Origin of the sequence: Pedobacter sp. MC2016-14, assembly GCF_020991475.1 — a bacterium.
Classification (GTDB): Bacteria; Bacteroidota; Bacteroidia; order Sphingobacteriales; family Sphingobacteriaceae; genus Pedobacter.
The window spans coordinates 575084-632754 of record NZ_JAJMPA010000003.1; the positions used below are offsets into that span (position 1 = coordinate 575084).

Here is a 57671-nt window from a genome sequence, read left to right on the forward strand (position 1 = left end):
AAAATAAGGTGTTCTGCAAATCGTAAAGTTTACTGTTAAAGGTGCCAAAGATGATTTCTGTAGAAAAAATTCGGTTAGCATCCGCAGCGCTACCTGTAATATCTGCATGGGCAACCCATGGAAATTTAGTGGCTACAGCAATTATCTGTTTGGCCAGTAATAGGGCTTGTGCTTTATCATCTGTGGTACCTCGCCACATCAATACCCTTGCTTTCAAAACCTGGGCCGCATATAAATTTAGGCGGTAGTTATTGTAGTTATCTGTACCATTTTGAGCAATAATTGGATCTTTAGCCAAATATTTTATAGCCTGGTCCAGGTCCTCAAGTAAGTATTGCACTACTGTGTTGGCCGGTAAAAAATCACCAACTTCGGCACTTAAGCTGCGGTAGTATGGAATGGATGCCCCTGTAGGATTTGTGGCATATATAGGTCCAAACATGCGCAATAAATCAAAATAGGCCAAAGAACGGATGGCCATTGCTTCTCCTATATATTGTTCTTCTTGTGCGGGAGTTAATACACCAGAATATTTTTTTAGGTTGGTGATGAACTGATTTGCATTTCCGGCCACTTCGTAAAGCCCTTTCCAGATTTCGGCTAAAGAAGCCTTTACAGTTTCATCCTCATAATTATAATTGATGTAATTATAATACCTTGCATTACTGGCATACCCATGATAGCGCTGAGCAAACAAGTCTAGCTTATCAAGCGTAAGGTTTTGACCATATAGTGCATTGGAGCCAAGTTTTAAGTACAAGGCATTGAGCACCTCAGCTATCCCACTTTTGGTGGCATATATCTGCTGCTCTGTCAACTTATCTTCCGGCTGTACGTCAAGCCACTTGTTACATGAAGTAAGCAGCATGGTTAGACCAAGGATGAACATTAAGTATCTAAATCTTTTCATAATTTCTAATTATTTAAAGGTGGCAATTAAACTGAGTGAAAATGATCTGGCAAAGGGATAATCAATTCCTCGTTCTTTCCTAACCGTAGAGAAATAGAACAAATCGTTGGTATAGCCAGTTAATCTTAAATTGGAGAGTCCTGCTTTATCCAACCACCTTTTTTTATTGAATTCATAGCCTACGCTTACCGACTCTATGGACAAAGCATCTTCACGTTGCACAAAACGAGAGGACATATTGGTGGTTCCGGTAAGTGAAATTCCCTTAAACTGTGCATGATCTCCAGGTTGCTGCCAGCGATCGTATAATGCCCGCTTATCCAGATTATTGTTGATGACCCTGTTGAGCGAGATATTTTCAACTTTGTTAAACAGCGCGTCATTCCAAACATCTCTGTTAATGATATACCTTGTATATACCGAAAAGGTAAAACCTTTATAAGAAAGGGCATTACTAATTACACCCTGAACATCTGGTCTGCTGTTTCCTACTTTTACAATGTCATCGTAACTGTAGATAAAAGTTTGACTGCCATCTTTTTTCTTAAAGATCTCTCTTCCACTTGCCGGATCAATGCCCAATGAGGGTACTGCCCAGATATCATAATAATCGTATCCGTCTGTATAACGGGTTAGTGAGTTGAGCGACTGCAAGCTTTCATTTAAACCGGAAAGGACATTGTTAAAGCCATTATATTTTTGACTTAGCATTGTACCTGTTAAGCCGATAAACCAGGAAATTTGCTTTTCTGGCTTAAATAAAGGCGCAAAACGAATGTTTGCCTCTATACCTTTAGTGGTCATATTACCTGCATTGATGGCATAATCAGACAATGAAGTTGAACTTGGCAAACCAATGCCAATTACTAATGGATCTGTGTATTTACGGTAGGCATTAAGCTGCAGCGTTAACCTGTTATTAAAAAAGGCAGCATCCAAACCAAGATTAGTTTGGTAAGTATTTTGCCATTCCAAATTTTCATTTCCCAGTTTAGTAAGTTCTACCCCCTGCCCAAAATAATTATAATTGGTCATGTAAGTGTAGGTAGAAATGGACGTGGCTGAAGTGAAGTTCTGATTACCCGTTACTCCGTAGGATGCCCTCAACCTTAAACTATTTATCCACTCTGCTGATTCCAGGAATGCTTCTTTATGCAGGTTCCAGCTAACCCCGGCAGAGCCAAACGGCTGATAGCTGTTTTTTAACCCAAAAGAGGTTGAGCCATCGTAAGTAAAGGAAAGATCCATATTGTACCTGTCATCATAAGAATAATATCCGTTGGCCACTAAAGAATTTCTTCTGGAGATGCTATTTACAGCAATTGGGCTTCCGCCTTCCTCATAACCATAGGCAAACCGCGGATTACCATTGGTAGAATTAGGGAAACCTTGTGCTACAAAACCTTTAAGCCTATTGGTTTTATCCTGTAATTCTGCCCTTAAATTCGCTTGATAGGCATGTTTACCCAGCTTATTGGCATAAGAAGCCATCACATTTGCGGTATAAGATAGCGCGTTGATTTGCCTGTAGGTGTAACTCCCCTTCTTTAATTGCTCGCTATCTTCAAAATCCGTATGTAATGGAGATTTGAAAACATTAATTGAAGTATTGGCATTGTTAACCTGTAAAAATCCCTGCAAACGTAATTTGCTTGTAACATCATAAATCAACTGCAAATTATTGGTTATGCTTAGGTTATTGGTATAATTAAAACTATTTAAACTGGCATTGTATAGGGGGTTACTTACTTTGATATAACTTGATGAGGTAGGAATATAATAGCTATTTGTAGCTGAGTCATAAAAGCTGAACACATACGGCTCACTGGCGGCGGCTTTTTCATAGTATGGATTCATGTTGGCCCAGGTAGCGAAACTGCCATAATTGGATTCGTCAGATCGGTAACCGTTTACGTAAGCATTATTGTTGATTTTTAGTTTACGACTACGATATGAGAGATTGAGCCGGGCACCCCAATCATTTTTACCTGAACCTTTCATCGTACCGTTTTGAAAACGATAGTTTCCGCCGGCATTAAAGGTTAGCGATTCGGAGCCCCCTTCAGCATACAAATTATGACGTTGAGCAAATCCGGTTTGCAATGGATCAGTCAACCAGTAAGAATCAACCCCGCTCACTACCTGCTGCAGTTTTTGAGAATAGAGCGGGTCATAGTATACATTCTGCAATTCAGGATAAACTGAAGGCGCAGTATAGACACCGGAAAGCTTTTCAAATTGCAGCTTTTCTGATGCGTTCATCATATTGTATTGGCTCAGGTCTGGAAGTTCCATAGTCATATCTGTGGTATAACTCAGCCTAATCTTTCCTGCCTTTGGCTGGATGGTTTCTACCACGATGACACCATTGGAAGCGCGCGATCCATAAATGGCTGTTGAGGCAGCGTCTTTTAAAACTGTAATGGAAGATACCCTATTCATGTCCAGGTCTATAATTGTCCTAAGCGTAGCTTCAAAACCATCTAAAATAAATAATGGTTGGTTTGGATCATCAGAAAATTCATCTCTTAGCGAAGACGTGCTGATGCTGGTTTGTCCGCGCAATTCAATGGTTGGCAAAGTATTTGGATTTGATCCTGCAAGGTTATTCTCAATGAGCAGAAATGAGGGGTCCAAAGAACTAAGGCTTTTTAAAATATTGACATTTCCAACGGCCTTTAATTCTTCTCCTCTATAAACAGATGCCGCTCCAGTAAAGGTTTCTTTATCCCTTACGGTCATACCTGTTGCTACAATGGCAATCTCTTTGAGGTCTGTTGTGGCTGGTTTTAAAGCAATGGTACCCAGCTGACTCTTTGCTGGAATTTTAATAGGTGCAAATCCCATGTAGGAGATTTCGATTAGCCCAGCTCCGGAAATGCCTGACAATTGAAAATAACCATCTCTGTCAGAAGCCGTAGATTTTCCGCTCCGTTTGCCATCCTTATCAAGTACATATATAGTTGCACCTACAATAGGCTGACCCTTTTCGTCCGTTACACGTCCCCGAACCGTTTCCTGGTTAAAATCATTATCTAGTATGCCGGCATTAACTGATTTTTTCAGGGTAATGTTGATCAGCTTTTCCCTTACCGTATAAGTTAGAGGCTGTCCCGCAAAAATCATTGGCAGCACCTCCAACAATTCCTTGTCTCTGATTTTAGCAGATACCGGCTTTGCCATGTCGAGATCCTTGTCGCTATAGATAAATGCGTAGCCACTCTTTTTACGGAGTTCCTGTAAAACACTTTTTAGTGCAACATTGCTCACATCCATGCTCACTTTTTGTGCATGGGTGTAAGCTGTTGCTTCGATGGTTAAAAATAAGGTCAGTAATAGAGTTAATCTCATAATCAATTGGTAATATGAGGAAATATTCATGTTATAGCACCTCGGCTTAGGTTTGCACCGGGGCACCTTGACAAGTATGTTATTATGCATACATTTGTATAGTTAGGGTTGGTTAATTGATGGTTCATTTAATCTTTTTTTTAAGCCCGACTTTATGACCGTAGATGTTGGTAGCATCTGCGGTTTTTTTAGGAAGTGCCATTGGTTTGGTCTAGGTTTTTATCATAATTCTCCTTCCATTAATTTCAAATTTAACGTGTATTTGTTCTTCAAGCGCTTGTAGAATGGCTGATAGGCTGGTGTTTCGTGGAATCTCGCCTGAAAGGTTTTTATGGGCACTAAGGGCTTCCATATTTATAAATTCGATATCGTACCAACGCTCCAATTGTCTTAAGATATCATGAAGATCCTGGTCATTGAGCACCAGCAGATCATCTTTCCAGGCAATATAATCCTGGGTATTTACTTTTTTAACTTCAAATCCGCTGTGATTAAGGATGGCCTGATCTCCAGGATTAATTACCTTGTTCAAACCGCTTACTGAGCTGATCGCTACCCTGCCGTTAACAAGCGTTGTGGTTATCCGGTTAATGGTGTAAGTATTGACATTAAATGCAGTACCAAGCACTGTGATACGTTGCTGCGCCGTTTTTACAACAAATGGATGTTGTTTGTCATGCGTAACCTCAAAATAAACTTCACCCGTAACTTCAACAACTCTTTCCTTACCTTCAAAGCTACTTGGGTAACTTAGTGAACTGGCTGCATTTAACCAAACTTTAGTCCCATCAGAAAGCTTAAGTTTATACTTGCCCGCCCTTGGAACAGACAGGGTAAGATTTTGTAAATGAGCATGATTGACAAGTACGCCACCATTTTCATAGCGAATTGAATTGCCTGTAACATCAATACCCTCTTTGGTCTCATTCAATTTTATTTTCTCGCCGTTAGCTAGAGTAAGGGTTGCTCTATTTGTGCCTGGTGCAATATCGTTGCTTGCTGATTCAGATAATGTAACATTAGTAGATTTTTTGTGATCTGTTAGAGTGTAAATCAGTAAGCCCAAAGAAAAAATAACGATAACCGCAGCGGCTACATAACGCAAATAAGGGTACAACTTAAAAGTTTTTATCTTTTGTTCTTCTGCAATGCGCTGGTTTACCTTAAGTTCTAATCCAGCAAATGCAGTATCAATATCCCATTCATCTATATCTTCCGTTTCGTTATAGCTGGCCATAGTTTCTTTTACACTGTTTCTTAGCTGAAACTCTAGCGCTGGATTGTCAATATGCTTTTCAAGCTCTTCAGCTTCCTCAGCAGTAAGGCTGTCTTGCAGATATTTTTCAAAAAGCAGTTGCAGTCTGTTAGTTTCCCCTGATTGTTTAAATGCATTCATATTAACCCTATACGTTCAAACAAAAAAAAGCAATGACTGTAAATTAAAAATAATTACAACATACTGTTTACCAATAAAATATATTTTATAAGTTGGTATTATGAAGCAAGAAAGATGTAACTTATAGAGAGGCCAATGATTAAACCTTCATTCTCTTTAAGATAGTTACGCAATAGCCTATTGGTTTTAGTGATGTGCGAATTGACTGTTGCTGTAGATATAGATAGCAGCTGGCTAACTTCATCATAGCTTCTACCCTCAATCTTACAAAGCGTAAATACTTTTCTGGATTGTTCAGGAACCTGCGCGATAAGTTTATCTAACAGTTCACGGTTTTCCTTCCTGTAAAGTGTTTCTTCAATATGGCTGTATGCCTCCGTTGATTGCTCCGTTTTATAGGCTTTTAAAAAGTTTTTTTCACGATTTGCCTTACGGATGGCGTCAATGACCAGATTTTCTCCAATATGAAACAGGTAGGCTTTAATGGGCAGGTTTGGGTCTATTTTTTTCCTGTTCAGCCATAATCTAACAAAGAGCTCTTGCAGTACCTCTTCCGTATCTTGAGTTGATTTTAGAATATACAAAATCCGTTTAGCCAGTACCCTTTTGTAAGTTGCCATTAAAGTATTGAAAGCAGATTGATCTCCTTTCTGCAGCTTTAATAATAACCTGTACTCTTCTGTCTCTAAAGGGGCTTGCATATTAAACGATTGACAAAAGCTAATATAAAAGTAATTTGAAGAAAAAAGAATAAAAAAACTGTATCAAATTAGATGGTGCAGCCCTGGATGATGAAGTAGGTTTGCTCATCTTGCAATAAAATATTAATCCATGTTACAAAGCTGCGTCCGGCATGCGTATATACCATCAAGCAATCACGTTCGAGTCACGTACAGGATTGAAAGGCATTTAGGTTACTCAACCCTTACGCAACCTCGAAGTTGATTCAAGCCAACCCTTAAGTTGGTATATACGCATGCCGGACGCATGTAAGAAACAGAAGCCATTCTAGCATTTTAAGTGCATTTTTTGATGCTCGTGTTTCAAGATTTCCCAGTTTTTTGTATGATAAAAAAAGGCTATATCAAATTTCGATATAGCCTCCTTCAATCTAACTACAATTTAACAACCTTTATACTTTTTGAGCATCTCCTTTTTTATTTTTCCGGCCATGCTCTTTCATTGATTTCATTTTCTCGGTTTTCCATTCCTGATAAGCTTTACGCTGTGTATCATTCAAAACAGCTGAAATCTGTTGATCTCTCTTTTCAAACTCAGCTTTCATTGCTGTACGATCAGGCTTCTGTCCTTTAACATGTTTTTTCTGTACCTCATTTATCCCGTTGAGACTGATGGTGTAAATTTTCGCCTTTTGATCTGCTGTTAAAGCAAGCTTTTTTTCAAGGGCAGCAGTAAGTTTCTGCGCTTTTTCTTCAGGTGTTTTGTGGTGTTTTTTGGCCACATCTTTTTGTGCAAATGCCATTGTACCCATGCTGATGAATAAAATAGCGGTGATCATTAATTTTTTCATGTTTCTATTTGTTGTTTGTTAAATAGAGCATGATTCAGCATAATAGTTTAAAGCCGGATATGTTAATTAGTGTTAATTTCTATCTTAGCGTGCATTTCAATCATCAATCTATTACGCGCATGAACTATAAACCATTATGGGCATTACCAATATTGATAATAGCAACAGTTGGAATAGCCAATCTTTATAATGGTAATTACACGACAGGCAATCACTACACAGCCGATGATCTTAAATCGATACTTCAGGATACTCTGTCTCACAATGTTACTAAGGAGTGGGTTATGATAAAGAATGACGCTACGGCTGTAAAAGTGGTCGAGCCTATACTGTTTGATATCTATGGCAGAGATCATATAATTGACGAGCGTCCTTATGAAGTTCAAATGATTGGCAACTACTATATCATAGATGGCACATTAACTAGCGAATCAGATGGTGGTACATTCCATATTGTGATTGATAAGAGAAATTCCCGAATTGTAAAACTTACACATGGTAAATAGATGCTAACCAGTAAATAAATTGTACATACTGGTTTTCACGCAAAAAGAGGATATTAAAGATACACTCTACTTGTCGATGGTGCAGACTACGGTTATTTTTAATCAGTGACAATTAAGGAATGGTTACAAATCCAGCAGTCCAATTGTCTTGATCGATAGTATATCTATCGATCAAGAATCCATCTATATGATCTCTAAAACCTTCTAAAAGCTGAGAACGATGCTTGGCCTCTTCAGCTTTTTCCGCCGAACTATACAAACCAATAAGCTTACTGTCTTCGCCACCTTCCAAATTCTCATCGATATGTGTGTGCCATAATAAAAAAACTTCCATACTTCGAAATTAGTCAATATCCAGAACTTCTACATACGCCCTTAGATGATATTTGTGACAGCATTGAAAGCCGGAGCCAGTCAGATAATTCTAGCCCATAATCATCCAAGCGGAGAACCAAAACCAAGTGAAAATGACCGACAATTAAAACATGTGGGCAAGCTACTTGACATAGCAGTACTGGATCATTTGATTATTAGCAGTAATACCTTTTATAGTTTCCGCTGATAGAGGGATGCTTTAATAAAGTTAAATGGATACGAAATATAAAAACACTGGGACAAGAGCAGGGACGAAAGCTAGATCACCCTCACTGAATCCAGTTTAAATGCATATATTAACTCCCGACAAACTATAAAAAAACTAACAGATTATTAACACATCTCTTCTTGGATTTATCCATAACATACTGAAAAAAAGCTTATAAAAAAAGAAAGGGCTGTCGCATCCACGAAGCATCCCTATTCTAACCAAATATAAACCTGTATGAACGGGCTTTTCCTTTAAATTTTCAGTGCTGCAGTCCTTAAAGAACTACCGGTTACCATCTGAAAACGTTTATGTCAATTTTACGATGATCTGCTAATTACCTGCTGATCTCTGATACAAATATACAAACATTCCGTTAGTGTACAATATACACTAACAAATAATATTTAAAAAACCCATCACAAAAAGTTGTAAGACAGAAAAAACAGGGCTTAAGGGATTAATAAAGCTGATTTATTGAACAAATAATATTTCGAATTTTTAATAAAAAAAGTCAGCTTTGTACAAAAGCTGACTTGAATTAAGTTGATAAGAACTTTGATGAGTTAATTTTGTGTGAATTGATTTACCCGAATGGTACTGCTGGTTGAACCTGTGATGTACACGGTATAAATTTTTCCGGCAGCAAAAGTAGAAAGGTTAAAGTTTCCAAGGCTTGCAGATTGCCCTACCTGGAAGACAAAAAGAGAAGAAAGTCCAGCATCTACATCTACGTAAGTACTCGCGTTGTCGCGCTTTAAGCCTGCAACTACGCTTGTTGTAGCATTAAGACTCGTCCTAACATCAATAAACTCAGGAGCAGCATCACTCAAATGAATAAACCTAAGTCTCGCTTTCCCTGAAGCTGGCGCGGCATTATTGTCCTCATAAACTTTAACTCTCGCCTGCTGGCCATCTCCCGCCAAAAATATACTGTAAGACAAGGTATTAGTAATATCAAACTTTCCACTCGCATAAGCAGCCGATGAGCCTTCATTTCTAAATTCTGTTACAAGGTTATTTCCGGAATTAACAGCCATATAATTGGTATTGTCTCCGTAACGCAGGCCTCCTTGAACGACAGCCGAGTTAGCCAGGTAAAAACTTTGCGCACTGGATGATGCAGAAGCATTAATTACCCTGATGTTTGCCGATCCGGATTCATCAACATCATTCTTTTTACAAGAACTCATAGAGAATGCGATCCCTAAAATTGCGGTAACAGCGAATAGTTTTTTAAAAACTGAATTGTTTTTCATTTTGTATAACATTTAAATAAAACATATTTTACATAATGCAGGTAGATGCATTATTTCTCCCTGCAGGTTCAAAAACCAAACCCCATTCTAAAAATGTTTGCATCTTATCTTTAAATAATGGGTTAGCACATATGATAATCAACACCTTACATAACCAGAAAGTTACATAACCTTCATTTATCCAATCAACTGTTTACTGTCCCTTAATTTGTACAATTAATTAAATAACGGAAATAAACATCACTGATAATTTGAGTACATTCGCTTTTATTATTGATATAAAATGAACAAGAACCTAAAAAAGACGGCCTGGTGTGCCTGTTTTGCATTGGCACTCCTGGGGTCTGATGTTAGCGCACAGACAGAAAAGTCATCTGCAGCGTACCGCGCTACAGCAACTAAAGTAAATGCGCTGGTGCATACCCGGCTGGATGTTAAGTTTGACTATGCTAAAAGATATCTTTATGGCAAAGAATGGGTAACATTAAAACCCTACGCATACGCAACGGATTCACTAACGCTGGACGCCAAAGGCATGGACATTAAAACTGTAGCGCTGGTAAATGGAACAGCATTACAAAACCTAAAGTATAAATACGATGGCCTTCAAGTAAAAATACAACTCGGAAAAAAGTTTCTTCCTGGACAAGCGTATACCATTTACATTGATTACACCTCAAAACCAGATGAACTGGAAGCGAAAGGAAGTGCCGCAATAACTGGTGCAAAAGGGCTTTATTTCATCAATCCAGACAGTACAACTAAAGGAAAACCGGTTCAAATCTGGACGCAGGGAGAAACAGAATCTTCCTCTACCTGGTTTCCAACTATAGATAAACCGAACCAAAAGACGACTTCGGAAATCAGCATGACGGTTCCCTCTAAATACGTTACCCTATCTAACGGAAAATTATTTAAGCAGGTTAAAAATACCAATAGTACCCGTACAGATACCTGGAAAATGGAACTTCCACATGCGCCATACTTATTCATGATGGCCGTGGGAAATTTTAAGATTTATCGCGATAAGTATAAGGAAAAAGAAGTGAATTATTACCTGGAACCAGCATATGCGCCTTATGCAAAGCAGATTTTTGGTACAACACCAGAGATGATTACTTTTTACAGTAAGATTTTAGGTGTTGACTATCCCTGGAATAAATACAGTCAGATAGTGGCACGTGATTACGTTAGCGGTGCTATGGAAAATACTACAGCGACGTTACATGGCGAATATGTACAGCGTACCGCACGTGAAATGCTGGATGAGAACTTTAGTCAAGCTGAAAGTACCATTGCACACGAACTTTTTCACCAGTGGTTTGGAGATTATGTAACTGCTGAAAGCTGGAGCAACCTTACCGTAAACGAATCTTTTGCCAATTACAGTGAAGTGCTATGGGCAGCGCATAAATATGGTCAGGATGAAGCCGATGCCCATAATTATCATGATATGGATAATTACCTGGGATCTAACAAAGATGCGTTAAAAAACCTGGTACGTTTTCATTATAGTGACAAGGAAGATATGTTTGACCTGGTTTCTTACCAGAAAGGTGGCCGTATCTTAAACATGATGCGTAATTTTCTTGGTGACGAAGTGTTCTTTAAAGGTTTAAACCTATACCTAAAGCAAAATGCTTTTAAAACCGGTGAGGCACACCAATTGCGCCTGGCTATGGAAGAAGCGAGCGGAAAAGACATGAGCTGGTTCTTTAACCAATGGTATTTCAATTCCGGACACCCTATTGTAACCATTGAATACGCATGGGATGAAGCGAACAAAACACAAAAGGTGATTTTAAAGCAAACGCAAGCTGGTAAGTTATTTATTTTGCCGATGGCGGTGGATGTTTACCTCGGTAAAAACAAGCAACGCTACCAAATTACTTTAACAGATTCTGTACAGACTTTCTCATTTTTAAGTCCTTCTAAACCATCTTTGGTGAACGTGGATGCTGATAAAGTAATCCTTTGGGAAAAAACCGACGCCAAACCTTTAAGCGAGTATGTGCAGCAGTATGCAAATGCGCCTTTATACCTGGATCGTTTGGAAGCCATACAGCAGGGAGCAAAAAACAAAAAAACACCGGAAGGATTAAATTTATTGATAGCGGCATTAAATGATAAATTTTATGGATTGCGAGCTGCTGCACTGGATTCGTTAGACCTTAGCGATACACAAACCGCTGCGCTGGCCATGCCAATTATTCAAAAAATGGCGGCAACAGACCCAAATACTACTGTACAGGCAACAGCCATCAATGTAATTGCGGGAAATAAGAATGAAGCCGATCTTCCTTTATTTAGAAAAGCTTTAACCAGTAAATCCTATGCTGTTCAGGGTGCTGGCCTTCAAGCTTTGGCTTTACTAAAACCAGAGGAAGCTTTACTTGCAGCTAAAGATCTGGAAAAAGACAATCGCAAAGCTTTAACGGAAGCCATTTTAATGATTTACGCCAGATTTGGAACGGAACAAAATCTTCCTTTCATCGCGAATAAATTTGCTGGAATGGGTGCTCAGGAAAAAGTAAGCCTCCTACCTGCCTACCTTGGCATGGCGGCTAAAGCAAACAGCACCCCTGAGTTGCAAAAAGCCATAGAAGAAGCTAAAACACTTGGACTTAAATATAAGCAATACGGAATAGACAAGTATGTAATTAATTTACTTACACAATTGAAACAACAATCTGCAGCTGGAAAAACCAATGCCGCTGCTATAGATGCAGCAATTGCCGAAATTAACAAGTAAACTAAAAGCATAACCTTTAAAGCTGCCACCCAAAATGGCAGCTTTTTTTTTTGCTATCTTTGCAGCATGATATCTATTGGAGAATACAACGACCTCAGAATTATAAACAAGACAGATAACGGACTGATTTTAACAGATGGAGATAAAGAAGCCCTCCTGCCCTATACTTTGGTACCAGCCAATACAGAAATAGGTGCAAACATCAGTGTATTTGTGTACACGCATAAAGACGGCAGCTTATTGGCTACTACTAAAAGACCACTGGCCTGTGTGGGAGATTTTGCTTTCTTAACCGTAGTGGACGAAACTGAAGATGGTGTATTTATGGACCTGGGTATCGATAAGGATGTTTATGTTCCGCAAAGAGAACAGAAAAGACCAATGTCTAAAGGCGACAGCCATGTAGTATATGTTTTTTTAGATGACAGTAACGACCGCATGGTAGCTTCTTCCAGGCTAACCAACTTTGTTGAGGAAGAAGACATTGACCTTGAAGAAGGTGATGAGGTAAGTTTATTGATTGTAGACCGCTCTGATTTGGGCTTCAATGCCATTATTGACAACAAATACATTGGACTTTTGTACACCAATGAATTGTTTGACGAACTGCATCCCGGAGAGATTAGAAAAGGATGGATTAAAAAAATAAGGGTTGAAGGCAAAATTGACCTTAGCTTGCAACCGATGGGCTATAGCCATATATTAGACTCTAAGGACATTATTTACCAGGAACTAAAAGATAGTAAAGGTATAATTGCTTTGGGTGATAAAAGCACTCCGGAGGATATTTACCATAGATTTAAAATCAGCAAAAGTGCCTTTAAAAAAACGATTGGTGCTTTATATAAGGAAAGAAAAATTACCGTTTCTGATCATGAGATCAGGATTGTTATTGACCACGAAGCTGAATAATTGCATTTTTTCAAAACAGTATGACCTGATTAGTGTTACTAAATAAAAAAACACATCATCATGGATTATAAAAAAGTATTATCAAACTGCGTAACAAGAGATTCGGATTCTTCTAAAGCTGTGGTAGCATTGTTGGCCGGCCTTGCTGTAGGTGCTGTTTTAGGCGTATTGTTTGCCCCTAAAAGCGGCGAAGAAACCAGAAGTTTAATCACAGATAAAGCTACCGATTTGAAGGATAGCCTAAAAGATAAATATCAAAATACAAAAGATCAGGTTCTTGCTAAAACAGATGAACTGGTAGATCAGGTAAAATCTAAGGCAAGCGATTTGAAAGACGGCTTTAATAATTACAAAGAGGAAGCCATTAATGCTGTAAAAGGTGCATCAGATGATGCAAATGATGCGGTACAGAATGCTTAACCAGTAATTTTTGAAAATAAAAAAAGGGAAGATTTCTAGAAAATCTTCCCTTTTTTTATTCCCTCGTAGCCATCTCAGTGAGTTTTTTCGATAGGTCATTTCCTAAGTAACGATCAATGACACCGTGAATCAGGTAGAGAATAGGCGTCATCAACACGGCGACTACAAATTTATAGGTATAATTTACCAAACCTATTGCCGCAACCATTTTCCAGCTGTAATTGTATTGCGGGTTGATGTAAAAAGCAATAAATATAACCACAAAACTGTCAATGAACTGAGAGACCAGCGTGGATCCGGTGGCTCTTAGCCATAATCTTTTTTCGCCCGTCATTTTCTTAATCCAGTGAAAAATAAAAACGTCGGTAAACTGTCCGATGATAAACGCGGCAATTGAGCCCGCTATTATCCACAAGCCCTGTCCAAAAATGCCGGAAAAAGCATTGTTCATATTGATCGGCGCACCGTTTATAATTTGATTGACCCAAAAGCCTGCGGGAGTTAGCCCCATTGCCCCCCAAATAACCAGAAAAGAATAGGCAATTAAAATGGACGTTAAAACGGATAAAAACCTAACCTGCTTTACGCCAAAATATTCGTTAATAATATCAGTCATGATGAAAATTAATGGCCAGGTTAATACACCTGCCGACATCACAAAAGATAAATGAGGTACGCCAAAAAGGTTAATGTCAAATTCTTTAAAGCCCAATGTACCTTCCACCGAAAATAGCTTTACCCCCATAAACTCAGAAAGGACAGCATTTGAAACAAAAAATGCAGCCAGCACCAATAACAATCTGCTTTCTTTAGTCTTTAATGTCATAAATAGAATGATTATTTTAAACCAAATATATGTAATTTAGCCATTACATGATATCTAACAGATCCAAACTACCAGGTACAGGCACTACAATTTTTTCTGTGATGTCTAAACTCGCTGAAGAACATAAAGCTATTAATCTTTCTCAGGGTTTCCCTGATTACGATTGCGACCCTAAATTAATTGATTTTGTAGCACAGGCATTAAAAGACGGGTACAACCAATATGCGCCAATGGCGGGAATGCCGGCATTACGAGAATTGATTGCCGATAAGGTAACATCATTATATCAAACCGATTATAACCCTGATACAGAAGTTACCATAACTGCTGGCGGAACCCAGGCTATTTTTACAGCATTAACTGCTACTATACAAGCTGGGGACGAAGTGATTATTTTTGAACCTGCTTACGACAGTTACGCGCCGACAATAAAAATGTTGGGCGGGCTCGTAAAATCTTACGAGATGTCGCCCCCTAATTATGAGATTGATTGGGATATGGTTAAAAAGCTATTCAGTTCAAGCACTAAAATGATCATTTTGAACAGCCCGCAAAATCCTACAGGTCATATCTTAGCAGAAAAAGACATAGAGGCCTTAATCAAATTGGTAAAGGGTACTGATGTACTGATTTTAAGTGATGAAGTTTATGAACACCTGGTATATGATGGTAAAAAACATTTGAGTATGGCTTCCTATCCCGAACTAAAAGAACGCAGCTTTATCGCCGCTTCATTTGGAAAACTACTTCATGCTACAGGATGGAAAGTTGGATACTGCCTTGCTCCTGCAGGTTTAATGCAGGAATTTAGAAAGATCCACCAGTTTAACGTTTTTAGTGTAAACACCCCTATGCAGGTTGCTATTACCAATTACCTTAAAGATTCCTCGGTTTATTTAGGTCTGCCGGATTTCTTTCAGCAAAAGAGAGACTTTTTCAGGAACCTGCTCAGGGAAACCAAATTTGACCTGTTACCCTGTAACGGATCTTATTTTCAATGCGTTACTTATGATAGAATTAGCGAAGAGAGTGATACGGACTTGGCCATGCGTTTAATCACCGAAACGCGTGTTGCCAGTATTCCGGTATCAGCTTTTTATACGCGAAATACAGACCACCGTGTCTTGCGCTTTTGTTTTGCCAAGAAACAAGAAACCCTTGAAATCGCCGTTCAAAGATTAATGAAACTTTAATCCATACGTAAACAAGATAATATGGAAAGTACAAATTATTTAAACATCAGTAACCTAAAAATAACGGTCTTCCAGGCTTACTTGTTTTGGGAAAACGTGGATAAAAACCTCCAAAACCTGTCTTTACGCCTGTCAATGGGTGTAAAAGAAAAGACAGATTTAATTGTTTTACCAGAAATGTTCAATACTGGGTTTAGCATGAATACTGCAGCCCTTGCTGAAGATATGAATGGCAAAACGCTAAAATGGATGCAGGAGGTGGCCCAAAAATATGCCTGTGTAGTAACAGGAAGTTTAATGATCAAAGAAAATGGGGAATTTTATAACCGTCTGGTTTGGATGCTTCCCGATGGTACTTCAAGTCATTATGACAAAAGACACCTCTTTAGCATGGGATCTGAAGACAAGAATTATGCGCCAGGAACAGAACAGGTAATTGTGGAACTTAACGGATGGAAAATAAGGCTTGCCATTTGTTACGATCTGCGTTTTCCGGTTTGGTTACGCAATAAAAACATGGAGTACGATCTGCTATTGGTTATAGCCAGCTGGCCGGATAAAAGAACTGCGCATTGGAAAGCATTAATCCCTGCCCGGGCTATAGAGAACCAAAGTTATGTAATTGGCGTTAACCGGGTTGGACATGATGGTAATGAAGTTTACCATAGTGGTCATTCTATGTGTATTGACCCAAATGGAAATACGGTTTATTATAAACCAGAGGATGAAGACCTTTATACTTTTAGTATTAATTACGCAGAACTGGTAAAGAACAGAAGAAGCTTCCCATTTTTGAGAGATGCCGATGATTTTACGATCTTATAAAATATACTTTCAAAATAGTATCTTTGCGCAAAGATGAAGCACATACGTAATTTTTGCATAATTGCACATATTGATCACGGGAAGAGTACATTGGCTGACCGTTTATTAGAATATACTAAAACCATTAGTCAGCGTGAGGCTCAGGCCCAACTCCTGGACAACATGGATTTGGAACGTGAACGTGGTATCACGATAAAAAGCCATGCCATACAAATGAACTATAAGGTTGGGGATATTGAATACAATTTCAACCTGATTGATACGCCAGGACACGTAGATTTCTCATATGAGGTTTCCCGTTCCATTGCAGCTTGTGAAGGTGCTTTATTGATTGTAGATGCCTCTCAGGGTATCCAGGCGCAGACCATTTCAAACCTTTACCTGGCACTTGAACATGATCTGGAAATTATTCCCATCTTAAATAAGATGGATTTACCCGGGGCTATGCCAGAAGAGGTAAAAGACCAAATTATTGATTTAATTGGCTGTAAACGCGAAGATATTATTCCTGCATCCGGTAAAACCGGAATGGGGATTCCTGATATCATTCAGGCTATTGTAGACCGTGTTCCCGCTCCTGTCGGTGATCCGGATGCTCCCCTGCAAGCTTTAATCTTTGACTCTGTTTTTAATCCCTTCAGGGGAATTATTGCTTACTATAAAGTAGTAAACGGCGAAATTAAAAAAGGTGATAAAGTTAAATTCATCAATACAGGTAAACAATATCTAGCAGACGAGGTTGGAATTTTAAAGCTGGATATGGCGCCACGTACTGTGGTTAAAACCGGCGACGTGGGATACATCATTTCCGGTATTAAGGAAGCACGTGAAGTAAAAGTTGGTGACACAATTACAACTGTTGATAGACCCTCTCCAGATTCCATTCAAGGTTTTGAAGAAGTAAAACCAATGGTTTTTGCCGGCATCTATCCTGTAGATACAGACGAATTTGAAGAGCTGCGAGAAGCCATGCATAAACTTCAGCTCAATGATGCTTCGATAGTTTTTGAACCGGAAAGTTCTGCTGCACTAGGCTTCGGTTTCCGTTGCGGATTCCTGGGCATGCTGCACATGGAAATTATTCAGGAGCGTTTGGAGCGTGAATTTGACATGACTGTTATTACAACAGTGCCCAACGTATCTTACATTGCCAAAACCACTAGAGGCGAAGAAGTTATTGTAAATAACCCATCTGATTTACCAGACCCCAGCAAGCTTGACTCTGTTGAGGAGCCTTTTATTAAAGCAAACATCATTACTAAAGCCGATTTTGTGGGGCCTGTAATGTCTTTATGTATACAAAAACGCGGAATCATTGTGAACCAGTCATACTTGACTTCAGACCGGGTTGAACTCGTTTTTGAAATGCCCATGGGTGAGATTGTTTTTGACTTCTACGATAAGCTTAAAACGATTTCAAAAGGTTATGCGTCATTTGACTACCATCAGGTTGGTTACAGAAAATCTGATTTGGTAAGACTGGATATGCTGTTGAATGAAGAGCCTGTTGATGCTTTATCTTCACTGATCCATCGCAGCAATGCCTATGATTTTGGAAAGAAAATATGCGAGAAACTAAGAGAATTGATTCCCCGCCAGCAGTTTGAAATTAAAATCCAGGCTTCTATTGGGGCTAAGGTAATTGCCCGCGAAACGCTGAGCGCTTTGCGAAAAGACGTTACCGCTAAATGTTATGGTGGTGATATTTCCCGTAAACGCAAATTGCTGGAAAAACAAAAACAAGGAAAGAAAAGAATGCGCCAGGTAGGTAATGTGGAAATTCCACAAACTGCATTTATGGCTGTATTGAAATTGGATTAAGTAGTTGAACACTACTACTTAGCGCTTACTATTTAACACTTACTACTTTGAAAATGCAGTTATTAGACGGAAAATTTGCATCAGAAAAAATAAAACTTGAAATAGCAGCGGAAGCGGCAGAATTTTTAACATCCACTGGCAGAAAACCACATCTGGTGGCGATTTTGGTTGGTAATGATGGCGGTAGTGAAACCTATGTAGCCAGTAAGATGAAAAATTGCGAGAAGGTTGGCTTTCAATCGTCTTTAATTAGATACGACAACAGTGTTACTGAAGAGGAACTGCTGGCGAAGGTTCGTGAAATTAACAACGATGAAGGTGTTGACGGTTTAATTGTACAATTGCCCCTACCTAAACACATAGATCCGGAGAAGGTTACCGAAACCATTGATTACAGAAAAGACGTTGATGGCTTTCACCCGGTAAATCTTGGTAGAATGATGCGCAACCTGCCTTGTTTTATTCCTGCCACCCCTTACGGAATTTTACTGATGTTACAAGCGTACCAAATTGATACCGTTGGTAAACATTGTGTAGTTGTAGGCCGGAGCAATATAGTTGGCAGTCCGATGAGTATTTTAATGGCGCGTAATGCTAACCCTGGCAATTGCACCGTAACACTTACACACAGCAAAACTTCTAACTTAAAAGAATTGGTTTTACAGGGCGATATCATTGTAGCAGCTATTGGTAGAAAAAACTTTGTCACAGCAGATATGGTTAAACCTGGTGCCATAGTAATTGATGTGGGCATCAACAGAGAAACTTCTGAAACCACTAAATCTGGCTATAAGTTATTTGGAGATGTTGATTTTGAAAACGTTGCACCAATATCTTCATGGATTACACCCGTACCTGGTGGAGTGGGATTAATGACCATTGTAGGCCTGTTAAAAAACACATTGGCATCAGCTAAAAAGGAAATTTACAGCTAAACCACATTTCCGCTGAAGGAATTATTTACCTTTGCGGCCTTAACATGGCACATCAAATTCCAACAGACGGCACTTTACTTCCTTTAATGGAAGAGTTTTACACTATTCAGGGCGAAGGGTACAATACGGGTAAGGCCGCATATTTTATTCGCCTTGGTGGGTGTGATGTGGGCTGCCACTGGTGCGATGTGAAAGAAAGCTGGGATGCTGAATTACATCCTTTAACGCATGCAGATGCGATTGCAGAGAAGGCAGATTCTTTCCCTGGTAAAGCAGTAGTGATTACTGGCGGCGAGCCACTAATTTATAACCTGGATTACCTTACTTCCAAATTAAAAGAAAGAAACATCCTTACGTTTATTGAAACCTCCGGGGCTTATCCCCTTTCGGGACATTGGGACTGGATTTGCTTGTCACCTAAAAAGTTCAAAGCTCCGCGCCCGGACATTACGCCATTTGCTAATGAGCTTAAAGTGATTGTTTTTAACAAAAGTGATTTTGCATGGGCTGAGCAATATGCGGAAACCGTATCGCCTGATTGTAAACTCTATCTGCAGCCAGAATGGTCAAAATCTAAGGAAATTACACCTTTGATTATTGATTATGTAATGGCCAATCCTAAATGGGAAATTTCACTTCAGACCCATAAATATTTAAACATACCTTAATTCATTTTTATCTTCTTACATTTAATGTATCAATACATCTAAATTGTAATGAAGAAATATACCCTTACACTGCTCATCATATTCCTTACTCAGTTTGGATTTGCACAGACTGATGCAAGGGAGTATTTTAAAATCGGCAGGGCCTTCTCCAATAAAGGCGACTATCTAAACGCAAAAAAAAACTATCAGTTATTTATTGATACCTATAAAGGAACAGATCCCGTTTTAAAGCAATTGGCAGAAAAACACATTAGGGATTGTGATTTCTCGATACAGGCGATGAAATCTCCGGAACAATTTAAATTGCTGAATATGGGTCCTGGCATAAATTCAGGCTACAGGGATTACTTCCCAGCTATTACCGCTGATGGTGAGACCATCATCTTTAGCAGAAATGTTGGAGGAAATGAAGACTTTTATGTTTCTAAAAAAAAGAATAGCGAATGGCAAGCTGCCCTGCCTTTAAGTGACCAAATCAATACGAAAGCATATAACGAGGGTGCCCAATCTATTTCTCCGGATGGGATGTACTTATTTTTTACGGGCTGCAACAGACCTGATGGACTGGGAAGATGTGACATCTATGTTAGTCATAGAAATGGAAATGAATGGGGCAAACCATTTAACCTGGGTGCACCTTTAAATTCAGCCTACTGGGATTCTCAACCTGCTATAACACCAGACGGAAGTACTTTATATTTTGTAAGCAACCGGCCAGGAGGTCTCGGTGGATACGACATCTGGAAAAGCACACTCAATGATGAAGGAGAATGGGAGAAACCCATAAACCTGGGGCCAGAGATCAATACTGCTTATGACGAACACACGCCTTTTATTCATCCCGATGGAAAAACAATGTATTTCTCTTCAGATGGATGGCCCGGCTTTGGCAATAAAGATTTGTTTTACAGTCGACTGGACGAGCATAACAATTGGGCTAAACCAGTGAATTTGGGTTACCCGATCAATACATTTAATGAAGAAACTGGTTTAATCGTTACTCCAGATGGCACAGAGGGTTTGCTGAGTTCTAACATTGCAGGTGGTTTTGGCGACATGGATATTTATCGCTTTAAAATGCCCCAACATGCAAAACCACAACTAATTACTTATGTAAAAGGAATTGTTAAAGACAGGCAGACGAGCAGCTTACTGGAAGCCAGGATACAAGTAGTTGATTTGAAGAGTAAACATGCCGTATACAGCGACTATACATCTGAAAGTGGAGATTTTTTAGCGGTGATGCCAATTGGAAGCGATTATGCTTTTAATGTAAGTGCAGATGGCTATCTTTTCTATTCTCAAAACTTTGAATTAAACAAAGCTTATGTGAGCAAGCCATTTGTTATGGAAATTTTAATGGATAAAATTAGGATTGGTACAGATGTGACGTTGAGGAATATTTTTTTTGACACCAATAAGTATGAATTGCTGGAAAGCTCTGTAGTGGAACTAAATAACCTCGTTGATTTATTGGTTTTGAACAAAAACATTGCTATCGAAATACAAGGACATACAGATAATATTGGTAACAGCCTATTGAATGAAAAGCTATCGCTAAACAGGGCAAAGGCAGTATACGACTATCTTGTAGCGCATAAAATTAACCCAGTAAAGTTAAGTTACAAAGGCTTGGGTGCAAAAAATCCCCTGGTTACCAATGATACAGAGGAGGGCAGAAAGCAAAATAGAAGAACTTCGTTTATAATTACGAAGCTCTAGTCTTAAATAACCGCTTGTCTAATTCTGATGAGTTTAACCAGCATTTCTTCCAGTAAATCCAGGTGTAACATATTTGCACCATCAGATTTTGCTTCTGACGGATTGGGGTGTGTTTCAATAAATAAGCCGTCAGCACCAACTGCAATGGCAGCTTTCGCAATGGTTTCAATCAGTTCTGGCTTCCCTCCTGTTACACCACTACTTTGATTGGGTTGTTGCAGGGAATGTGTACAATCCATCACCACCGGCACACCAAAGTTTTGCATTTCGGGTAAACCCCGATAATCTACAATAAGGTCTTGGTAACCAAAGGTATTTCCACGGTCTGTTAAAATTACACGTTGGTTTCCTGCTTCAACCACCTTATCAACTGCAAACTTCATGGAACCGGCAGATAAAAACTGGCCTTTTTTTACATTAATTACTTTTCCGGTATGTGCGGCAGCAATTAATAAATCTGTTTGTCGGCATAAAAAAGCTGGAATTTGCAGCACATCTGCATACTCGGCAGCCATAGCAGCCTCCCCGCTTTCGTGGATGTCCGTGACTGTAGGCAAGCCGAAAGTACGACCTACCTTCTCTAAAATCTTTAGTGCTTTTTCATCACCTATGCCGGTAAAGGAATCACCTTTAGACCTGTTTGCCTTACGATATGAACCTTTAAATATATAGGGAATACCCAATTTATCCGTAATTGTAACTATACGATCAGCAATACGCATCGCAATTTCCTCGCCTTCAATAGCGCATGGACCAGCCATTAACAGAAAATTGTTTGTATGGGTATGCTTTAACTTATCTATTTTAAAATCAATCATGTTGTTTTTAGTTGCCTAATTCAGACATAAATTTGATCCTCATCAACTGAATTTCTTCACGAGTGTAATCCTCTTCGCCAAGGTCTTTTAAGGCATCATCTATAGAATCAATTTCTGCACCTCTAAAGTAATCGAACACTTCATCCTGCCGATCTTCATCAATCATTTCATCAATAAAATAATCCAGGTTAAGCTTAGTTCCGGAATTCACAATGGCCTCAATTTCTTTTAGAATCTCATCATAAGTGATCCCTTTTGCCTTTGCAATGTCTTCCAGTCTAATCTGGCGATCTACATTTTGAATGATAGAAACCTTTAGCTGAGATTTATTAGCCTGAGTTTTAATGATCAGGTCAACAGGGCGTTCAACATCATTGTCTACCACATATTTATTAATCAGCTCAATAAATGGTTTTCCAAACTTAAGTGCCTTACCATTTCCAACACCAGAAATCTGCTTTAGTTCCTCCATATTTATTGGATAATGCGTACACATCTCTTCCAATGAAGGATCTTGAAAGATCACAAACGGCGGCAGGTTCTTTTGCTTGGCAATTTTTCTGTTTAAATCTTTAAGAAGTTGAAACAATTGCGTATCAAGCGTGCCTGTTCCATGTTTTACATCATCCTCATCATCATCAGCAGCACTTTCAATGTGTTCGTTTAAGAAAAATTTAAGTGCATAAGGGCTTTCAATAAATTTTAAGCCTGCTTCTGTAAGTCTCAGCAATCCGTAGTTGTCAATATCCTTGGATAAAAAGTTATTTAATACCGCTTGGCGCACCAGTGATTTCCATAACAATTCGCCATCTGCCTTACCAGAACCATATTCAGGAAGTTTATGGTGCTCGTATGCAATTGTCTGAGCGGTTTCCATCCCCATAAATATATTCAGGATATGGGCATCATCAAACTTTCCGCCTATGTTCTGAATCATTTTCAACAGAACGCCAAGTGGCTCTTCTGCATTAAAAAGTTGTTTTGGTTTCTTGCAGTTATCACACATGCAGTTACATCCAGCTTCGTCAAAGTTCTCCCCAAAATAATGTAAGATCTGCTTTCTGCGACAAACTGCGGACTCCGCATAATCGATCACTTCTTTAAGGATTTGTGTGCCTATTTCGCGCTCCGCAACAGGCTTATCTTTCATAAACTTAGCCAGTTTATCTACATCCTTTTGAGCATAAAACGCAATACAAACACCTTCTCCGCCATCACGTCCGGCACGTCCGGTTTCCTGATAATAGCCCTCCATACTTTTCGGAATATCATGGTGGATTACAAAGCGAACATCAGGCTTATCGATCCCCATTCCGAAAGCAATAGTAGCCACAATTACCTCTGCGTCTTCCATTAAAAACTTATCCTGGGTTTCCGCTCTTACCTTCGGCTCCAGACCAGCATGATAAGGCAATGCCTTGATGCCGTTTAAATTCAGCGCCTCGGCTACTTCTTCAACTTTTTTACGGCTTAAACAGTATATAATCCCTGATTTACCCGTATTCTGTTTAATGTACCTGATAATTTCTTTAAGTACATCTCGCTTGGGACGGATATCATAGAACAAATTAGGCCTGTTAAAAGAAGACTTAAACAAAGTTGCTTCGGTCATTTGCAAGTTTTTGATGATATCTTGCTGCACTTTTGGTGTTGCCGTAGCTGTAAGTGCTATGATTGGGATATTGTCTCCCAATCCACTAATCACCTGCCTGATTTTGCGGTATTCTGGACGAAAATCATGTCCCCATTCAGAGATACAATGCGCTTCATCAACAGCCACAAAAGAAATCTTGATTAACCGTAGAAAATCGATATTATCCTGCTTTGAAAGAGACTCTGGTGCCACATATAACAACTTGGTATGCCCACTCAACAGATCGTTCTTAACCTGGGTAATCTCCGTTTTATTTAAAGACGAATTTAAAAAATGTGCTATGCTATCGCTTCCTCCGAAAGCACGTAGCTGATCGACCTGATTTTTCATCAGGGCAATGAGTGGTGATATGACAATTGCAGTACCTTCGTTCATCAAAGCAGGTAACTGGTAGCATATAGACTTCCCACCACCCGTTGGCATAATCACAAAGGTGTTATTCTTATCAAGAACATTGTTGATGATGGCTTCTTGATCACCTTTGAAATTATTGAAACCAAAAAAGGTTTGTAAGTTGTCAAACAACGACTTATTCACGTCCATATTTGAGTATAAAATATTCAGTGCTATTTTTAATTCAAAATAACATATAATTGCAGTAATTAAGGCATTAAGGTACTAAAAAAATCTCTTTGAAAAGTAAAAAATCGATAATAGCAGCGGGAGTCAACACTTTACAGTTAGAAGCACAAGCTATTTTAGGTCTGATTAACCATATAAATGATGATTTCGCAACCGCCGTTGAACGGATAATAACAAGCCAGGGGCGCGTTATTATAACGGGAATTGGCAAGAGTGCTATCATTGCGCAGAAAATTGTTGCCACTTTTAATTCAACCGGTACACCAGCTGTTTTTATGCATGCTGCAGATGCCGTGCATGGCGACCTGGGCATGATCCAGAAAGATGATATCGTGATGTGTCTTTCTAAAAGCGGAAATACTGCCGAAATTAAAGTTCTGGCCCCTCTTTTAAAACGATCTGGAAATTTGCTGATTGGTATGGTAGGTCAATTGCAATCTGAGCTTGCGCTTCAGGCAGATTTGATTTTAAATACAACGGTTGAAAAAGAAGCTTGTCCGCACAACCTTGCACCAACCACAAGTACAACGGCACAACTTGCCATGGGCGATGCATTGGCCATTTGCCTGCTGCATGCCAGGGCATTCAATGAAAATGATTTTGCGCGTTTCCATCCAGGCGGTTCTTTAGGTAAAAGACTCTACCTCAAGGTTGCTGAAATGGCGATTAAAAATGAAAAACCAACCATCCGCCCGGATGCACCGGTAAAAGACGTAATTATAGAAATTAGTAAAAACCGTCTGGGGGCAGTTGTTGTTATTGATCATGATTTAATTCTGGGTATCATTACCGACGGCGATATCCGGAGGATGCTGGAAAAACACACAGATTTATCAAACATCTGTGCCAGGGATATCATGAACGGTAATCCTAAAAAAATAGATAAAGATATGCTGGCTATTACAGCACTTGAAATCATTAAAGAAAACAACATTACCCAGCTGCTGGTAACCAGCAAAAATGGGTATTTTGGATTAATACATTTACATGATCTCCTTCATGAAGGGGTTCTTTAATTTATATAATGAATAAAAATAATTACGCATTAATTATGGCTGGCGGTGTTGGCAGCCGTTTTTGGCCAGTAAGCAGAACAGAATATCCTAAACAATTTATAGATTTTTTTGGTGTTGGAAAAACACTGATCCAAAGCACATACGAAAGATTTTTAAGAATCTGTCCGTCGGAAAACATCTTCATCGTTACCAACGAAATTTATACAGACATTATAAAATCTCAGCTTCCGGAGCTACAGGACAATCAAATTCTTGCTGAACCTATAATGCGCAACACAGCACCATGTATAGCTTATGGCTCAATGAAAATAGCGGAGCTCAATCCGGAGGCAAATATTGTAGTTGCCCCTTCAGACCATACCATTGCCAACCTGGATGAATTTGTACGCTCTATTGAACAATCATTGATAGCTGCCACCAACAACGACTGCCTCATTACGCTTGGCATAAAGCCAAGTCGTCCGGATACAGGCTACGGTTACATCCAATATATGGAAAATACCCTGGCAACTGACGATAAGATTTTTAAAGTTAAAACGTTTACCGAAAAGCCAAACCTCGAACTTGCAAAATCATTTCTGCAAAGCGGAGACTTTTTATGGAATGCAGGAATCTTTATCTGGTCAGCCAAATCCATCAATAACGCTTTTAAAAAGCATTTGCCGGATATGCACGATATTTTTCAGTTGGGAGAATCGATTTACAATACACCGGATGAAAAAGGATTTATTAGTAATGCTTACCAACAATGCACTAATATCTCTATAGATTTTGCGATTATGGAGAAAGCCGATAATGTGTATGTATTACCAACTGATTTTGGCTGGTCTGATTTGGGCACCTGGGCTTCCATATATGATATGGCAGAAAAAGACTACGTGGGCAATGCAGTTATCCCTTCAGAGCAGGTAATGATGTTCAATTCATCTAACTGCATGGTTAATGTACCAGAAGATAAACTGGTGATCCTTCAAGGTTTGCATGATTATATTGTAGTAGAATCAAACAACACACTTTTGGTTTGCCCCAGAGCAGAGGAACAAACCGTTAAGCAAATGGTGGCCGACGTAAAATCTAAATTCGGAACGCGTTTTATTTAATAACCTCGCGCTGCCTGATGGCTTCATATAGAATAATGCCTGTAGATACTGATACATTTAGCGAACCAATCTCACCAAACATCGGGATTTTCGCTAAATGGTTAGACATCCGTAAAATTTCATTTGAAATCCCTTCATCCTCAGCTCCCATTACAATTGCTGTTGGGGCAGTATAATCCGGAGCATAAATCAAGTCTGTTGTTTTTTCGGTGCAGGCCACAATCTGCAAACCGCATTCCTGTAAGTATAAAGCTATTTTATGCAAGTTAACGTGACGGCAAACGGGAATACTAAATAATGCTCCTGCCGATGTTTTAATGGCGTCGGCATTGATCTGTGCCGAATTTTTTACCGGCACCACAATGGCATGAACGCCAGCACATGCCGCGGTACGTGCAATAGCCCCCATGTTCCTTACATCAGTAATTCCATCAAGGATTAATACCAGTGGCACCTCTCCTCTTTCATAAATCAAGGGAATGATATCTTCAATTTTTTGAAAAGTAATGGACGAAACCACAGCAATCACCCCCTGGTGATTTTTCTTCGTCATACGGTTCAATTTTTCGACTGGCACGTTATGCACAGGGATATCTGTGTCCTTAATTAAAGCCTTAAGTTCAGGAATGATATCTCCCGTTAAACCTCTTTGCAAGTACAGGCTTTCAATGTCTTTACCAGCTTTAATTGCCTCTATTACAGCCCTGATACCAAACACAAATTCACTGCTTTCTTTAGCTCGTGCCGGCCTTCTGAAATTATCCATAAAATTTTATAAAGTGCAAAAGTAGTCAAATTAAGGTTAGCACAGAATTTTCAACAACAGCTTGTTAACAAATCATTAAAAACAATTCAAAAAGAGCGTATTTTTTTGTATAATTTTGTAGCTATGAGTATGGAAAACGGAACAACGGGGCAAGATAAATCTAATTACAGTTCTGCAAGAAAAAGCAGGTTAGCTAGTCCAATGAGCACCATGGGCAAAATACCGCCTCAGGCGCTGGATCTGGAAGAAGCTGTTTTGGGTGCACTGATGCTTGAAAAAGATGCCCTTTCTACCGTAATCGATATCTTAAAACCAGATGTTTTTTATGCGGAAGCCCATAAAAAAATATTTGAAGCTATTGCCATACTGTTTCAAAAATCTAAACCAGTAGATATTTTAACGGTTACTTCTGAACTTAGAACACTAGGATCATTGGAGATGGTGGGTGGTGCATATTACATCACTAATTTAACTAATCGTGTAGCTTCAGCTGCGAATATAGAGTTTCACGCCAGGATCATCTCGCAGAAATACATTCAGCGTGAGCTGATCAGGATATCCTCTGAAATCATTCAAAATGCCTATGAGGACACAACCGATATCTTTGACCTTTTAGATCAGGCAGAAAAAGGCCTTTTTGATATTGCTCAAAACAACCTTCGCAGAGACACGCAAAAGATGGATGAGATCATCAAACAATCTTTAGCTACACTGGAAGAATTGAGAACAAAATCTGACGGATTAACCGGAGTACCTTCAGGATTTACGGACTTAGACAGAATTACTGGTGGCTGGCAGCCCTCCGACCTTGTAATTATCGCTGCACGTCCGGCGATGGGAAAAACAGCCTTTGTACTTACCTGCGCACGAAATGCGGCTGTAGATTTTAAAAGACCTGTGGTGGTATTCTCCCTTGAGATGTCATCCGTTCAGCTGGTCAATCGTTTGATTTCAGGGGAAACCGAAATTGAACAGGAGAAAATCCGTAAAGGAAATTTGGCGGAGTGGGAATGGCAGCAATTACACAGTAAAATAGGTTCTTTAACAGAGGCACCGCTGCTAATTGACGATACCCCTGCCTTAAATATATTTGAGTTCAGAGCCAAATGCAGAAGGCTTAAATCACAATATGATATTCAACTTATCATTATTGACTACTTGCAGCTGATGCATGGTAAAGGTGAAGGACAAAGTGGTGGTGGTAACAGGGAGCAGGAAATTGGTAGTATTTCGCGTGCGCTAAAATCTGTTGCTAAGGAGCTTAATGTACCTGTACTTGCACTCTCGCAGTTAAGTCGTGCTGTAGAAAGCAGACCAGGCGCAAATGGAAAAAGACCTATGCTGTCAGATTTAAGGGAATCTGGATCTATTGAGCAGGATGCGGATATGGTACTGTTTTTATACAGACCTGAATATTACGGAATTACAGAAGATGAACAAGGAAGGTCTCAAGCTGGTGTTGGTGAAGTAATTATTGCCAAGCACAGGAATGGTGAGACAGGAATTGTGCCATTACGCTTTATTGGAAAATACGTGAAATTTGCCGACCTTGAAGAAAGCTATGCTTCACCTAACTCTTTCTCTATGGATAATCCTAGTGCAGGCATGCTTCCTTCGGCAGATTTTGATCGGCCTGCCGGAAATGTAATCATCAAACCATCTAGCATGAACGATATGCTTGACGATGATGCACCTTTTTAAGACTAGAAAGATCCATAAAATTAGGTACTAGTTAACCAGCATGTCCAAGCGGCTATTTTCTCGAATGTTGTCATAATTTGGAACAATTCTTCAATTTCCTTGTTGTCTTTCCGTAAGTACTTAAATAGTGCTTAAAGGAATTAACAACAATCATTTAAGCATAATATTATGGCCGAATTAGATGTTCAACCAAAAAAAAGAACACCAATTTTATGGATCTTACTTGCCATTGTGGCAATTACGCTATTATTTTTTCTCTATAAAGGATTAAGTTAACAGCTGAGGAACTAAATAAAAAGAAATTATGGATATGACTGAAAAGCACCGCACAACATACCTTGAAGAACTTAGTGAAAGCGATTTTGAGGTAGCCGATCACCAGCCTGATATTACCGGATGGGAAATTCTAGACAGTGCCGGAAATGAACTAGGTGAAGTTGAAGATCTTATATTTGATAGTGATGCCAGGAAAGTACGCTATGTAGTTGCCAATCTGGAATTATATAACGATGAGGAGGAGGATTTTAGACTAGTACTTATTCCTATAGGTATCGTTTCTATCCACGAAAAAGAAGATGAAGTAATTATACCAGAAGCTGTAGCGTTAGTTCTGGCTACCTTACCGGTATATGAACCAGGAAAAACTATTTCACCTGCTGAAGAATTAGCCATTCGTTATGCTTTTTTAGGAGAAACCGCACTTCCGGATGCAAATGCCGTTGTTTATGAAAGTCATCCCGAAGATTTTTACACGCATGGTCATTTCAACGATCGTGGATTTTTAAAGCGTCCTAACCATTAAGTTTAGCATGAGACAAATTCTAACATTCCCTGCAATTCTGCTGCTAATTTTATTTGCTTTAATTACAGGCTGTAGCAGCAAGAAGAATATTGCCCAGGTGGATACAATAACGTTATCTGGAAAAGTAGAGCAATTAGGTATGACCACATTTCAGTATGGAACGCATTTATTGAATGTACCAGGCAAAACCTATGCTTTAAAAAGTTCGAAGCTAGATTTGAATAAATACATTGACCAGTCTGTAACTATAAAAGGTACAAAAACCCCCGGATACCCTATAGAGGGAGGTCCTGAATTAATTGAGGTCCTGGAGATTTTAGCCAGGTAAATCTGGATTTTAAAAAAGTATAGTTTATTCCGCAGGAATACTAAGTATCATGATTTATGGAAACAGAGCATTCAACAACAATTGAAAGTCAGTCTGGGATAAGCATATTACTTATCATTGCGATTATGGTAGCGACAGGATTCTTTATGACTTGTACTTACAATACTGAAGACGAATCTTTTATGCTTTCTGCTATCGCCTGCCCTATTCTAGCCCTGTTAACTGGGATATATACTTTTACTTATCGGGGAAAGGCATACTTGTTGAGCCGAATTGTTTTCTTCATTTTACTGGCGCTTAGCTTATTTAGTTTGTTTGTTTTATGGTACTTTATTGCATTAGGAAGTTCATATTCACATTAAGATGAAGAAACTAAATACCACCAATAAAATATATACCGGAATATTGCTTTTGATCATTTTGGCTACCGCAGTTAAACTTTGGCGGTATAAGGGATGGGAAAGATATTATTACAGCAGTTCCTTCTCTTCACCGGGCAGCTATCCTATATATATCCGCAACGGCTATTTTATTTTAGAAGATGGAGAAATTGAATCAATTAGCAACAGTGATGTAAATGACCATAGAAATATGGCATGGGGCGATGGCACGGGGAACGATCCTAACAGAAAAGAAAGACTTCCGGTCAAAATTGTTTTTGAGTATGCCTCTTATCGTGATGAGTTATTTTATAAAGACACTATTAATTTACCTCTGGATACCATTAGGGCAATTTTTAAAAATGTAAAGAAAACGGGTGTTAATACTAGTCTTTACCACTCACCTGAAATTAAACGGCTGGATTTTGTAATAGGTATAGCCAACAAGGGAAATGTTATAGTCTGGCTTCGTGGAGAAAAATTTGAAAATGTATTGCTAAAACATAAAATGATAGCGAAAGAGCCAAGGGGTGACCAAACTTACCACGGGGCACGACTCACCAAAAAGGCTTTTTTAAAAGAAGTGTTTTATATAGACAGTGCAGACCGGGAGGCTTACCGTAAAGGATTAGATAAGGATGCTAATTATATAGATACACCATCTAGCTTTGTTAAGCGATTAAATAATGAATATCCTTACTAAATTGCAAAATAAATCTTTAAATAAAGTAACCTAATAAAACTCCTGCTATCACAATAATAGGCGGGCTTATTTTGGTATAGTTCAAAATTAAAAAGGTGCTGAGCATAATTCCTGCCGACATAAAATTCAACCCCATAGGTACAAGCAGCAATAAAAAAGCGGCTACAATAAAGCCCACGCTTACCGCATTGATCCCCGATAGAGAATGTTTAATTCGCGTTATTTTCTTCAGGTCATCCCAAAAAGGCACAATAAAAAGAACAAGGATTAGTCCGGGCAAATTTATGCCCAATACGCCAATTACCCCACCCATAATTTGTCCAAACAATCCATAACCAAAGTTTTTCATGCTCAATACCCCTAAATAACTTGTAAAAGAAAATGTAGGGCCAGGTAAAGCCTGTTGTAACGCAAAACCAGACAGAAATTCTCCAGAGCTATGAAGATAGTGTTTCATTTGCACAAATTCGGTAAACATAAGTGGTACCAAAACTTGTCCTCCTCCAAAAACAAACATACCGTTACGGTAAAAATTTTCCAGCAAGCGTATAGGCAGGCTAAATGGAGAAGTGGTATTAATAACTGCGCCAACTAAAGCAAGAACCAATAATACGCCAATAAAAGAAAGCATCTTTTTACGGTTAATGTTAGAAAACAACCGCATTCTTAATTCAGTTTCTTCTTTAGGGGTTTCAATAGCTGAAGAAATCATTCCACCAATCAATATAGATAATGGGAATACATAGGCGTTTCTAAGCACTAAAGTGGCAATTACAGCACCCAATGCCAGAAAAATAGACACCTGTGTATGCAAAACTTTCTTACCTAGTTGGTATGCTCCGTAGGCAACTATTCCTAAAGCTATGGGCTGTATGTATTTTAATATTTCAACAAACCGATCTTTTTGATCAAGCAATGCAAAGCTGATTGCAGCAAAAGTCATAATTGCCGCAGAAGGAAAAATCCAGATTAAAAATGACAAAAGAGCCAGCTTTAAACCTCCTACTTTATAAGCTATCCCAACCAGTGTTTGTGTAGATGCCGGACCAGGTAATACCTGAGCTAAAGCATTTAATTCTAACAATTCTTCTTCAGAAATGTATTGGTTATTTTTAACAAAATACCTGAGCAGCAAAGAAATATGAGCTTGGGCACCGCCAAATGCAGTGAAGGTAAACAGCACTACATCTTTTATAAACAACAACTTTTTATGAGCCAAAATATCTTATTTAATCGTCCTCATAATCTAGACCCATAGCAGAATTATAAGCACCTTGTAATTCCGAAAAGGCATGGTTATCGCCCTTCTTTCTGGCCTGCAGCATCCCCTCTTTATAAACCAATATTGCTTTTTCTGTATCCTGGTTCTTTTCATAAAGCTTACCCAGGTGATAGTAGGTTCCTACATAGTCGGGATGTTTTTCAATGAGCTCAAGGTAGTAACCAAATGCTTTTTCGGCATCATTTTGGGTATTGTATTCGGTGGCCAGCGCATATAATACAAAAGGATCATTTGGCTCTGCTGCTAAAAATTCTAATAACTTGGTTAATCGGGTATTTTGCATTTTAAATCCCTGCTTTTTTAATTAGATTTGCACAAAGACATTTGGCTCAAAAGAGCTACATCATCTTAAACACAAATATATATACTTATGAAACTATTAGTTTGTATCAGTAATGTGCCCGACACAACGACAAAAATAACTTTTACCAACGATAATACACAATTCAATACAGCCGGCGTTCAATTTATCGTTAATCCTTACGATGAAATTGCTTTGTCTAAAGCTATTGAACTTTGTGAAGGTGGAAAAGGTACCGTTACCGTACTTAATGTAGGTGAAGCAATTACAGAACCAACCATAAGAAAGGCACTGGCAATTGGTGCTGATGATGCAGTAAGAATTAACGCTGCACCTCGTGATGCATATTTTACAGCATACCAAATTGCTCAATATGCAAAAAGCAACGATTTCGATATCATACTTTGTGGACGCGAATCAATTGATTACAATGGTGCGCAAGTTGCCGGTATGGTTGCTGAAATTCTGGATATTCCGTCCATTTCGATCATCAAAAAATTAGAATATGATGGAACAACTGCTACAATTGAAAGGGAAATTGAAGGTGGTAAGGAAATTGTGAGTGTAAGTGGCAAATTTGTAGTAAGTTGTGCTGAGGGTGTTGCCGAACCAAAAATACCGAACATGAGGGGCATCATGTCGGCCAGAAGCAAACCTCTGGTTGTTGTGGAAGCGCAAGACGTAGAAGAAGTGGCTAAAGTGGTTTCATTTGAAACCCCTCCTCCCCGCGGTACAGTTAAACTGATTCCTGCAGAGGAAACAGAAAAATTAATTGACCTCCTGCACCAGGAAGCGAAAGTAATTTAACAAGCACAACCATTTAAAAATCCTATTAAAAGATATTTATGTCAGTTTTAGTTTATGTAGAACAAGTTGATGGTAAATTTAAGAAATCTGTTTTCGAAGCAGTTTCTTATGCAAAAGCCATCGCAGATCAAAATAACACCACTCTCGCGGCAATTTCTATTGGAAATGTTGAGGAGAGCGAATTGAAAGCTTTAGGTACCTATGGCGCAGCCAAAGTGTTAAATGTGGCTTCAGAAGAATTAAAAACTTTTGTTAACCAGGCTTACGCCGCTGTAGTTGCTGAAGCAGCTACAAAGGAAAATGCAAATATTGTGGTACTTTCAAACTCTTTTTCTGGAAAAGGTTTAGCACCACGTATTGCGGTAAAACTTAAAGCAGGTCTTATAGACGGCGCCATTGAACTACCAACAACAGGAGATCAATTCAGGGTTAAAAAGACAGCTTTCTCTGGTAAAGCTTTTGCCATTACTGAACTAAGTTCAGCAAATAAAGTAATTGCACTTAACCCAAATGCTTTCGGTGTGAAGGAAAATCCGGTTGATGCCGTTATTGAAGCATTTTCTCCAGCAGTTAAACCTACAGATCTTACGGCTATTGTAAAAGACATCGTAAGGGCTACAAATAAGATATCTCTACCAGATGCGGAACTTGTGGTATCTGCGGGCAGAGGACTAAAGGGGCCTGAAAACTGGGGAATGATAGAAGAGCTAGCAAGCTTGCTTGGTGCGGCTACAGCATGCTCTAAACCGGTATCTGATGCAGATTGGAGACCTCATTCGGAACACGTTGGACAAACAGGAATTGCCATAAGTCCAAATTTATACATCGCTATTGGTATTTCCGGAGCCATCCAACATTTAGCAGGTGTCAGTTCATCTAAGGTAATTGTTGTCATTAACAAAGATCCTGAAGCGCCTTTCTTTAAAGTTGCCGATTATGGAATAGTTGGAGATGCATTTGAGGTTGTTCCTAAATTAATTGAGGCACTAAAAACACACAAGGGATAATACTATGTCTGGCAGCATCTAATAAAACATAGTAATGCTGCCAGCATTTACTACATATGAAGAAAGTAAAACTCGATATTATTGGTTTATCCTATAGCCAAACACAATCAGGAGCTTATGCCCTTGTATTAGGCGAAGTAAACGGAAGAAGGCGACTGCCAATTATTATAGGTGCTTTTGAGGCTCAGGCTATAGCCATTGAGATGGAAAAAATGACACCAAGCAGGCCTTTAACCCACGATCTTTTTAAAACCTTTGCTCAAACTTATCATATAGAAATTAAAGAAATCCTGATTTACAACCTGGTTGATGGGGTGTTTTTTGCGAAACTGATATGCACTGATGGCAAAGAGATACGAGAAATTGATGCCCGTACATCTGATGCCATAGCTTTAGCAGTTCGCTTTAATTCAGAAATCTATACTTATGAATTTATCCTTTCTTCAGCAGGTATTGCTATAGAAGGAAATGACCTCCTTTTTCTGGAGAACATGGACAATATTCCTAAAGAACAAGGATCTGAAGACATCAGCACTTCCATACCTGGTGGCATAAATTACAAAACGCTAAGTACAGAAGAACTGAATAGCAAACTTCAGGAAGCCATTTTGGAAGAAGCTTATGAAAAAGCAGCAAGAATCCGGGATGAACTTAATAAAAGAAGTATATAAACTTATTGTTACTCCATCAAATCGAAAATTGACAGCTTCCTTATTAAAATTTGGAAGCTGTTTTTTATAAAATTGATTATTGTACTCAAATAATCCTATATTCATCCCACACTAACAGCATTTCAAAATATGAACATCAAATTTCGTCTTGTCCTGATGAATTTTCTACAATTCTTTATCTGGGGATCATGGCTTATTACTATTGGAGTTTACTGGTTTCAAAATAAGCATTGGTCAGGTGCTGAGTTTGGTGCAATCTTCTCCACCATGGGAATTGCTTCCATATTTATGCCCGCCCTAACCGGGATCATCTCTGATCGTTTCATCAACGCAGAAAAATTATATGGGATTTTACATATTTTAGGTGCAATGGTGCTTTTTAGTTTGCCTCAGATAGAAAATCCTTCAGCTTTCTTTTGGGTAATCCTCCTAAATATGATTTTTTACATGCCAACACTTTCATTATCCATTACCGTAGCTTACTCTGCGTTAAAAGGTAGCGGAAAGGATGTGGTTAAAGATTATCCGCCGGTAAGAATTTGGGGAACAATTGGTTTCATTGCTGCTTTATGGGTAGTGAGCCTTTCAGGTAATGAAGCCTCGTCCAACCAGTTTTATATTGCTTCGGCAGTTTCCCTTGCATTGGGTATTTACGCGTTCACCCTGCCCAAGTGCCCACCTTTGGGTAAAGAAGTAACTACAAAATCTTTTGTAAATGCGCTTGGTTTAAGGGCTTTTACGTTGTTTAAGCAAAAGAAATTTGCTGTTTTTTTCATCTTCTCTATGTTTTTAGGTGCTGCATTACAGCTTACTAATGCCTATGGAGATACCTTTTTGCACGATTTCAAAAATATACCTGAATACCAGGATTTGCTTGCAGTAAAATATCCTGCAATCATTATGTCTATCTCACAAATATCAGAAACCTTATTTATCCTGGCCATTCCTTTTTTCCTTAGAAAATTTGGTATAAAATACGTTATGCTGTTTAGCATGCTTGCCTGGGTACTAAGGTTTGGTTTGTTTGCTTTTGCAGATCCTGCCGGCGGTCTTTGGATGATTATTTTATCATGCATTGTTTACGGGATGGCTTTCGATTTCTTCAATATTTCAGGTTCATTATTTGTAGAGACACAAATAGACGAAAAGATAAGAGGCAGTGCGCAAGGGCTATTCATGATGATGGTTAATGGCTTTGGTGCCTTATTCGGTAGTTTTGCCAGTGGTTTTATCATTGATAAGTTTTTCACCTTTGCCGACCAGAGCAAAGACTGGCATAACATCTGGATCACTTTTGCTTCATATACACTTGTGCTGGCCATTATTTTCCCTTTCATATTTAAGTATAAGCACAATAAGGCAGAATTACAGGCTATTGAAGCTATGAATCATTAATAATTCCATAAGACAAAAAAGCCGGAAAGAATTTACTCTCCGGCTTTTTTTATGACTGTTAAAACTAAATTAACGGTCTTGTGGCTCAGTGAATGTCCTGTTGGTATGACCTACATAAACCTGACGCGGACGACCAATTGGTTCTTTATTTTCATGCATTTCTTTCCATTGTGCAATCCATCCCGGAAGACGTCCCAATGCAAAAAGCACAGTAAACATGTCTGTTGGGAACCCTAATGCTCTATAGATGATTCCAGAGTAGAAATCTACGTTAGGATACAACTTACGCTGAACAAAGTATGGATCGCTTAATGCTGCTTCCTCTAACTTTTTCGCAATCTCCAATACTGGATCATCAATACCTAATTTTTCAAGAATATCGTCGCAAGCTTTTTTAATGATTTTTGCACGTGGATCAAAATTCTTATAAACGCGGTGACCAAAACCCATCATTCGGAAAGGATCATTTTTGTCCTTTGCCTTGTTGATCCATTTTTCAGTATCACCTCCATCCTCTTTAATCTTCTCCAACATTTCTATTACGGCCTGATTTGCACCACCGTGCAAAGGACCCCATAATGCAGAAATACCTGCCGAAACCGAAGCATAGATGTTACAATCAGACGAACCAACCATTCTAACTGTAGAAGCAGAACAGTTTTGCTCATGATCTGCATGCAAAATCAGCAATGTGTTCATGGCTTTAACAACCACTGGATCAATCTCTATCTCTTCTGTACGTTGACCAAAAATCATATTTAAGAAATTGCTCACGTAATCAAATTTGTTTTTTGGATAAATAAGCGGATGTCCTAATGACTTTTTATAGATGAAAGAAACAATAGTAGGAAATTTAGCCAACAATTTAATCATCTCACGATTCATCGTTTCCGGAGATGAGTTAGCGTCTAGTGATTCTGGATAAAATGTAGATAAAGAACATACCAATGAGGCCAGTTGAGCCATAGGATGTGATTTAGACGGATAACCATCTAAAAATTTCTTCATATCTTCATGAATCAAAGTATGTTTGGTAATCTGAGATTGAAAATCCTCCAATTGAACAACTGTTGGCAATTCACCATAGATAAGCAAATAAGCAACTTCTAAAAAGGTTGATTTTTCAGCAAGTTCTTCTATTGCATAACCTCTATATTTAAGTATTCCTTTTTCACCATCTAAAAAGGTAATTGCACTTTTTGTTGATCCCGTATTTTTATAACCAAAATCCAGCGTTATGTGGCCTGTTAATTCCCGTAACTTTGAAATATCAATAGATTTCTCGCCTTCAGTCCCTGTAATAACAGGAAACTCGTACACTTTACCATCAATCTTTATTTCTGCAATTTCTGACATATATCTTATAATTTATAATAACAAAAGTAATTAATCTATTCAATTGGCAGCTAGTACAACCCTAACAAAGTTGTTATCTAATTGTTAATTTGCCTTTATTTCTTCTTGTACAGCTCCACATTCCATCATTTCATCACCATAATATGGATTTTGAATATTTTTGGTAGCGGAAAGCCAGTCACCGCCATCGCCATGGTTTGCCATTGGACAGTGTTGCACATATAATACACCCTTTTTTAAATCAGCATGTTTAAACATAGCGATAACATCCGAACTTAGAAATGTAAATTCTTTGCGCTGCTCTTCTATACTTGCAGATTTTTCGATCTTAGAGGCTATTAATGCTGTATTTTCGCAACCCTCATAAGCATTAAGTTTTGTGGCCAGCACTTTAGAAGCTTCTTTTGCCTGCTCATAACTACTTTCTACAAGTGCATTTTTTAAGCCGATATAATCTGCGTAGATTTCCTGAACCTTTGCATCTCCAAATTTGGCTTCAGGAGTTTTTGTTGTAGATTCAACTGCGGTTTCAGTCTGTTCTTTTTCCTTTTGACCCCCATTTCTGCAAGACAAAAGCCCTAACAACAATGCTGCTGTTATATATTTATTCATACATTTTGTTTTTTGCTCAAAATAGCATTTTAAATTTGAATAAATAAAAAAAGCCCCTTAAATGTAAGGAGCTTTTAAAAGTTTTTAAATTCTAATTACAATTTAAAGCCATATGCTATTCGCAATGCGTATTGCCCCGTATATGGCACATAAGTGCTTGAAGAACTATCCTGTGTATAGCCTTCATATCTGAAGCTAAAATCTAATCCGTTTTTACATTCATAACCAACACCACCAGACCAAATCAGTGAAGTTTTCGAGCCATCTTTAATTGCAAAACCTGCTCCTATTTCTCCCAGCGCATACATGTTTCCAATTGGAAATACCTTTACACCGCCTTTGGCAGGAATGAAGTCGTAATCTGCATTTGCGTCCTTACCAAACATACGGGTATACCCTCCAGTTCCTAACACAGATACATAGTTAGACAAATCCCATTGAATTCTGGCATCTGCTCCCAACCCATAATCAAAAGGAGAACTGTCACTAGTTAAACCTCCACTGGCACCAATACCAATACGAAAGCCCTTACCTTCTTTTAATGGTTCTACAGTTTGAGCATGTACATTTACGGAACCCATTACTCCTAATAGTAAAGCTGTGGCTAAAAATTTTTTACTTGTTTTCATAGTTGGATATTATAGATGATAAATTATATGTTAAAATTAACATACGGCACAAATTACGATACAGTTTTAAAAATATTGACCTGATACATATTGGTTAAAATAAACGCAAAAAAAAACGCTGGTGCTATTTAATAACACCAGCGCATCTTAAGCGAAGCTTATAAATTATTACAAGTTAAATCCATAAGCAACACGCAGGGCAACTTGTCCAAGCGTAGTGCTGTTTCTTGATAAACCTTCATATTTAAGACCTAAATCTAATCCATTGCTCCATGAGTAACCTAACGCTGGAGAATAAATGAATGAAGTACCTGATCCATTAGTTACACCAAATGCTGCACCCAGTTCAGCTAATCCATAAAGACCAGATCCACTTTCATTAAAGAAAACTTTAACACCTGCTTTTACCGGAATAAATCCGAAGTTAGGCACATCATAACTTCCAACAACATCGTTTTTACCAAGGAATGTTGTGTAACCAGTAGTTACCGGAATAGAGATTTGTTTAGACACATCAAACTGTAAACGTGCGTCTACTCCTACTGCAAGACTATAAACATCACTTGCATCACTTGTTGGTGCACCAACGTTTAAACCAATACCTAATTTTGTCTGTGCGTTAACACCTGTCGAAAAAAATAAAGCTATTGCAGCTACTGCACCGGCTAAAAATTTTGTAGTTGTTTTCATTTGTTTTTTGTTTTTAATTTCCATCGCAGCCTCGTTTATTAGACTGCAAATTCAATTTGCTTGTTTAATTTAAAATAATCTATTGATACCTCGTTAAACAAAACCCATGCCATTTGAGTAAATTGTGTAAGTTTAAGCGAATCCTTAAACCAAAACCATTAAGCACCAAACATTTGCAAATAACGATTTACAATTTCCCTTTTAAGCTCTTTCTGATCTAAATCTGCATCAAACCAGTGAATTTTGACACCATCTTTTTCCATTTTTCTAAAAAAAGTCATCTGTCTTTTTGAATATTGAGCAATAGCATTAAACAATCTTTCTCTTAAAGTGGCTAAATCCAGCGTTCCTTCCAGGTAAGCAACTACAAATTTATATTCAAGTCCATAAAAAGTAAGTATCTCTTTTGACACCCCATTTGTTATTAATTGCGCAACTTCTTCAATTAGGCCTTCTTCTAACCTTAAATCCAAACGTTCTGCTATTCTTTGGCGCCTCCGCTCCACATCAGTATGCAATCCAATAACCAAAGGCTTTAAAGCAGGCATTAACTTTTTTGGCATCGGGTGCACGGAAAGATAATCCGCAACCTCTATTGCCCTGATTACCCGCTTATGGGTTGATCGGTCAGCGTGTCCTGTATGTGCAGCAGGATATTGATCTAATAAAACATTAAGCGCATCAAGACTGTAATGTTGCAAGCGTTCTCTTAATGCGGCATTTACAGCTATACTGGTAAATTGGTGATTCTGCAACAAGCTATGAATATACATACCAGTACCACCACATAAAACAGGTAGTCTTTTGGACTCCCTTATTTTAGTATAAGCAGCATAAAAATCTTCTTTAAAAGCGTCAACCTGATAACTTTCCCCTGCTTCACGAATATTGATTAAATGGTGTGTTATCGTTTCCCCTTTAATCTGGTATTCCTGCAAGTCTTTTCCCGTGCCAATATCCATCCCTTTAAAAACCTGCCTGCTATCTGCACTAATAATTTCACCATTTAAAGCATCAGCAAGCTGAACAGCAAGTCTGGTTTTACCTGATGCAGTGGGGCCTAAAATAATCAGTAATGAGTTTTCCACCATTTACAAGTATAGCAGATATTTCAAATTTCCAGTATTAAAAACTCTAACATAGTTTTCTGGATCGAAGTTTTCCGGTAAACGGTGCGGAAAATAACGTCTATTGCTTTTTCGGTCTAGCCATATTTCGGAGGGTTCGCTAATGCTATCCAATACAAAACCGGCACTTTGATAACCTTTACCTAATGACCAGTCCTTATCGGCATAACTCATGATGTCATTAGGTTTTAATAAGCAACAAAAATGTTTAATTAATTTAGTTAGTCCGCCGGTAATCGTCTTTCCACTTATTGTAGCAAAACGTATTAATTCTGCCGACTGATAGTTCGGCCCCCTACTTTTCATTGGCCTCAAACCACTAAAACCAGCTGCAGCTACGAGTTCGCCATTATAGATAAGACCGTAATTATATTTGGCTTTCGCTATTCCCTGGATATGATAAGATTTGAAAAATGTATTTGCCTGTTGTTGTGTTAAAGTCGCCAGGGTTGTTTTTCGTCCATGAATCCGTTGATTTCTTCCCAATAAAGATGAAATCCTATTTAGTACTTGTAATTTGTTATCAAGCCAAATGTCTTCCCATAGCTGAATCATCTGCTGATTTTCTTTTAACAAACTTGTATGAGCATCTAACACATCATTTGGCACCAAAGTATGTGATAAAGAGATTAAATTTAGAATGAATTTTTCGTGTCCTAAGTAAAGTAGGTCTAAAAATGGATGTGCCATCATCACGGGCGACAAGCCCATTTCTTTAAGCGAATTTTCAACATCCAGAATCCAATCCTGATTTATACCCACTCCTTTTCTTTGAACAACTTATAAACCAGTGATAGATCATTTTCAATTTGCTTCTGCGCAATTTCATCAAGCTGCCTCAATTCATTTTCAACTTTAGAGTTTGGCACATCCGAACTAAACAGAAAATCAACTACGTCGCCATTTATCTTCACACAAGCAAAAAAAGTCTCATTACGGCTAACTCCTGGTTTTTCAGCAGAAATCATATTCTTATCACTCCATAAATCATACTCCACATCACTGTTTATACGATTCGTAAAACCCAGTGTTGCATAAGGCTGCATGGCTGCTCGTATGGTCTGAAAAATTTCTACAAGGTCTGTCTTCATCTCCTTTATTTTATTTAGCTAATAACAATGTATAGGCCCTTTTGTTTATTCAGCTGGTGCCAATTTCAGGGCCAGCCCGGCACCGGCGGCCAGTAATTCATTGGTGATAGAACGTGTATATTCAGAAATCTCGGCCTTAAACTCTGTTACCGATGCACCTGAACGAATTTCCTCCAGTCTTTTTTCCCAGGAGCCCGTCAATTCCGCTTGCGCTATCTTTTGATCTTTTACTACATCATAAACCGCCAAACCTTTTGTTGTAGGTACAAGGTTTCGCTTTTCTCTCAATATATATTCTCTGGTAATTAAGGTCTCAATAATTGAGGCACGCGTAGCAGGAGTTCCTAAACCACTATCTTTCATGGCGTAGCGCAACTCTTCGTCTTCAATTTCTTTACCTGATGTTTCCAACGCTTTTAATAACGATGCTTCATTATATAAAGGCTTGGGTTTAGTTTGTTTTTCCAACAAAGCTTTTTCTACAATTGGAAGCTCATCGCCTTTTTTTACTTTAGGCAGTGATGGGTTCTCTTCTTCCTTTTTATCGTCTTCCTTATCATTCATTACAGAGCGCCAGCCAACAGATCTAATCACGGTACCATTTGCAATAAATACCGAACCTGATTCTATAGTAATCTTAGTGACCTCTTTTACACATTCCTGATGAAAAGCTTCAAGCATTCTTCCAACCACCATATCATATACCGCTTGCCGATCTGAGCTTAAACCCTGTGGCTCAATACCTGTAGGTAATATGGCATGATGATCCGTTACTTTTTTCGCGTTCACACTTCGTTTGTTCAAAGGAATCGTCATCAACAACTCAGCAGACTTGCCAAATTCAGGGTGTTTGGTCAGTTGTGTGATTAATTGTGGTACTCCCGCAAACACATCATCACCTATATATCTGCTTCCTGTCCTTGGATAAGACACCAACTTGGTTTCATACAAATTCTGAAGCAAATTCAGGGTCTGATCAGCAGTGTAACCTTTTTTCTTATTGGCTTCCTGTTGCAGACTACTTAAGTCATGTAACAGCGGAGGAGGTTCTTTGCGTGGCTTAGCTTCCACATCCAATACCTTTCCACCATTAGGAAAACCTGAAGGTACATCTTCAATTTTATCAAACAGAACCTGCGCTTCTTCCTTAACGTTAAAATTAGCCACAGATATGGCCTTAAACAGCTGTCCATCTTTATCCAGCTGTATCCCTAATTGATAATAAAGTTGGGGCACAAAATTTTTAGTTTCCAGGTATCTCGAGCAGATCATCGCCAACGTAGGCGTTTGTACCCTCCCTAATGACAATACAGAACGTGAACCAGCAGAAATACTCAATGCCTGTGTGGCGTTCATACCTACCAGCCAATCAGACTCAGACCTGCAATGCGCAGAATTGAATAAAGTATCATAATCGGTGCCGGGCTTAAGGTTGCGAAAGCCCTCTTTAATGGCTTCGTCTGTTTGTGAAGAAATCCATAGGCGCTTAAAGGGCTTTTTACACTTCAAAAAATAATAAATGTACCTGAAAATTAATTCACCCTCGCGCCCCGCATCCGTTGCTACAATAATTTCAGTAGCTTCATCAAATAGCTTTCTAATGATCTCCAGTTGCTTTCGCACACCTGGATCTTCCACAAAACCATCTTTAGTTTTAATCTTTCTGATTGCCAGCTTAAATTTTGGTGGTAACATGGGCAAATGCTGTCTTCTCCAGCCAATAAAACCATATTCCTGAGGCGGTGCAAGTTGCAAAAGATGCCCAAATGCCCAGGTAAAAGAATAGCCCTTCCCCTCTATATATCCATCCTTCTTCACTGTTGCGCCAAATACTTTGGCAAGTTCACGTGCAACAGAAGGCTTTTCTGCAATAACAATCTTCATCAATCAATACATTCAATTCGAACCGTTAAATCTCATCAAAATTATCTAAATAAGGGATAAATGTGCAAAACTAGTCAGCCAAAATATCTATGCCAACCTTATAAGTATTGCAATGCGCATCCACTATATCCCTGATTTCCGGAGAGTAACCACCTCCCATGCTGACCTGCACCGGCAGCGAATAATCTGCACAAAACTGAAATACCATCCGGTCGCGTTCCTTACACCCAGCCTTGGTTAAAGATAGATGCCCTAGCTTATCCGTTGCCAACACATCAACCCCAGCCAAATAAAATATAAAATCAGGCTGATGCCGCTTAAATAAATCAGGCAAAACATTCTTCAATATATTTAAGTATTCGTCATCTTGAGTGCCTTGAGCTAAGCCAATATCAAGATCGGAAGTTTCTTTTCTAAACGGAAAGTTCTTTTCTGCATGCATCGAAAAAGTAAAGACATTTGAATTCCCCGCCAGAATTTCTGCTGTACCATTACCTTGATGTACATCTAAATCAATAATTAAGATACGGTTAAATATCTTGTTTTTTATCAGATAGTTAGCAGCAATCGCCTGATCATTCAATAAGCAGAATCCTTCTCCCCAATTTGAACCTGCATGATGCGTTCCTCCCGCTACATTAAATGCAAGCTTATGATCTTTTGCATGTAAAGCACCATCTACGGTTCCCTTCGCAATTCTAAGTTCACGTTCCAGTAAGCGGGGAGTTAAAGGAAAGCCAATTCGCCTTTGCTCTTTCTCAGTTAGCGTATAATCCTTTAAAGATTTCCAATACTCCGGATGATGTGAAAGAAGTAGTATATCCTCATCCAGTTGACCTGGTGAAAACAGATTTGCAGCGCTGATAATACCCTCATGCAACAACTGAGCTGGGATTAACTCATATTTAAGCATTGGAAAACGATGTCCATCCTTTAAAGGATGGACATAAATCTCATCATAGGCAATACTAACCATGGCTCAATATTTATTAACCCAGAATTTCTTTAACGTGTTTTTCAATGTTGTTACAGATCTCATCAACCGGCAGGTCATTGGCATCCTGCCCAAATGGATCTTCAATCTCTTCCGCTATTAATTCCAAACTTGTAAAAACATAGAATACAAAAGGAACAATTAGCATCACAAAAAAGCCCAGACTAAATACCCAGCCAAAAGGTAAAGTAATCACATATATAAATAAAAACTTTTTTATAAAAGCACTGTAAGAAAAAGGAATAGGTGTACGTTTAATACGTTCGCAGCCACCGCAGATATCTGTAAACCGGCTTAAATCCGCACTCAAAATAATCAATTGTTCGCCGCTAATTTTTCCGGCCGCTAAAAGATTATAAATCCTGTCGCTCATACTTGCCGCTATCTGATTTGGAATATGCTTGCCGCCATCAACTTCAATTAAAAAGCTATTTTTACCAAAGTATTGTTTTTCTCTCAAATGCTCTTTAAGCGCAAAGGCATATTTAGGTATCCCATAAACAAAATACTCATTATCTTCAATATCGAGTTTCAAAGACTTGATTTTAATAGCCAGATTGCGACTGATATTAGTCAGTTCTCCAAGTAAACGACGCCCTTCCCACCATCTGTCGTAGGATGTATTGGTTCTAAAAACCAGGAGCATCGAAATTACAAACCCAAGAATACTGTGCATCATGTTAATATTACTCACAGAATGGCTTTCAGAAAGTTTAAAATAATAAAGCTCCAGAAAAGCTACTATTCCAGAAAATACAGAAACACTTAACATCAATGGCCATAACTTCCTAAAAGTATCTGCTTTATGCACATGAAAGATAAAGCTAAACCAAGCCTTGGGGTTGTAATTAATCATATTATCCTTTACTTAAGCTCAACAACAATTCTCCCGTCCTAAAAACATCTTCATAAGAATTATACAACGGCACCGGACTCAAGCGGATTACATTCGGCTCTCTCCAGTCACCAAGCACATTATTGGCCACGAGTTGATCAAAAACACCCTTTGCATCACCTTGGGCAATAATAGACACCTGCGCACCACGTTCTGCCGGATCATTAGGGGTAATAACTTTATACTGTTCATACCCTACCGCCTTATTAACCTCTCCAATGATATAAATCAGGTATGCAGTCAAGTCTATACTTTTATTTCTAAGAGGAGCTAAAAACCCGGCTGATTCAAAGATTTGCAGAGAAGCATGATATAGAGCCATAGGCATCACCTGCGCGCAACTAATTTGCCATCCGTCTGCTCCAGCTTCCGGCACAAAGCCTTTATCCATTTTAAAACGAGTAGATTCTTTATAGCCCCACCAACCTGCAAAACGGTTCATATCACGATCTGCAAAATGTTTTTCATGAACAAAAATTCCGCTAATGCCGCCTGGACCGCTATTTTGATATTTATAAGAACACCAACAAGCAAAATCTACCTCCCAGTCATGCAGCTTAACAGGTACATTTCCTGCAGCATGAGCCAAATCCCAACCTACAATAGCACCAACCGCATGTCCGGTTTTAGTGATGGTCTCCATATCAAACCATTGTCCGGTAAAGTAATTTATCCCACCAAACATAACCAAGGCAATTTCATCACCATGGCTGGTAATCAAATCGGTAATATCTTCTGTCCTCAGCGTATACTCACCTTCCCTGGGCGCCACTTCAATAATAGCCACAGATGGGTCATAGCCATGAAACCTCACCTGGCTCTCTATAGCATACTGATCTGAAGGAAAGGCGCCAGCTTCCATTATTATTTTGAACCGATTACCCTGTGGGCGATAAAAACTAACCATCAGCAAATGAAGGTTTACCGTTAGGGTATTCATAGGACAAACTTCCGCAGGACTGGCACCCACAATTGGAGCCATCAGCTTTTTAAGTTCTTTATGATAAAACATCCAGGGACTATCTCCCTCAAACCAACCCTCAACTGCAAGATTATGCCAATTGTCAAGTTGAACTCCAAGTACCTCTCTTGCCTTTTTGGGCTGTAAACCTAAGGAGTTTCCACATAAATAGATAAATGGTTTTCCATTTTGTTGAGGGAAAAGAAACTGCTCCCTGATATTTCTCAATGGATCTGAAGCATCCAATGATTGCGCGAATGATAAGTTATTTTCAAAGTTCATCACTCCAAATATCTTAAAAAAAAGAAGCAGATGTTATTTTTTTCGAAAATTTAGCGATTCGGTTTGCTCACAAACTTATTCCCTTTTACATAATACCTCCAGGGCAACAAGGCGTGATCCTCTGCATAAGCCACTCCAATTCTTGGCCCTGCAACAATATCCAGCGGATCAATCACAATCCCATTGTCTTCAATCCAGATTTCCTCACCTTGTAAATCTTTTGCATTAAAAGACCTGTCTATACCCAGTGCTTTAGCCAAAGCACCTGGCCCTGCTGTCAAATTAGGTTTTACAGCAACCATGTTTCTCCGTTCTAACATCACATCTATCCCTACAACAGGCTCCAATCCTCTTATCAAAACTGCATGAGGGGTAAATTCTGGTCCGGTTACTACATTGAATAAGTGATGAATTCCGTAACACAAATACACATAAGATACACCACCGGCCTCATACATCGTTTGCGTTCTACCGGTAAGTCGGCCTCCATATGCATGAGAAGCTTTATCAGAAACGCCATGATAAGCTTCCGTTTCAACGATAGTACCTCCCGTAACCAAGCCATTAATGCACGTAAACAATTGTTTACCAATCAGGCGCACTGCAAGATCAAGCACATGCTCACTTCTATAAAAACCATATGGCAACTTAGCCATAAATAAGCTTAATTATTTTATTAAGGTAAAATGAATCAACATCATCAAAATGAGAAACATATTCACTATCTACATCTAAAACTCCTACCACAATGCCCTGAACAAAAACAGGCAATACGATCTCTGACCTTGAAGCAGAACTGCAAGCAATATGTCCTGCAAATTCTTCTACATCAGGCACAATTAAAACTTCCTCATTTAACCATGATGTACCACATACGCCTTTACCCTTTTTGATCCTGGTACAGGCAACAGGCCCTTGAAAGGGTCCTAATACCAATTCATCCTCTTTCACAAGATAAAACCCAACCCAAAGCCAGTTAAACTGCTCCTTTAATGCAGCCGTAATATTAGCCATATTAGCGACGAGGTCGCTTTCATAAGCCACTAATGCTTCTATTTGAGGTAACAGGGACTCATACGTAGCTTGTTTACTTTCGCCTGTTATAATTTTAAGGTCTTCTGCCATTTTACAAAATTAACATTAAATTTGAAGCTTTACCTTCATAAATACCATATACATGAATAAGAAAACCTTATTGCTTACTTTAGTACTTTTACTCTCCTTTATACAATTTGGATACTCGCCATTTGAAGAGGGAATGTTCCCCCTTAGTGAGCTACATAAACTGGACCTAAAAAAAGCAGGCCTTAAAATAGACCAAAATGAAATCTACAATCCTAACGGAACCAGTCTTGTTGATGCACTGGTAAATGTTGGTGGATGTACAGGATCATTTATCTCAAACGAAGGCCTCATCATCACCAACCACCATTGCGCATTTAGTGCTGTACAGCAAGCAAGCACGCCAGAACACGACTACCTAAATAATGGATTTGTAGCCAATTTACATGAACAAGAAATTGAGGCTAAAGGATTAACTTGCCGTATAACAGATAGCTATGAAGATGTGTCTGATAAAGTACTGGGCGCGGTTGCAGATATTTCAGATCCTTCATCCAGAATAAAACTGATTAATGATGTGATGAAAAACGTTGCAGCAGAAGCGGAACAAAAGGACCCATCTATACAAGCAGAGGTATCTGAAATGTTCATCGGAAAAACATATGTACTCTTCAGGTATAAAACAATCCAGGATGTGAGACTGGTATATGTACCCAATAGACAAATTGGTGAATTTGGTGGAGAAACAGACAACTGGGTATGGCCAAGGCATACTGGCGACTTCTCATTTATGCGCGCCTACGTATCTCCAGACGGAAAACCAGCCAAATATTCTAAAAGCAATGTCCCATATCGTCCAAAAAAATTCCTTAAGGTAAATGCCGAAGGAACAAATGAAGAAGATTTCGTATTTATCTTAGGCTATCCGGGTCGTACTTTCAGGCACAGACCGGCACAATTTATAGAATATCAGCAGAAATTTGTACTTCCTTACACCTCAGATCTTTTTGAATTTCAAAATAACATCATGGAGTCTGCAGGCAAAAAAAACAAAATTACAGAGCTTAAATTAGCCACAAGAATTAAACGCAATGCAAATGTGTTAAAAAACTACCGCGGCAAATTACAAGGATTAAAAGGTATTGACCTTATTACTCAAAAACAACAGGAAGATGCTGCGCTTGCTCAATTCATTAACGGTGATGTTGAGGAAAAAGCGAAATATGGAAACTTGATGTCAGACATTGACAATCTTTATAAACTTATCAATGGTGACGCCAAAAGAGATTTATGGCTCAACCAAATTTACAGTTCCAGCAATCTTCTCGTTGTATCAAAAAACATCAACATGTTCAAAAATGCGCTTACCGCTCAACCGGCAGCTCAAAAACAAGCTTTTTTTGATCAAAACGCAGCTCGGTTAAAGCAAATACTTTCCAATGCGTATGAAAATTACGAAACCGAAGTAGACAACAAAATTTTGAAACGAATGCTAACTGACGCAGCTGCATTTAGTCCTAACCAAAAAATTAATGCAGTAAATAAAATCACGGCCAAAGCATCAAGTAATGAAAGCGCCATTGAAAATTACATCAATAGTTCGTTTGAGATCAGCAGACTTAAAGATCCGGAATACGTTTTAAACAACTTATTAAAGTCGCCAAAGAACTTAAATGAATATAATGATGGATTGATGCTTTTTGAAAGAGACATTGCACAGCAGTTGACAGAACTAAAAACAGAGAAAGACCGAAGAGATGGCTTATTGAACAAACTAATGGGCGATTACGTAAGCATAAAAGAAAAGTTTTTAAAAAAAGACTTTATACCTGATGCCAACAGCACACTTAGACTTACCTATGGGTATGTACGTGGCTATTGGCCGGCTGACGCAACTTACATGAAGCCGTACACCACCATTAAAGGTATACTGGAAAAAGGCAGCTCCGGCAATCCAGACTTTAACTATCCGTCGCAAATCAAAAACCTATGGGAAGCCAAAGATTTTGGAGCCTTTGTTAAAAAAGACCTTAACGACGTACCTGTTTCTTTCCTGTATAATATGGATACCACAGGAGGTAACTCAGGATCTCCCATCATGAATGCTTCCGGCGAACTTGTGGGTGTAAATTTTGACCGGGCCTACGGCGCCACAATTAATGATTATGCCTGGAACGAAAGCTACAGCCGATCTATTGGCGTAGACATCCGGTACGTCCTTTGGGTGGCCTCAAAAATTGACAAAGCAGATTTTTTATTAAAAGAAATAGGCATCAAAATGTCTACAAAAAATTAAAGCAACATGAGAGTAATAGCAGAACTACCCCACCCAAAATGTAAAATCACTTTGTTCAATATGAACCAAAAATATATCATAAAATTTGAACAAGGAACATTAGAACAAAGTTACAAACTGTCTGAACTTGACCTTAGCGGAGGAGGCGCAAATGAAATTTTTCAGATGCTGGATGAAGAGTTTATTGAAACCGTAGTAGCAAGATTTGCGCTAATGAGAGCAGACTTTTCAAATGCGTATCAAAGGCAACAGTATTGATTGAGATAAACAATATAAATTACTGCAATACAGACAAATAAAACATGATACAGAATAAAATTTGGCTATGCAGTAGAAAAATCATTTAATCATCCAGCCTTAACAAACTATATCTTTACACAAATGCAGATAATAACACTGTATATCTTTATTTTATATGTTTTTATAAAATATAATTTGGCACAGGAAAAACGCCAAATATTATACAAGTTTGCATTAAGATCATATAAATAACCTAGAAAAACGAAATGAGAACATCATCATTATATTTGGCACTTGTAGCCACAACAACCATTCTCTCCTGCACAAAGATTAATGAAGAAATTCAACGCGACTTAAGCATACCAGGTGAAGCAACTTCTTTTAACACCCCTATTCTTACCAATATAGAAGATCAGGTTCAACTTGCCGTAATAACTGTAAACCCAAATTTTAACACGTTAATTTCCGCCGGCGATAGTCAATTTAGTTTTGAGGATTTACAGTCCGCTAAAATCACGGAATTAAAACTTACGTTTTCCAATGCTGATACCACAAGTAACCTCGCCAACTTTACAGCACTGACAGTAGATATTGAGGCAAACGGACAAGCGAAACGCACCGTAGCAAATAGAGTATCGAACAACGATGTAAATGCGAACTCCATCACATTAGCACTAAATAATGCTACATACGATTATAGAGATTACCTCACTGGAACATCTATTAAATACAGTATTTCGGGATTATTAAGAAGACCAACTGAAAAAGTACTGGCAACAAAAATTACCCCACGGTATTTGGTTACGCTGGCCCGGTAGTAATCAACATCTTACTCAAAAATAAATCTTTTTTGTTAAACGTTATTATTACCTTTACTTACTTAGAACATCATCTAAACAACAAAGCAATAAACCAACATGATATTAGCCATTAAAGGAGCGGTAACATATGGTAAAAACTGATCAGCAAATAATTTCCGCTGCGCCCGCAGTCAACATCAACATACTATATGACAAGTATGCAGGTATGTTATTGGGTCACGTATTTACCATTGTAAAAGATCTAAAACTAGCAGAAGAATACCTTGTATTAATTTTTTGCGAATTAGCGCATAAATTCAATCACAAGGAACCTCACCATATAAATAACTGGTGTCAGTTACAACGGTTTGCTATGCAAAAATTAACTCCGTTTACAATTGACATATGTAATGATGAGAAATCATCAGGACAAAGCTCTGCAGGCAATGACTTAAAGAATACTCTTCTCGATTTAATGAATGAAGATGAAAAGTATATCTTTTGTGCTGTTTATTATCATGGAAAGAACATCAGTAAAATTGCATTACAATTAAACAAATCTGAAGATTCAGTACGGAAGATTTTGAAGCAAGCATTTGCAATTATGAGAATAGGTATTGAAAAAGAATCACTCAGCAATGGAAATTAAAGAATACATAGAAAGCGGAATATTGGAAGCTTATATTTTTGGTTCAGTATCCGAGGCAGAAGCTGATGAACTTTTGTCCTTAAAAGAACAATATCCAGAAGTAAAAAATGCACTCCATTATTTGGAAAGGGATATTGAAATCATGGCACAGCACATGGCAATCATCCCACCTTCCGGAACCTGGTCAAAAATAGAGGATGGCATTAATGAGCTGATGAAAGCAAAAGAATCCATCTCCGTAATGGAATTTCCGGCAAAACAAAAATCAAACTATAAAAGCAGTAAAAACTCCGGAGATTATATAGAAGTTGAAGGCCCTTCTACGCATATGCGTATCCACAAAGCCTGGAGATGGATATTTGGAGCCATATTTTTATTGGGCAAGATATTTCTGGCTTTTGCTATCTATTTTTATCTCGAAAGTCGCCAGGCCAAAGAACAAATTAGAGAATTAAAAATAGAGTTTAAAGAGCATAAAAACAGATAAGCCCGAATATATCATATAAAAAGAAAGCCCCTTAAGGGGCTTTTTTCATATCGTCTTGTCTTAATATTTACGTGACAAATGGACTTCTTCATAAGCACCAATCAATTTCTTTTGCAATGATATTACTTCATTCTGCAGTCCGGCAATAATAGCATCCTTATCCTGCGTCAATTGATCTATAATTTCTGCTGATGAATTATCAGTTAAAAGGCTGTCAGTAGTTACCTCAAAAAGGTCGGCAATTTGCTTAAGTCTGGTGATATTGATGTCAGTTATACCAGTTTCAATTTTAGAATACGCAGGGATAGAAATTCCAATTTGAACTGCTATTTGCGCCTGAGATTTCCCCTGCTTCTGTCTTAAACTACGAATTTTTCTACCTATTGTCTTTTCCATAATACAAGTTATTTACAATGAACACATTTATTTCCGTAAAGCTACATAATTTTATAAAATATAAATGAATTTAATATAAAACTCATATTCACTTATTAATCAAGACATTCAGAACAAAATGTCTTCTATAACCTAAAATTCAAAGAGACGTATGGGTACCATCCTTCAACAGAATGGCCAGCCAATATTTGAAATATAGTTAGCCCCGCAGGTGCAAAATAGACACCACCACCTTTTCCCTGGTGCCACTTATCAGATTGTTCAGCTGCCGACCATACTCTGCCAACATCGTAAAAACCAGTAAGTCCAAGTTGACCAGGCAGTATATAACTGGCAATATTCGCCAGTTTTAACCTTGCTTGAAAGTTGTTATATATCATATGCCTACCTGCAAATCTATACTGCAGATAACCTAGCAAATTCCCCTGTCCCCCTAAAAACATAGATTGATAAAAAGCAGGATTTCCCCCACTAACACCCCCACCAATTCTGTTAGATAAAACAAAAGAACGGCTTTTATTTATGTTCTGGTATACTGTAAATTCCGGTTTAATTTGAAAGTACGATTTCGAATAGACGTTTAAGCCAGAATACCCTTGCAGTGATATTTTTAGATAGTAACCTTTTGAAGGTAAAACATCATGATCTCTATGTTCTGTTATAAAATTCATCATTACTCCAAGGTGCATTCTATCTTGATCCAATGTTAAACCATCATAAGAACTTACGGCATCTACTTGATTAATAAATCGTCCTTCATTACCATCTTTATTTAGGTGATAGTATTGAAAAGATGGTCCTGAACTAAAACTAGAATTACTACCCAACAACCATCTCAAGGCAGGATCTACCTGATAAGTATCAAACCTGCTCCTGTAAAATGTCTGGTATGTCCCATTTTTATTTAAAGTTGTTTCATTACCAAGGCCAAAGAAATTAAACGTATTATCTGGTGCCTGGGCAAATGCCTGTAAAGTAAAATCTGCCTTACCTAGTACTTTAATCCATTCACCACTATACCGAACGCGAAATGCAGCAGTAGCAAAAGAACGCATCAACATAAGTTGCTGAACATTTGAATACGGGCCCTTCCTGAAACCATCTTTTCCGATGTACTTAAAACCTACGCCCAATAAAAATCCGTCGTCTGCATTAATTGCAGCTGTAGCCAAAGGCATCCAAACATTGTATAAATTTACAGGAACAAAGCCTATGCTATCTTTACGTGCAATCCTTAGTTTAATACCAGATCTTTCTGCAGCGTTTACCAGGCTATCATTATCAGACAAATACAAACGGATTTCTTTAGTGATAGTATCAGAGAATGTATAATTCATTAAAGTATCCTTTGGCTGTCCATTCTTACTCAATTGCTGAATTTCTACTCTTAAGCCATTTCCAGGCACCGCTGTTAATTTAACCAGTTCTTTTTTATCACTGGTTTTAATGTCTACAATTCTATTTGAAAACCTGTAAAAGGAGGCCATTGCAGCGGGGATGCGATCTCTTCTCTTCTTCAACTGCTCAAACAATTCATCAAAACGCAATGCATAAACTTCTTTAGGTAATCTGCTTAATCCCGCCTTTAATACTTCATCTGTTTCGGCAGCAACAAATTCATTGGCAAGGCGCATCCATTCCGATAAACTGAGGTTAGCGTCGGGATACCCATTCATGAACCGAGTTTTAAATAAAACATATTTTGGTCTTGAAAGTTCAGCATCAAAATTACCAAAAGCAGGGTTAATCCATGGCAAGGCGGCTATTCTTGGAAACAAACCTTGATTTACGTGAAAAACCTGATCCCTGTCACGTGGTACAGCCTCATATACTTTACCACTTCCGCTCTTCACATCCCGCCACCTCCACTGATCTTCGTGACGGTCCCAATCCCCCAGTAGTAAATCCAGCATCCTGGCCCGTAAAAATTGTCTCGCATCAAAATGGTCATCATTGTCTTGCTTAAGCGCTTCCAGCATTTTCGTGGTATTGTCAGAATCGCCAGCAGGTTCCCGTTCTTCCAGCAGCACAACCATACCTTTAAATGCCTCATTAAAGGTGCCCAACGCAGCATCTTCGGCCAGCATACCTATAATTGGATTTGCATGGTGAACACCTGCTGCTGATGCCAAAGGTGGCACAATCAAAGCAGAAAACGGATGCTGTGCACTCATCGCATCATCCACCCAATCTAGTGCAAAAGTGCCTCTTAAATTTTCAGGCAGCAGCTTATCCGGAGTTTTCTCTACACTTCTTATCACCCACTCCTTTCCTGTTTTATCCTTTAACCGCAGTGATTTTGATTGCATGCCTCCACCTTCCTTAACCGGAAAAAGACCACCATGTATAGTAGAAATCCTGATGAGCGGTACTTTAACATTTGTAGCCCACTCCTTCCTGTAATTCTCACCAAAAAACCATCGGTGTATTCCGCTCACTTTATCATAAGAAGGGTGTACTTTTACTTCCACGCTATCAGGATGTTGCGCAACAGCACACGTAGTAAAAAGAAGAAACATTAAGGTAAAAGTTTTTTGCATAGCAGAACAACTAAGAGTAAATATTACCACAAAGCTACAGCAATAACACGTTAAATTACAGTGATATTTTTAGCTCTGTATTGGCAAAGCCCAGCGTTTCAACGGCATGGTGACTTACCACCAATGTAGTGGCATTAAATGTGAGCAATAAAGCCTTTAAGTCAATGATTAACTCTTCTCTCAAATCTTCATCCAATGCAGAAAAGGCTTCATCCATCAACAGTAACCCAGGTTTTGTAACCAGCGCCCTCAAAAGCGCTAGTCGCTGTTGCTGCCCACCAGATAACTGATGCGGCTTATGCTGTACAAAGGCTGTCATTTTACCCATCTCCAACAAGCCATCTATCAACGCCACGTCAGCAGAACAGTAGCTTAAATGCTCCCGCACTGTCATATTCGGAAACAAAGCATAATCCTGAAATACAAACCCTGTTTTTCTCTTTTGAGGACTTAAATTAATGCCTTTTGCAGTATCCAGCCATATATCCCCATTTACTTTAATAAAACCGCTTTCGGGCAAAACTAATCCAGCCAGAATTTTCAAAAGTGTAGTTTTTCCCGAACCAGAAGGGCCATAAATTTTAGTGATAGAACCACGCTCAAAAACATGGTTTACTACCAGTTGCGTTTTACCCTTATAGGTTTTTATCTGTTTTTCAATTGAAAGTTCAATCATTCCAGCGGTCCGTTAGCAGAATTTCTATTAAACAAAAACACCAGGATCACCATACTAAAAGTAACGGCAAACAGTACCATTGCGTAAAGATTAGCCTCAGCAAACTGGTTAAGTTCTACAGCATCATAAATGGCAATCGAGGCCACTTTTGTAACGCCATCAAGCTTTCCGCCAATCATTAATACAACCCCAAACTCACCCAGGGTGTGTGCAAACGTTAATACCGCCGCCGTATATAAAGAAGCTTTAATATTTGGCAACTGCACACGATAGAAGGTTTCCCATTTCGATTTCCCTAATGTATACGAGGCCTCGACAAGTGAAACAGGAAGATGGGCCAGAGCAGATTTTATTGGACTGATCATAAATGGAAGACTGTAAATCACAGAAGCTACAACAAGACCTTCAAAAGAGAAAACCAGTCTAAGGTTAAAATACTTCAAAAGCCAGCTTCCTAAAATACTATTGGGACTTAAAGTTAACAGCAAATAGAACCCTAACACAGAGGGTGGCAAAACCAGGGGCATCGTTAACAACGCCTCAATCAAAATTTTAAAAAATGAACTTCGCCTTGACAGCCAGTATGCCATCGGAACGCCAATAAAAACAAGAATAATTGTGGTAATGCCAGCCAACTTTAAGCTTAGCCAAATAGGTGTCCAATCCATTATCGATTATACTCCATATCCATACTGTTTAAAAATCGATTTAGCTGCAGGAGAAAAAAGATAATCATAAAACTTCCTGCTATTTAAATAACTGCCGGATTTGGCATGTTTAAGCAAAACACATCCCTGCCGTATGGGCTTATAAGCAGATTTATCTATTCTGAGCCATTTCAGCTGCGTACCCTCTGGCATTTCATACACCAGCGATTCTGTTGTAAAACCCAGTTCGACTACTTTTTTAACAATATAGGTGTTTACCTGATTGATACTTTCACCAAAAACGAGCTGCCCTGAAATTGCTTTATATAATTTAAAATGGTTTAATGCCTCTTCCGCAGCTTTTCCATAAGGAGCAGTTTTTGGATTTGCTACTGCAAATTTCACTATGGTAGCGGTAGAAACAATCTTTTTCC

At 38.6% G+C, this 57671-nt stretch carries 58 protein-coding genes (2 of these 58 running past the window's edge); 27 read left to right on the plus strand and 31 right to left on the minus strand.

Annotated elements, in window-relative coordinates; all coding sequences use genetic code 11:
• From LPB86_RS17885 to LPB86_RS17905, 5 genes are all read right to left on the minus strand, one after another.
• Positions 1–910 carry the 5' portion of a RagB/SusD family nutrient uptake outer membrane protein gene (locus tag LPB86_RS17885; RefSeq protein ID WP_230692774.1) on the minus strand. It extends 515 nt beyond the left edge of the window, so 910 of the gene's 1425 nt are visible here — the first part of the coding sequence; its start codon is at positions 908–910; its stop codon lies off the left edge, out of view.
• A gap of 9 nt (positions 911–919) precedes the next feature.
• Positions 920–4261 (minus strand): SusC/RagA family TonB-linked outer membrane protein, encoded by a 3342-nt coding sequence (locus LPB86_RS17890; protein ID WP_230692775.1) that lies wholly within the window; start codon positions 4259–4261, stop codon positions 920–922.
• Between the two features lie 211 nt (positions 4262–4472).
• Positions 4473–5657 carry a FecR family protein gene (locus LPB86_RS17895; protein ID WP_230692776.1) on the minus strand — a complete coding sequence of 395 codons (1185 nt, stop codon included), beginning with the start codon at positions 5655–5657 and terminating at the stop codon, positions 4473–4475.
• Positions 5658–5755: 98 nt separating this feature from the next.
• Positions 5756–6358, minus strand: a complete 603-nt coding sequence (locus tag LPB86_RS17900; RefSeq protein WP_230692777.1) for an RNA polymerase sigma factor — start codon at positions 6356–6358, stop codon at positions 5756–5758.
• Positions 6359–6789: 431 nt separating this feature from the next.
• Positions 6790–7188: a hypothetical protein gene (locus LPB86_RS17905; RefSeq protein ID WP_230692778.1), complete on the minus strand. Its 399-nt coding sequence runs from the start codon at positions 7186–7188 to the stop codon at positions 6790–6792.
• 284 nt (positions 7189–7472) lie between these two features.
• Between LPB86_RS17905 and LPB86_RS17910 the strand changes: the two genes are divergently transcribed.
• The gene (locus LPB86_RS17910) at positions 7473–7694 is read left to right on the plus strand and encodes an NTF2 fold immunity protein (RefSeq protein ID WP_230692779.1); all 222 of its coding nucleotides are present in this window, start codon (positions 7473–7475) and stop codon (positions 7692–7694) included.
• A gap of 112 nt (positions 7695–7806) precedes the next feature.
• Here LPB86_RS17910 and LPB86_RS17915 read toward each other — a convergent pair whose 3' ends face one another.
• Positions 7807–8028, minus strand: coding sequence for a hypothetical protein (locus LPB86_RS17915; protein ID WP_230692780.1), 222 nt, complete (start codon positions 8026–8028; stop codon positions 7807–7809).
• Positions 8029–8073: 45 nt separating this feature from the next.
• Here LPB86_RS17915 and LPB86_RS17920 point away from each other — a divergent pair, with 45 nt between their 5' ends.
• Positions 8074–8256, plus strand: a complete 183-nt coding sequence (locus LPB86_RS17920) for a JAB domain-containing protein (RefSeq protein WP_230692781.1) — start codon at positions 8074–8076, stop codon at positions 8254–8256.
• A 587-nt stretch (positions 8257–8843) separates the two neighbouring features.
• Here LPB86_RS17920 and LPB86_RS17925 read toward each other — a convergent pair.
• Positions 8844–9536, minus strand: a complete 693-nt coding sequence (locus tag LPB86_RS17925; protein ID WP_230692782.1) for a DUF4397 domain-containing protein — start codon at positions 9534–9536, stop codon at positions 8844–8846.
• Positions 9537–9819: 283 nt separating this feature from the next.
• Here LPB86_RS17925 and LPB86_RS17930 point away from each other — a divergent pair, with 283 nt between their 5' ends.
• The 3 genes from LPB86_RS17930 to LPB86_RS17940 all read left to right on the plus strand — a co-directional run bounded on the left by LPB86_RS17930 (position 9820) and on the right by LPB86_RS17940 (position 13620).
• Positions 9820–12288, plus strand: a complete 2469-nt coding sequence (locus tag LPB86_RS17930) for a M1 family aminopeptidase (RefSeq protein ID WP_230692783.1) — start codon at positions 9820–9822, stop codon at positions 12286–12288.
• A gap of 66 nt (positions 12289–12354) precedes the next feature.
• Positions 12355–13200: a S1 RNA-binding domain-containing protein gene (locus tag LPB86_RS17935; RefSeq protein WP_230692784.1), complete on the plus strand. Its 846-nt coding sequence runs from the start codon at positions 12355–12357 to the stop codon at positions 13198–13200.
• A 60-nt stretch (positions 13201–13260) separates the two neighbouring features.
• Positions 13261–13620 (plus strand): YtxH domain-containing protein, encoded by a 360-nt coding sequence (locus LPB86_RS17940; RefSeq protein ID WP_230692785.1) that lies wholly within the window; start codon positions 13261–13263, stop codon positions 13618–13620.
• A 55-nt stretch (positions 13621–13675) separates the two neighbouring features.
• Here the strand turns inward: LPB86_RS17940 and LPB86_RS17945 are convergent, their stop codons facing one another.
• The gene (locus LPB86_RS17945) at positions 13676–14446 is read right to left on the minus strand and encodes a queuosine precursor transporter (RefSeq protein ID WP_230692786.1); all 771 of its coding nucleotides are present in this window, start codon (positions 14444–14446) and stop codon (positions 13676–13678) included.
• A 47-nt stretch (positions 14447–14493) separates the two neighbouring features.
• Between LPB86_RS17945 and LPB86_RS17950 the strand changes: the two genes are divergently transcribed.
• The 6 genes from LPB86_RS17950 to LPB86_RS17975 are packed head-to-tail and all read left to right on the plus strand — an operon-like array spanning position 14494 to position 21610.
• Positions 14494–15639, plus strand: coding sequence for a methionine aminotransferase (locus LPB86_RS17950; RefSeq protein WP_230692787.1), 1146 nt, complete (start codon positions 14494–14496; stop codon positions 15637–15639).
• A gap of 21 nt (positions 15640–15660) precedes the next feature.
• Complete coding sequence (locus LPB86_RS17955; RefSeq protein ID WP_230692788.1) at positions 15661–16464, plus strand: nitrilase family protein; 804 nt, start codon at positions 15661–15663, stop codon at positions 16462–16464.
• Positions 16465–16497: 33 nt separating this feature from the next.
• Positions 16498–18285 carry a translation elongation factor 4 gene (gene lepA / locus LPB86_RS17960; RefSeq protein WP_230692789.1) on the plus strand — a complete coding sequence of 596 codons (1788 nt, stop codon included), beginning with the start codon at positions 16498–16500 and terminating at the stop codon, positions 18283–18285.
• A gap of 53 nt (positions 18286–18338) precedes the next feature.
• Positions 18339–19220, plus strand: coding sequence for a bifunctional 5,10-methylenetetrahydrofolate dehydrogenase/5,10-methenyltetrahydrofolate cyclohydrolase (locus tag LPB86_RS17965; RefSeq protein WP_230692790.1), 882 nt, complete (start codon positions 18339–18341; stop codon positions 19218–19220).
• 44 nt (positions 19221–19264) lie between these two features.
• Positions 19265–19888, plus strand: a complete 624-nt coding sequence (locus tag LPB86_RS17970; protein ID WP_230692791.1) for a 7-carboxy-7-deazaguanine synthase QueE — start codon at positions 19265–19267, stop codon at positions 19886–19888.
• 48 nt (positions 19889–19936) lie between these two features.
• Positions 19937–21610: an OmpA family protein gene (locus LPB86_RS17975; RefSeq protein WP_230692792.1), complete on the plus strand. Its 1674-nt coding sequence runs from the start codon at positions 19937–19939 to the stop codon at positions 21608–21610.
• Positions 21611–21612: 2 nt separating this feature from the next.
• Here LPB86_RS17975 and kdsA read toward each other — a convergent pair whose 3' ends face one another.
• Positions 21613–22428: a 3-deoxy-8-phosphooctulonate synthase gene (gene kdsA / locus LPB86_RS17980; RefSeq protein ID WP_230692793.1), complete on the minus strand. Its 816-nt coding sequence runs from the start codon at positions 22426–22428 to the stop codon at positions 21613–21615.
• A 7-nt stretch (positions 22429–22435) separates the two neighbouring features.
• Positions 22436–24625 carry a DNA helicase RecQ gene (gene recQ / locus LPB86_RS17985; RefSeq protein ID WP_230692794.1) on the minus strand — a complete coding sequence of 730 codons (2190 nt, stop codon included), beginning with the start codon at positions 24623–24625 and terminating at the stop codon, positions 22436–22438.
• A gap of 89 nt (positions 24626–24714) precedes the next feature.
• Here recQ and LPB86_RS17990 point away from each other — a divergent pair, with 89 nt between their 5' ends.
• Positions 24715–25680 carry an SIS domain-containing protein gene (locus LPB86_RS17990; protein WP_230692795.1) on the plus strand — a complete coding sequence of 322 codons (966 nt, stop codon included), beginning with the start codon at positions 24715–24717 and terminating at the stop codon, positions 25678–25680.
• 8 nt (positions 25681–25688) lie between these two features.
• Positions 25689–26780, plus strand: a complete 1092-nt coding sequence (locus LPB86_RS17995) for a mannose-1-phosphate guanylyltransferase (protein WP_230692796.1) — start codon at positions 25689–25691, stop codon at positions 26778–26780.
• On the opposite strand, the gene rlmB is transcribed toward LPB86_RS17995, so the two are convergent.
• Positions 26773–27546, minus strand: coding sequence for a 23S rRNA (guanosine(2251)-2'-O)-methyltransferase RlmB (rlmB, locus tag LPB86_RS18000; RefSeq protein WP_230692797.1), 774 nt, complete (start codon positions 27544–27546; stop codon positions 26773–26775). The genes LPB86_RS17995 and rlmB overlap by 8 nt on opposite strands.
• A gap of 123 nt (positions 27547–27669) precedes the next feature.
• Here rlmB and dnaB point away from each other — a divergent pair, with 123 nt between their 5' ends.
• From dnaB to LPB86_RS18025, 5 genes are all read left to right on the plus strand, one after another.
• A complete protein-coding gene (gene dnaB / locus LPB86_RS18005; protein WP_370632853.1) occupies positions 27670–29247 on the plus strand; it encodes a replicative DNA helicase in 1578 nt (525 codons plus the stop codon).
• Positions 29248–29551: 304 nt separating this feature from the next.
• Complete coding sequence (locus tag LPB86_RS18010; protein ID WP_230692798.1) at positions 29552–30049, plus strand: PRC-barrel domain-containing protein; 498 nt, start codon at positions 29552–29554, stop codon at positions 30047–30049.
• Between the two features lie 7 nt (positions 30050–30056).
• Positions 30057–30377, plus strand: coding sequence for a hypothetical protein (locus tag LPB86_RS18015; RefSeq protein ID WP_230692799.1), 321 nt, complete (start codon positions 30057–30059; stop codon positions 30375–30377).
• Between the two features lie 56 nt (positions 30378–30433).
• Positions 30434–30739 carry a hypothetical protein gene (locus tag LPB86_RS18020; RefSeq protein ID WP_230692800.1) on the plus strand — a complete coding sequence of 102 codons (306 nt, stop codon included), beginning with the start codon at positions 30434–30436 and terminating at the stop codon, positions 30737–30739.
• 1 nt (position 30740) lies between these two features.
• On the plus strand, positions 30741–31460 hold the full coding sequence (locus LPB86_RS18025; RefSeq protein ID WP_230692801.1) for a DUF2931 family protein: 720 nt from the start codon (positions 30741–30743) through the stop codon (positions 31458–31460).
• A 16-nt stretch (positions 31461–31476) separates the two neighbouring features.
• Here LPB86_RS18025 and chrA read toward each other — a convergent pair whose 3' ends face one another.
• Both chrA and LPB86_RS18035 read right to left on the minus strand, forming a co-directional pair.
• The gene (gene chrA, locus LPB86_RS18030) at positions 31477–32679 is read right to left on the minus strand and encodes a chromate efflux transporter (RefSeq protein WP_230692802.1); all 1203 of its coding nucleotides are present in this window, start codon (positions 32677–32679) and stop codon (positions 31477–31479) included.
• A 10-nt stretch (positions 32680–32689) separates the two neighbouring features.
• Entirely contained in the window at positions 32690–33025 is a 336-nt protein-coding gene (locus tag LPB86_RS18035) for a tetratricopeptide repeat protein (RefSeq protein WP_230692803.1), read from the minus strand.
• 87 nt (positions 33026–33112) lie between these two features.
• Here LPB86_RS18035 and LPB86_RS18040 point away from each other — a divergent pair, with 87 nt between their 5' ends.
• From LPB86_RS18040 to LPB86_RS18055, 4 genes are all read left to right on the plus strand, one after another.
• Positions 33113–33850, plus strand: coding sequence for an electron transfer flavoprotein subunit beta/FixA family protein (locus LPB86_RS18040; RefSeq protein WP_230692804.1), 738 nt, complete (start codon positions 33113–33115; stop codon positions 33848–33850).
• Positions 33851–33888: 38 nt separating this feature from the next.
• Positions 33889–34857 (plus strand): electron transfer flavoprotein subunit alpha/FixB family protein, encoded by a 969-nt coding sequence (locus tag LPB86_RS18045; RefSeq protein WP_230692805.1) that lies wholly within the window; start codon positions 33889–33891, stop codon positions 34855–34857.
• A 56-nt stretch (positions 34858–34913) separates the two neighbouring features.
• Positions 34914–35528: a bifunctional nuclease family protein gene (locus LPB86_RS18050; protein ID WP_230692806.1), complete on the plus strand. Its 615-nt coding sequence runs from the start codon at positions 34914–34916 to the stop codon at positions 35526–35528.
• A 129-nt stretch (positions 35529–35657) separates the two neighbouring features.
• The gene (locus LPB86_RS18055) at positions 35658–36923 is read left to right on the plus strand and encodes a nucleoside permease (RefSeq protein ID WP_230692807.1); all 1266 of its coding nucleotides are present in this window, start codon (positions 35658–35660) and stop codon (positions 36921–36923) included.
• Positions 36924–36992: 69 nt separating this feature from the next.
• On the opposite strand, the gene LPB86_RS18060 is transcribed toward LPB86_RS18055, so the two are convergent.
• The 13 genes from LPB86_RS18060 to LPB86_RS18120 all read right to left on the minus strand — a co-directional run bounded on the left by LPB86_RS18060 (position 36993) and on the right by LPB86_RS18120 (position 48569).
• The gene (locus LPB86_RS18060; protein WP_230692808.1) at positions 36993–38279 is read right to left on the minus strand and encodes a citrate synthase; all 1287 of its coding nucleotides are present in this window, start codon (positions 38277–38279) and stop codon (positions 36993–36995) included.
• An 84-nt stretch (positions 38280–38363) separates the two neighbouring features.
• Complete coding sequence (locus LPB86_RS18065; RefSeq protein WP_230692809.1) at positions 38364–38891, minus strand: DUF3347 domain-containing protein; 528 nt, start codon at positions 38889–38891, stop codon at positions 38364–38366.
• A 95-nt stretch (positions 38892–38986) separates the two neighbouring features.
• Positions 38987–39520 (minus strand): hypothetical protein, encoded by a 534-nt coding sequence (locus tag LPB86_RS18070; protein ID WP_230692810.1) that lies wholly within the window; start codon positions 39518–39520, stop codon positions 38987–38989.
• Between the two features lie 168 nt (positions 39521–39688).
• Complete coding sequence (locus LPB86_RS18075) at positions 39689–40210, minus strand: hypothetical protein (protein ID WP_230692811.1); 522 nt, start codon at positions 40208–40210, stop codon at positions 39689–39691.
• 158 nt (positions 40211–40368) lie between these two features.
• Positions 40369–41301, minus strand: coding sequence for a tRNA (adenosine(37)-N6)-dimethylallyltransferase MiaA (gene miaA, locus LPB86_RS18080; RefSeq protein ID WP_230692812.1), 933 nt, complete (start codon positions 41299–41301; stop codon positions 40369–40371).
• Positions 41302–42099: a hypothetical protein gene (locus LPB86_RS18085; protein ID WP_230692813.1), complete on the minus strand. Its 798-nt coding sequence runs from the start codon at positions 42097–42099 to the stop codon at positions 41302–41304.
• A complete protein-coding gene (locus LPB86_RS18090) occupies positions 42090–42428 on the minus strand; it encodes a hypothetical protein (RefSeq protein WP_230692814.1) in 339 nt (112 codons plus the stop codon). The genes LPB86_RS18085 and LPB86_RS18090 overlap by 10 nt, the downstream gene beginning before the upstream one ends.
• Positions 42429–42473: 45 nt before the next feature.
• Positions 42474–44312 (minus strand): DNA topoisomerase, encoded by a 1839-nt coding sequence (locus tag LPB86_RS18095; protein ID WP_230692815.1) that lies wholly within the window; start codon positions 44310–44312, stop codon positions 42474–42476.
• 70 nt (positions 44313–44382) lie between these two features.
• Entirely contained in the window at positions 44383–45288 is a 906-nt protein-coding gene (locus LPB86_RS18100; RefSeq protein ID WP_230692816.1) for a histone deacetylase, read from the minus strand.
• Between the two features lie 13 nt (positions 45289–45301).
• Positions 45302–46162 carry a bestrophin family protein gene (locus LPB86_RS18105; RefSeq protein ID WP_230692817.1) on the minus strand — a complete coding sequence of 287 codons (861 nt, stop codon included), beginning with the start codon at positions 46160–46162 and terminating at the stop codon, positions 45302–45304.
• Between the two features lies 1 nt (position 46163).
• Entirely contained in the window at positions 46164–47444 is a 1281-nt protein-coding gene (kynU, locus tag LPB86_RS18110) for a kynureninase (protein ID WP_230692818.1), read from the minus strand.
• 50 nt (positions 47445–47494) lie between these two features.
• Positions 47495–48100, minus strand: coding sequence for a DNA-3-methyladenine glycosylase (locus LPB86_RS18115; protein WP_230692819.1), 606 nt, complete (start codon positions 48098–48100; stop codon positions 47495–47497).
• Positions 48093–48569 (minus strand): GAF domain-containing protein, encoded by a 477-nt coding sequence (locus LPB86_RS18120; protein WP_230692820.1) that lies wholly within the window; start codon positions 48567–48569, stop codon positions 48093–48095. The genes LPB86_RS18115 and LPB86_RS18120 overlap by 8 nt, the downstream gene beginning before the upstream one ends.
• 52 nt (positions 48570–48621) lie before the next feature.
• Between LPB86_RS18120 and LPB86_RS18125 the strand changes: the two genes are divergently transcribed.
• From LPB86_RS18125 to LPB86_RS18145, 5 genes are all read left to right on the plus strand, one after another.
• A complete protein-coding gene (locus LPB86_RS18125) occupies positions 48622–50802 on the plus strand; it encodes a S46 family peptidase (protein WP_230692821.1) in 2181 nt (726 codons plus the stop codon).
• Positions 50803–50808: 6 nt separating this feature from the next.
• Positions 50809–51060: a hypothetical protein gene (locus LPB86_RS18130; RefSeq protein WP_230692822.1), complete on the plus strand. Its 252-nt coding sequence runs from the start codon at positions 50809–50811 to the stop codon at positions 51058–51060.
• A gap of 248 nt (positions 51061–51308) precedes the next feature.
• Complete coding sequence (locus tag LPB86_RS18135) at positions 51309–51860, plus strand: hypothetical protein (protein WP_230692823.1); 552 nt, start codon at positions 51309–51311, stop codon at positions 51858–51860.
• Between the two features lie 130 nt (positions 51861–51990).
• On the plus strand, positions 51991–52491 hold the full coding sequence (locus LPB86_RS18140) for a sigma factor-like helix-turn-helix DNA-binding protein (protein WP_230692824.1): 501 nt from the start codon (positions 51991–51993) through the stop codon (positions 52489–52491).
• A complete protein-coding gene (locus LPB86_RS18145) occupies positions 52481–52978 on the plus strand; it encodes a hypothetical protein (RefSeq protein WP_230692825.1) in 498 nt (165 codons plus the stop codon). Before LPB86_RS18140 ends, LPB86_RS18145 begins: the two co-directional genes overlap by 11 nt.
• Before the next feature lie 60 nt (positions 52979–53038).
• Here LPB86_RS18145 and LPB86_RS18150 read toward each other — a convergent pair whose 3' ends face one another.
• The 5 genes from LPB86_RS18150 to modA all read right to left on the minus strand — a co-directional run.
• Positions 53039–53374, minus strand: coding sequence for a helix-turn-helix domain-containing protein (locus LPB86_RS18150; RefSeq protein ID WP_230692826.1), 336 nt, complete (start codon positions 53372–53374; stop codon positions 53039–53041).
• A 125-nt stretch (positions 53375–53499) separates the two neighbouring features.
• Entirely contained in the window at positions 53500–55914 is a 2415-nt protein-coding gene (locus tag LPB86_RS18155) for a BamA/TamA family outer membrane protein (protein ID WP_230692827.1), read from the minus strand.
• A 55-nt stretch (positions 55915–55969) separates the two neighbouring features.
• A complete protein-coding gene (locus tag LPB86_RS18160; RefSeq protein ID WP_230692828.1) occupies positions 55970–56590 on the minus strand; it encodes an ABC transporter ATP-binding protein in 621 nt (206 codons plus the stop codon).
• On the minus strand, positions 56587–57258 hold the full coding sequence (gene modB, locus LPB86_RS18165; protein WP_230692829.1) for a molybdate ABC transporter permease subunit: 672 nt from the start codon (positions 57256–57258) through the stop codon (positions 56587–56589). The genes LPB86_RS18160 and modB overlap by 4 nt, the downstream gene beginning before the upstream one ends.
• Positions 57259–57264: 6 nt before the next feature.
• Positions 57265–57671, minus strand: the 3' portion of a protein-coding gene (gene modA / locus LPB86_RS18170) for a molybdate ABC transporter substrate-binding protein (RefSeq protein ID WP_230692830.1). Its footprint extends 337 nt past the window's final position; only the last 407 of its 744 coding nucleotides appear in the window; its start codon lies off the right edge, out of view; its stop codon occupies positions 57265–57267.

Excerpts from the sequence above, each read along its gene's own strand:
- LPB86_RS17955 (WP_230692788.1), top strand. The coding sequence starts at position 15,661 with ATGGAAAGTACAAATTATTTAAACATCAGTAACCTAAAAATAACGGTC.
- kdsA (WP_230692793.1), bottom strand. The coding sequence starts at position 22,428 with ATGATTGATTTTAAAATAGATAAGTTAAAGCATACCCATACAAACAAT.
- LPB86_RS17975 (WP_230692792.1), top strand. The coding sequence starts at position 19,937 with ATGAAGAAATATACCCTTACACTGCTCATCATATTCCTTACTCAGTTT.
- LPB86_RS17935 (WP_230692784.1), top strand. The coding sequence starts at position 12,355 with ATGATATCTATTGGAGAATACAACGACCTCAGAATTATAAACAAGACA.
- LPB86_RS18075 (WP_230692811.1), bottom strand. The coding sequence starts at position 40,210 with ATGAAAACAACTACAAAATTTTTAGCCGGTGCAGTAGCTGCAATAGCT.
- LPB86_RS17995 (WP_230692796.1), top strand. The coding sequence starts at position 25,689 with ATGAATAAAAATAATTACGCATTAATTATGGCTGGCGGTGTTGGCAGC.
- LPB86_RS18140 (WP_230692824.1), top strand. The coding sequence starts at position 51,991 with ATGGTAAAAACTGATCAGCAAATAATTTCCGCTGCGCCCGCAGTCAAC.
- LPB86_RS18035 (WP_230692803.1), bottom strand. The coding sequence starts at position 33,025 with ATGCAAAATACCCGATTAACCAAGTTATTAGAATTTTTAGCAGCAGAG.
- modB (WP_230692829.1), bottom strand. The coding sequence starts at position 57,258 with ATGGATTGGACACCTATTTGGCTAAGCTTAAAGTTGGCTGGCATTACC.
- LPB86_RS18040 (WP_230692804.1), top strand. The coding sequence starts at position 33,113 with ATGAAACTATTAGTTTGTATCAGTAATGTGCCCGACACAACGACAAAA.
- LPB86_RS17950 (WP_230692787.1), top strand. The coding sequence starts at position 14,494 with ATGATATCTAACAGATCCAAACTACCAGGTACAGGCACTACAATTTTT.
- LPB86_RS17895 (WP_230692776.1), bottom strand. The coding sequence starts at position 5,657 with ATGAATGCATTTAAACAATCAGGGGAAACTAACAGACTGCAACTGCTT.
- LPB86_RS17925 (WP_230692782.1), bottom strand. The coding sequence starts at position 9,536 with ATGAAAAACAATTCAGTTTTTAAAAAACTATTCGCTGTTACCGCAATT.
- LPB86_RS18090 (WP_230692814.1), bottom strand. The coding sequence starts at position 42,428 with ATGAAGACAGACCTTGTAGAAATTTTTCAGACCATACGAGCAGCCATG.
- LPB86_RS18045 (WP_230692805.1), top strand. The coding sequence starts at position 33,889 with ATGTCAGTTTTAGTTTATGTAGAACAAGTTGATGGTAAATTTAAGAAA.
- LPB86_RS18025 (WP_230692801.1), top strand. The coding sequence starts at position 30,741 with ATGAAGAAACTAAATACCACCAATAAAATATATACCGGAATATTGCTT.
- LPB86_RS17920 (WP_230692781.1), top strand. The coding sequence starts at position 8,074 with ATGATATTTGTGACAGCATTGAAAGCCGGAGCCAGTCAGATAATTCTA.
- LPB86_RS18115 (WP_230692819.1), bottom strand. The coding sequence starts at position 48,100 with ATGGCTAAGTTGCCATATGGTTTTTATAGAAGTGAGCATGTGCTTGAT.
- recQ (WP_230692794.1), bottom strand. The coding sequence starts at position 24,625 with ATGGACGTGAATAAGTCGTTGTTTGACAACTTACAAACCTTTTTTGGT.
- LPB86_RS17945 (WP_230692786.1), bottom strand. The coding sequence starts at position 14,446 with ATGACATTAAAGACTAAAGAAAGCAGATTGTTATTGGTGCTGGCTGCA.
- lepA (WP_230692789.1), top strand. The coding sequence starts at position 16,498 with ATGAAGCACATACGTAATTTTTGCATAATTGCACATATTGATCACGGG.
- LPB86_RS18015 (WP_230692799.1), top strand. The coding sequence starts at position 30,057 with ATGAGACAAATTCTAACATTCCCTGCAATTCTGCTGCTAATTTTATTT.
- LPB86_RS18095 (WP_230692815.1), bottom strand. The coding sequence starts at position 44,312 with ATGAAGATTGTTATTGCAGAAAAGCCTTCTGTTGCACGTGAACTTGCC.
- LPB86_RS18135 (WP_230692823.1), top strand. The coding sequence starts at position 51,309 with ATGAGAACATCATCATTATATTTGGCACTTGTAGCCACAACAACCATT.
- LPB86_RS18065 (WP_230692809.1), bottom strand. The coding sequence starts at position 38,891 with ATGAATAAATATATAACAGCAGCATTGTTGTTAGGGCTTTTGTCTTGC.
- LPB86_RS18160 (WP_230692828.1), bottom strand. The coding sequence starts at position 56,590 with ATGATTGAACTTTCAATTGAAAAACAGATAAAAACCTATAAGGGTAAA.
- dnaB (WP_370632853.1), top strand. The coding sequence starts at position 27,670 with ATGAGTATGGAAAACGGAACAACGGGGCAAGATAAATCTAATTACAGT.
- LPB86_RS17940 (WP_230692785.1), top strand. The coding sequence starts at position 13,261 with ATGGATTATAAAAAAGTATTATCAAACTGCGTAACAAGAGATTCGGAT.
- LPB86_RS17900 (WP_230692777.1), bottom strand. The coding sequence starts at position 6,358 with ATGCAAGCCCCTTTAGAGACAGAAGAGTACAGGTTATTATTAAAGCTG.
- LPB86_RS18055 (WP_230692807.1), top strand. The coding sequence starts at position 35,658 with ATGAACATCAAATTTCGTCTTGTCCTGATGAATTTTCTACAATTCTTT.
- LPB86_RS18145 (WP_230692825.1), top strand. The coding sequence starts at position 52,481 with ATGGAAATTAAAGAATACATAGAAAGCGGAATATTGGAAGCTTATATT.
- LPB86_RS18050 (WP_230692806.1), top strand. The coding sequence starts at position 34,914 with ATGAAGAAAGTAAAACTCGATATTATTGGTTTATCCTATAGCCAAACA.
- LPB86_RS17915 (WP_230692780.1), bottom strand. The coding sequence starts at position 8,028 with ATGGAAGTTTTTTTATTATGGCACACACATATCGATGAGAATTTGGAA.
- miaA (WP_230692812.1), bottom strand. The coding sequence starts at position 41,301 with ATGGTGGAAAACTCATTACTGATTATTTTAGGCCCCACTGCATCAGGT.
- LPB86_RS18100 (WP_230692816.1), bottom strand. The coding sequence starts at position 45,288 with ATGGTTAGTATTGCCTATGATGAGATTTATGTCCATCCTTTAAAGGAT.
- LPB86_RS18105 (WP_230692817.1), bottom strand. The coding sequence starts at position 46,162 with ATGATTAATTACAACCCCAAGGCTTGGTTTAGCTTTATCTTTCATGTG.
- rlmB (WP_230692797.1), bottom strand. The coding sequence starts at position 27,546 with ATGGATAATTTCAGAAGGCCGGCACGAGCTAAAGAAAGCAGTGAATTT.
- LPB86_RS18010 (WP_230692798.1), top strand. The coding sequence starts at position 29,552 with ATGGATATGACTGAAAAGCACCGCACAACATACCTTGAAGAACTTAGT.
- LPB86_RS18060 (WP_230692808.1), bottom strand. The coding sequence starts at position 38,279 with ATGTCAGAAATTGCAGAAATAAAGATTGATGGTAAAGTGTACGAGTTT.
- LPB86_RS18120 (WP_230692820.1), bottom strand. The coding sequence starts at position 48,569 with ATGGCAGAAGACCTTAAAATTATAACAGGCGAAAGTAAACAAGCTACG.
- LPB86_RS17970 (WP_230692791.1), top strand. The coding sequence starts at position 19,265 with ATGGCACATCAAATTCCAACAGACGGCACTTTACTTCCTTTAATGGAA.
- LPB86_RS17965 (WP_230692790.1), top strand. The coding sequence starts at position 18,339 with ATGCAGTTATTAGACGGAAAATTTGCATCAGAAAAAATAAAACTTGAA.
- LPB86_RS18020 (WP_230692800.1), top strand. The coding sequence starts at position 30,434 with ATGGAAACAGAGCATTCAACAACAATTGAAAGTCAGTCTGGGATAAGC.
- LPB86_RS17905 (WP_230692778.1), bottom strand. The coding sequence starts at position 7,188 with ATGAAAAAATTAATGATCACCGCTATTTTATTCATCAGCATGGGTACA.
- LPB86_RS18150 (WP_230692826.1), bottom strand. The coding sequence starts at position 53,374 with ATGGAAAAGACAATAGGTAGAAAAATTCGTAGTTTAAGACAGAAGCAG.
- kynU (WP_230692818.1), bottom strand. The coding sequence starts at position 47,444 with ATGAACTTTGAAAATAACTTATCATTCGCGCAATCATTGGATGCTTCA.
- LPB86_RS18155 (WP_230692827.1), bottom strand. The coding sequence starts at position 55,914 with ATGCAAAAAACTTTTACCTTAATGTTTCTTCTTTTTACTACGTGTGCT.
- LPB86_RS17930 (WP_230692783.1), top strand. The coding sequence starts at position 9,820 with ATGAACAAGAACCTAAAAAAGACGGCCTGGTGTGCCTGTTTTGCATTG.
- LPB86_RS17890 (WP_230692775.1), bottom strand. The coding sequence starts at position 4,261 with ATGAGATTAACTCTATTACTGACCTTATTTTTAACCATCGAAGCAACA.
- LPB86_RS18125 (WP_230692821.1), top strand. The coding sequence starts at position 48,622 with ATGAATAAGAAAACCTTATTGCTTACTTTAGTACTTTTACTCTCCTTT.
- LPB86_RS17910 (WP_230692779.1), top strand. The coding sequence starts at position 7,473 with ATGATAAAGAATGACGCTACGGCTGTAAAAGTGGTCGAGCCTATACTG.
- LPB86_RS18130 (WP_230692822.1), top strand. The coding sequence starts at position 50,809 with ATGAGAGTAATAGCAGAACTACCCCACCCAAAATGTAAAATCACTTTG.
- LPB86_RS18070 (WP_230692810.1), bottom strand. The coding sequence starts at position 39,520 with ATGAAAACAAGTAAAAAATTTTTAGCCACAGCTTTACTATTAGGAGTA.